This is a genomic window from Polaromonas sp. JS666 (genome assembly GCF_900103405.1).
GTDB lineage: Bacteria > Pseudomonadota > Gammaproteobacteria > Burkholderiales > Burkholderiaceae_C > Polaromonas.
Window position 1 is genome coordinate 396085 of record NZ_FNHX01000003.1, and the last position, 56552, is coordinate 452636.

50 protein-coding genes and 1 tRNA gene (2 of these 51 only partly in view) are annotated in these 56552 nt (G+C 65.2%); 14 read left to right on the forward strand and 37 right to left on the reverse strand.

Features of this window, described 5'->3' with window-relative positions:
• The 3 genes in view from BLQ85_RS10035 to BLQ85_RS10045 are tightly spaced (at most 48 nt apart) and all read left to right on the forward strand, a layout consistent with a single transcriptional unit that may run on beyond the window.
• A protein-coding gene (locus BLQ85_RS10035; protein ID WP_074576408.1) for an amino acid ABC transporter ATP-binding protein crosses the window boundary here: on the forward strand, positions 1 to 25 show its end. The gene continues 701 nt to the left of window position 1, outside the view; 25 of the gene's 726 nt are visible here — the last part of the coding sequence; its start codon lies beyond the left edge, outside the window; the stop codon is at positions 23 to 25.
• A gap of 48 nt (positions 26 to 73) precedes the next feature.
• Complete coding sequence (locus BLQ85_RS10040) at positions 74 to 1351, forward strand: NAD(P)/FAD-dependent oxidoreductase (RefSeq protein ID WP_217631814.1); 1278 nt, start codon at positions 74 to 76, stop codon at positions 1349 to 1351.
• A 43-nt stretch (positions 1352 to 1394) separates the two neighbouring features.
• Complete coding sequence (locus BLQ85_RS10045) at positions 1395 to 2108, forward strand: aspartate/glutamate racemase family protein (protein ID WP_074576413.1); 714 nt, start codon at positions 1395 to 1397, stop codon at positions 2106 to 2108.
• 110 nt (positions 2109 to 2218) lie between these two features.
• On the opposite strand, the gene BLQ85_RS10050 is transcribed toward BLQ85_RS10045, so the two are convergent.
• The gene (locus BLQ85_RS10050) at positions 2219 to 3190 is read right to left on the reverse strand and encodes a LysR substrate-binding domain-containing protein (RefSeq protein WP_254806399.1); all 972 of its coding nucleotides are present in this window, start codon (positions 3188 to 3190) and stop codon (positions 2219 to 2221) included.
• A 50-nt stretch (positions 3191 to 3240) separates the two neighbouring features.
• On the opposite strand from BLQ85_RS10050, the gene BLQ85_RS10055 reads away from it, so the two are divergent.
• The gene (locus BLQ85_RS10055) at positions 3241 to 4221 is read left to right on the forward strand and encodes a Bug family tripartite tricarboxylate transporter substrate binding protein (RefSeq protein WP_074576416.1); all 981 of its coding nucleotides are present in this window, start codon (positions 3241 to 3243) and stop codon (positions 4219 to 4221) included.
• 6 nt (positions 4222 to 4227) lie between these two features.
• Entirely contained in the window at positions 4228 to 5676 is a 1449-nt protein-coding gene (locus tag BLQ85_RS10060; RefSeq protein WP_074576418.1) for an N-acyl-D-amino-acid deacylase family protein, read from the forward strand.
• Here the strand turns inward: BLQ85_RS10060 and BLQ85_RS10065 are convergent.
• From BLQ85_RS10065 to BLQ85_RS10080, 4 genes are all read right to left on the reverse strand, one after another.
• Positions 5673 to 6734, reverse strand: coding sequence for a DMT family transporter (locus tag BLQ85_RS10065; RefSeq protein ID WP_074576420.1), 1062 nt, complete (start codon positions 6732 to 6734; stop codon positions 5673 to 5675). The genes BLQ85_RS10060 and BLQ85_RS10065 overlap by 4 nt on opposite strands.
• Before the next feature lie 92 nt (positions 6735 to 6826).
• Positions 6827 to 8485 carry a choline dehydrogenase gene (betA, locus tag BLQ85_RS10070; RefSeq protein ID WP_074576423.1) on the reverse strand — a complete coding sequence of 553 codons (1659 nt, stop codon included), beginning with the start codon at positions 8483 to 8485 and terminating at the stop codon, positions 6827 to 6829.
• Between the two features lie 45 nt (positions 8486 to 8530).
• The gene (betB, locus tag BLQ85_RS10075) at positions 8531 to 9994 is read right to left on the reverse strand and encodes a betaine-aldehyde dehydrogenase (protein ID WP_074576832.1); all 1464 of its coding nucleotides are present in this window, start codon (positions 9992 to 9994) and stop codon (positions 8531 to 8533) included.
• 168 nt (positions 9995 to 10162) lie between these two features.
• Positions 10163 to 11197, reverse strand: a complete 1035-nt coding sequence (locus tag BLQ85_RS10080) for a GlxA family transcriptional regulator (protein ID WP_074576425.1) — start codon at positions 11195 to 11197, stop codon at positions 10163 to 10165.
• 253 nt (positions 11198 to 11450) lie between these two features.
• On the opposite strand from BLQ85_RS10080, the gene BLQ85_RS10085 reads away from it, so the two are divergent.
• The 3 genes from BLQ85_RS10085 to phnD all read left to right on the forward strand — a co-directional run bounded on the left by BLQ85_RS10085 (position 11451) and on the right by phnD (position 14669).
• Entirely contained in the window at positions 11451 to 12422 is a 972-nt protein-coding gene (locus BLQ85_RS10085) for a choline ABC transporter substrate-binding protein (protein WP_074576427.1), read from the forward strand.
• A gap of 81 nt (positions 12423 to 12503) precedes the next feature.
• Positions 12504 to 13580, forward strand: a complete 1077-nt coding sequence (locus tag BLQ85_RS10090; RefSeq protein ID WP_074576431.1) for an HAD family hydrolase — start codon at positions 12504 to 12506, stop codon at positions 13578 to 13580.
• Between the two features lie 87 nt (positions 13581 to 13667).
• A complete protein-coding gene (gene phnD, locus BLQ85_RS10095; RefSeq protein ID WP_074576433.1) occupies positions 13668 to 14669 on the forward strand; it encodes a phosphate/phosphite/phosphonate ABC transporter substrate-binding protein in 1002 nt (333 codons plus the stop codon).
• Between the two features lie 16 nt (positions 14670 to 14685).
• On the opposite strand, the gene BLQ85_RS10100 is transcribed toward phnD, so the two are convergent.
• The 30 genes from BLQ85_RS10100 to BLQ85_RS10245 form a co-directional block, all read right to left on the reverse strand.
• Positions 14686 to 15426: a substrate-binding periplasmic protein gene (locus BLQ85_RS10100; protein WP_074576435.1), complete on the reverse strand. Its 741-nt coding sequence runs from the start codon at positions 15424 to 15426 to the stop codon at positions 14686 to 14688.
• Positions 15427 to 15704: 278 nt separating this feature from the next.
• Positions 15705 to 16130 (reverse strand): dihydroneopterin aldolase, encoded by a 426-nt coding sequence (locus tag BLQ85_RS10105; protein ID WP_175456085.1) that lies wholly within the window; start codon positions 16128 to 16130, stop codon positions 15705 to 15707.
• A 14-nt stretch (positions 16131 to 16144) separates the two neighbouring features.
• Complete coding sequence (locus BLQ85_RS10110) at positions 16145 to 17536, reverse strand: L-serine ammonia-lyase (RefSeq protein ID WP_074576440.1); 1392 nt, start codon at positions 17534 to 17536, stop codon at positions 16145 to 16147.
• Positions 17537 to 17628: 92 nt separating this feature from the next.
• A complete protein-coding gene (gene purU, locus BLQ85_RS10115; RefSeq protein ID WP_074576442.1) occupies positions 17629 to 18489 on the reverse strand; it encodes a formyltetrahydrofolate deformylase in 861 nt (286 codons plus the stop codon).
• Between the two features lie 98 nt (positions 18490 to 18587).
• Entirely contained in the window at positions 18588 to 19790 is a 1203-nt protein-coding gene (gene fdhA, locus BLQ85_RS10120; RefSeq protein WP_074576444.1) for a formaldehyde dehydrogenase, glutathione-independent, read from the reverse strand.
• 235 nt (positions 19791 to 20025) lie between these two features.
• Complete coding sequence (locus BLQ85_RS10125; RefSeq protein WP_254806400.1) at positions 20026 to 21075, reverse strand: GlxA family transcriptional regulator; 1050 nt, start codon at positions 21073 to 21075, stop codon at positions 20026 to 20028.
• Between the two features lie 41 nt (positions 21076 to 21116).
• On the reverse strand, positions 21117 to 21989 hold the full coding sequence (locus BLQ85_RS10130) for an ABC transporter permease (protein WP_074576446.1): 873 nt from the start codon (positions 21987 to 21989) through the stop codon (positions 21117 to 21119).
• On the reverse strand, positions 21982 to 23019 hold the full coding sequence (locus tag BLQ85_RS10135; protein WP_074576448.1) for a quaternary amine ABC transporter ATP-binding protein: 1038 nt from the start codon (positions 23017 to 23019) through the stop codon (positions 21982 to 21984). The genes BLQ85_RS10130 and BLQ85_RS10135 overlap by 8 nt, the downstream gene beginning before the upstream one ends.
• 208 nt (positions 23020 to 23227) lie before the next feature.
• Positions 23228 to 24325, reverse strand: coding sequence for an FAD-binding oxidoreductase (locus tag BLQ85_RS10140; protein WP_074576451.1), 1098 nt, complete (start codon positions 24323 to 24325; stop codon positions 23228 to 23230).
• Between the two features lie 37 nt (positions 24326 to 24362).
• Positions 24363 to 25619, reverse strand: a complete 1257-nt coding sequence (locus BLQ85_RS10145) for an aromatic ring-hydroxylating oxygenase subunit alpha (RefSeq protein WP_074576453.1) — start codon at positions 25617 to 25619, stop codon at positions 24363 to 24365.
• Positions 25620 to 25632: 13 nt separating this feature from the next.
• Entirely contained in the window at positions 25633 to 26409 is a 777-nt protein-coding gene (locus tag BLQ85_RS10150) for a hypothetical protein (RefSeq protein WP_074576455.1), read from the reverse strand.
• On the reverse strand, positions 26406 to 27518 hold the full coding sequence (locus BLQ85_RS10155; protein WP_074576457.1) for an electron transfer flavoprotein subunit alpha/FixB family protein: 1113 nt from the start codon (positions 27516 to 27518) through the stop codon (positions 26406 to 26408). The genes BLQ85_RS10150 and BLQ85_RS10155 overlap by 4 nt, the downstream gene beginning before the upstream one ends.
• Positions 27515 to 29398 carry a (Fe-S)-binding protein gene (locus tag BLQ85_RS10160; RefSeq protein WP_074576467.1) on the reverse strand — a complete coding sequence of 628 codons (1884 nt, stop codon included), beginning with the start codon at positions 29396 to 29398 and terminating at the stop codon, positions 27515 to 27517. Before BLQ85_RS10160 ends, BLQ85_RS10155 begins: the two co-directional genes overlap by 4 nt.
• Before the next feature lies 1 nt (position 29399).
• On the reverse strand, positions 29400 to 31460 hold the full coding sequence (locus BLQ85_RS10165) for an NADH:flavin oxidoreductase (RefSeq protein WP_074576469.1): 2061 nt from the start codon (positions 31458 to 31460) through the stop codon (positions 29400 to 29402).
• A 9-nt stretch (positions 31461 to 31469) separates the two neighbouring features.
• A complete protein-coding gene (locus BLQ85_RS10170; RefSeq protein WP_074576471.1) occupies positions 31470 to 32003 on the reverse strand; it encodes a DUF5943 domain-containing protein in 534 nt (177 codons plus the stop codon).
• 181 nt (positions 32004 to 32184) lie between these two features.
• The gene (locus tag BLQ85_RS10175; protein WP_083336825.1) at positions 32185 to 33066 is read right to left on the reverse strand and encodes a glycine betaine ABC transporter substrate-binding protein; all 882 of its coding nucleotides are present in this window, start codon (positions 33064 to 33066) and stop codon (positions 32185 to 32187) included.
• Positions 33067 to 33139: 73 nt separating this feature from the next.
• Positions 33140 to 34111: a dipeptidase gene (locus BLQ85_RS10180; RefSeq protein WP_074576473.1), complete on the reverse strand. Its 972-nt coding sequence runs from the start codon at positions 34109 to 34111 to the stop codon at positions 33140 to 33142.
• 12 nt (positions 34112 to 34123) lie between these two features.
• Entirely contained in the window at positions 34124 to 35398 is a 1275-nt protein-coding gene (glyA, locus tag BLQ85_RS10185) for a serine hydroxymethyltransferase (protein ID WP_074576475.1), read from the reverse strand.
• A gap of 12 nt (positions 35399 to 35410) precedes the next feature.
• Positions 35411 to 36064, reverse strand: coding sequence for a sarcosine oxidase subunit gamma (locus BLQ85_RS10190; protein ID WP_083336810.1), 654 nt, complete (start codon positions 36062 to 36064; stop codon positions 35411 to 35413).
• Entirely contained in the window at positions 36057 to 39053 is a 2997-nt protein-coding gene (locus BLQ85_RS10195) for a sarcosine oxidase subunit alpha family protein (protein WP_074576480.1), read from the reverse strand. The genes BLQ85_RS10190 and BLQ85_RS10195 overlap by 8 nt, the downstream gene beginning before the upstream one ends.
• Positions 39050 to 39358 carry a sarcosine oxidase subunit delta gene (locus BLQ85_RS10200; protein ID WP_074576482.1) on the reverse strand — a complete coding sequence of 103 codons (309 nt, stop codon included), beginning with the start codon at positions 39356 to 39358 and terminating at the stop codon, positions 39050 to 39052. The genes BLQ85_RS10195 and BLQ85_RS10200 overlap by 4 nt, the downstream gene beginning before the upstream one ends.
• A gap of 1 nt (position 39359) precedes the next feature.
• Entirely contained in the window at positions 39360 to 40619 is a 1260-nt protein-coding gene (locus tag BLQ85_RS10205) for a sarcosine oxidase subunit beta family protein (RefSeq protein ID WP_074576484.1), read from the reverse strand.
• A 386-nt stretch (positions 40620 to 41005) separates the two neighbouring features.
• A complete protein-coding gene (locus BLQ85_RS10210; protein ID WP_074576486.1) occupies positions 41006 to 41719 on the reverse strand; it encodes a tetratricopeptide repeat protein in 714 nt (237 codons plus the stop codon).
• A gap of 96 nt (positions 41720 to 41815) precedes the next feature.
• A tRNA-Arg gene (locus BLQ85_RS10215) sits at positions 41816 to 41890 on the reverse strand.
• A 67-nt stretch (positions 41891 to 41957) separates the two neighbouring features.
• Entirely contained in the window at positions 41958 to 45875 is a 3918-nt protein-coding gene (locus BLQ85_RS10220; protein WP_074576488.1) for a translocation/assembly module TamB domain-containing protein, read from the reverse strand.
• Complete coding sequence (locus BLQ85_RS10225; RefSeq protein ID WP_254806401.1) at positions 45875 to 47833, reverse strand: autotransporter assembly complex protein TamA; 1959 nt, start codon at positions 47831 to 47833, stop codon at positions 45875 to 45877. The genes BLQ85_RS10220 and BLQ85_RS10225 overlap by 1 nt, the downstream gene beginning before the upstream one ends.
• A 50-nt stretch (positions 47834 to 47883) precedes the next feature.
• Positions 47884 to 49098: a vWA domain-containing protein gene (locus BLQ85_RS10230; RefSeq protein ID WP_074576492.1), complete on the reverse strand. Its 1215-nt coding sequence runs from the start codon at positions 49096 to 49098 to the stop codon at positions 47884 to 47886.
• Positions 49099 to 49126: 28 nt separating this feature from the next.
• Positions 49127 to 49714: a GNAT family N-acetyltransferase gene (locus tag BLQ85_RS10235; protein ID WP_074576494.1), complete on the reverse strand. Its 588-nt coding sequence runs from the start codon at positions 49712 to 49714 to the stop codon at positions 49127 to 49129.
• Positions 49715 to 49716: 2 nt separating this feature from the next.
• Positions 49717 to 49944, reverse strand: a complete 228-nt coding sequence (locus tag BLQ85_RS10240) for a hypothetical protein (protein WP_074576496.1) — start codon at positions 49942 to 49944, stop codon at positions 49717 to 49719.
• A gap of 16 nt (positions 49945 to 49960) precedes the next feature.
• Entirely contained in the window at positions 49961 to 50815 is an 855-nt protein-coding gene (locus BLQ85_RS10245; protein ID WP_007863108.1) for an AAA family ATPase, read from the reverse strand.
• A 136-nt stretch (positions 50816 to 50951) separates the two neighbouring features.
• Between BLQ85_RS10245 and BLQ85_RS10250 the strand changes: the two genes are divergently transcribed.
• The gene (locus tag BLQ85_RS10250) at positions 50952 to 51605 is read left to right on the forward strand and encodes a c-type cytochrome (RefSeq protein WP_074576499.1); all 654 of its coding nucleotides are present in this window, start codon (positions 50952 to 50954) and stop codon (positions 51603 to 51605) included.
• 55 nt (positions 51606 to 51660) lie between these two features.
• Here BLQ85_RS10250 and BLQ85_RS10255 read toward each other — a convergent pair whose 3' ends face one another.
• Positions 51661 to 52095 (reverse strand): DUF1841 family protein, encoded by a 435-nt coding sequence (locus tag BLQ85_RS10255; RefSeq protein ID WP_074576501.1) that lies wholly within the window; start codon positions 52093 to 52095, stop codon positions 51661 to 51663.
• A gap of 191 nt (positions 52096 to 52286) precedes the next feature.
• On the opposite strand from BLQ85_RS10255, the gene BLQ85_RS10260 reads away from it, so the two are divergent.
• A complete protein-coding gene (locus BLQ85_RS10260) occupies positions 52287 to 52508 on the forward strand; it encodes a hypothetical protein (RefSeq protein WP_074576503.1) in 222 nt (73 codons plus the stop codon).
• Between the two features lie 6 nt (positions 52509 to 52514).
• Here BLQ85_RS10260 and BLQ85_RS10265 read toward each other — a convergent pair whose 3' ends face one another.
• The gene (locus BLQ85_RS10265; protein WP_074576505.1) at positions 52515 to 53318 is read right to left on the reverse strand and encodes an IclR family transcriptional regulator; all 804 of its coding nucleotides are present in this window, start codon (positions 53316 to 53318) and stop codon (positions 52515 to 52517) included.
• A gap of 113 nt (positions 53319 to 53431) precedes the next feature.
• Between BLQ85_RS10265 and BLQ85_RS10270 the strand changes: the two genes are divergently transcribed.
• The 4 genes from BLQ85_RS10270 to BLQ85_RS10285 form a co-directional block, all read left to right on the forward strand.
• The gene (locus tag BLQ85_RS10270) at positions 53432 to 54148 is read left to right on the forward strand and encodes a 3-oxoacid CoA-transferase subunit A (protein ID WP_074576507.1); all 717 of its coding nucleotides are present in this window, start codon (positions 53432 to 53434) and stop codon (positions 54146 to 54148) included.
• Positions 54145 to 54795, forward strand: a complete 651-nt coding sequence (locus BLQ85_RS10275) for a 3-oxoacid CoA-transferase subunit B (protein ID WP_007863118.1) — start codon at positions 54145 to 54147, stop codon at positions 54793 to 54795. Before BLQ85_RS10270 ends, BLQ85_RS10275 begins: the two co-directional genes overlap by 4 nt.
• 36 nt (positions 54796 to 54831) lie before the next feature.
• A complete protein-coding gene (gene pcaF, locus BLQ85_RS10280) occupies positions 54832 to 56034 on the forward strand; it encodes a 3-oxoadipyl-CoA thiolase (protein ID WP_074576509.1) in 1203 nt (400 codons plus the stop codon).
• Positions 56035 to 56137: 103 nt separating this feature from the next.
• A protein-coding gene (locus BLQ85_RS10285) for a sulfite exporter TauE/SafE family protein (protein ID WP_074576511.1) crosses the window boundary here: on the forward strand, positions 56138 to 56552 show its 5' portion. Its footprint extends 341 nt past the window's final position; 415 of the gene's 756 nt are visible here — the first part of the coding sequence; its start codon is at positions 56138 to 56140; the stop codon falls past the right edge of the window.

Sequence of the window (56552 nt, forward strand, 5' to 3'; positions counted from 1 at the left end):
CCTCGGAAAAATCCTTCATCACTAGCCATCACCGCCGCCCCAGGCGACGGCACGAACCCCGGAAAGACATTGAATGACTGACATGGCTACGCATGGAACACAGGGCGGGCGTTCCATCGCCATCGTGGGGGCCGGCGTTGTCGGCGCGGCGACGGCCTTGGCCCTCGCGGCCCGGGGCCATGCCGTCACCGTCATGGACCGCGGCGAAGTCGGCGCCGGCACCAGTTCCGGGAACGCCGGCGCCATCGTCACGGGCGCGGTCACGCCAAGCGCCACGCCGGGGGTGATCCGGTCCATTCCCTCCTACCTGCTTGACCCGAACGGCGCCGCCGTGCTGCGGCCCGCGCATTTTTTCCGCGGCCTCCCGTGGCTTCTGCGTTTTATGGCGGCGGGGCGCCCCAAGCGCGTCGCGGCCATCGCGGCGGCCCTGCATCCACTTGTGTCCAATGCCCTGCAGGCCCACCTCGCCCTGGCCGCCCTGAGCGGCGCCCGCGACCTGATCCGGCCCGGCGGCTGGCTGAAGCTTTATGCCTCGGCCGCCGGGTTTTCGGCCAGTGCGCTCGAGCGTGAATTGATGGCGCGCCATGGCGTGCATTTCTCCATCCTCAAGGCCGCGGAGGTCGCCGAGCTCGAGCCCCGGCTCAACAGGAATGCCTACACGCGCGGCTTGTTCCAGCCCGACAGCGGCTTCGTCAACTATCCCCGGGCGCTGGCGCAGTCCTACTTTGAGTGCGCGCGGCAGCGGCAGGCGCAATACCTCCAGGAGAATGTGCTGGCGCTGCGGCCGCTTGACACAGGCGGTGTGTCCATCACGACAGACCAGGCCACACGGCAGTTTGACGCGGTGGTCGTCGCGGCGGGCGCCTGGTCCAAACAATTTGCCGCGCAGATCGGCGACAAGGTCAGCCTGGACACCGAGCGGGGTTACCACCTTTCGTTTGCCTCGACCGGTGATGCCCTGCTGGGCCGGCCGGTGTGTTTTCCTGAAAAGCAGTGTGTGCTCTCGCCCATGCACGATGGCATCTCCCTGAGCAGCGGCGATGAACTGGCGGGCCTGGACGCGCCGCCGGATTTCCGGCGGATTCGCGCACTTATTCCTTTTGCCCGCAACGCGCTGCCCGGCATCACGGGCCAGGCTGTCCAGCGCGAATGGATGGGCTACCGCCCCTCCACGCCCGACTCCCTGCCCGTGATCGGGCGCTCGCCGCGCTGCGCGAACGTGTGTTACGCCTTCGGCCACGGCCATCTCGGGCTGACCTTGTCGGCGCTGACCGCCCAGCTGGTTGCCGGAATGCTGAGTGGCGACCCTGAGCCCTTTGACCTGTCTGCCTACCGGATTGCCAGGTTTTGAGCGGCCCCGTCATGAACAACAAACACACCCGTGGGAGCACGCCATGCCAGCTGTAATCGAAGCGGCAAAAATCGGCGTCCTGTGCTGGGAGACCGGGCAGGTGCCCAGGGGCCTGCTGCAGCTCGAGGCCTTGCCCGGCAACAGCACCAATCCCGCGTCCTATGGTTATCCGGTCAGCTTCCATCCGGTGCGCGGCGCCAATGTCCATACGATTCTGGAGAATCCCGACCCCGATGTCCTGCAGACCATGATGGCCGACGCCGCCGCCATGGTGTCCCAAGGCATCAAGGCCATCACGACGAGCTGCGGGTTCAACGCCATCTTCCAGCGCGAACTGGCGCAGGCCGCGGGCGTGCCGGTGTTGACCTCCAGCCTGCTGCAAGTGCCCTTTGTCAGGCTGCTGCACGGCCCGCGGAGCGAAATCGGCATCATCACCGCCAATGCACGCGCCCTGGGTCCGCAGCACCTGGCGGCTGCCGGCATCGCCAGCATGGACGGCTTGCATATCCTGGGCCTGGAGCAATGCCCGGAGTGGAACCGGATGTTCGCCGAGCCGAATGCCGACATAGCCCTGGAGCTCATCGAGCAGGAAGTCCTGGGCACGGCGCGACGCGCGCTTGAGCAGCATCCGGGCATCCGGGCCTTTGTCCTGGAATGCACCGACCTGCCGCCTTACTCGGAAGCGATCCGGCGCGAGTCAGGCCTGCCGGTGTTTGATTTCATCACCATGGTCAATTACCTGCATTCGACCATCTGAGGGGCTTTGCAAGTTGCCTGGGCTTGCGCCGTGGCAAGGATGGGGGCCGCTAGCGGAATCCAAACGGCCACAAGTTCACCCCCTGGTACGCCGGCAGGACCATTCCTGCGCTAGAGGCCAACACGGCTGCTGCCCGCCCTTACCTGCGTGAGCAACCACGCGCGAAACACCGTGAGGGCTTCAAGCTTGGCTGACTCCTCGGGATACACCAGGTAGTAGCCCCGGGGGGAGGCCCATTGTTTCTTCGAAAGCCGGCGTAAACGGCCGGTTGCGACCGCATCGTGGGCCATGAAGTCGGGCAGCAGCACCGCCCCCAGGCCTGCTATCGCGGCGTTCAGGGCCATCGACATCAGCTCGTAGCGCGGCCCCTCCTGTCCGGTGCCGATCTGGATGCCGGCTTGGTCGAACCATTTTTGCCAGGCGTCCAGCACGGTGGTGTGGTGCACCAGTGCCGACACCGGCGTGCGGGACGTCAGCGACTTCCCGTGTTTTGTGATCCATGCGGCGGAGGCATACGGCGCCATCGTCAGGGGCAGAACAAAATCGTTGTGAACTCCGATACGTTTTCCGTCACCGAATTCGAGCGAGGCGTCCACCGCCATGCTCTTGAAATCGACCGACCCCACGCGAGTGGCGAAATTCAAGGTGATCTCGCTGTGCGCGCGCGTGAAGTCCGGCAGGCGCGGAATCAGCCAATAGCTGCCCAGCGACGCGCCCACCGACAGTGCCAGCGTGCCTCCGCGCCCCTTGAGCGCCATCACGTTGGCGGTCGCGCGTTCGAGGCGCTGCAGAATTGGGCCGACTTCATCCAGGTAATAACGGCCGGCCTCCGTGAGGACTACCGCATCCCGGCGCCGCACGAACAGCTTGAGGTCCAGGCGGCTTTCAAGCGCCATGATCTGGCGGCTGATCGCGCCTTGTGTCAGGTGCAGCTCTTGCGCGGCCGCGGTGAAAGAGCGCAAGCGCGCGCTGGCTTCAAGGCATACCAGGGACATGGTGGAGGGCGCGCGCAGCATCATGGTGCATGAGAAAAAAGCATGGAAGACGCAGAAATTGTCGTTTGTAGCCAAAGGTTTGTCCACGCATCATTCAGTTTCCTCATTCCTGATCCCCGATCCTCAAGGTGACCTCCATGACCGAATACCGGACAACGCGGCGAAATCTCCTCAAACTGGGGGCCGTGGCGATGGCCTCATCGCCCCTGCTGGCACGCGCGGCCTGGCCCGACCGGCCCATCCGCCTGATCGTTCCCTCCGCTGCGGGCGGCTCGCCCGACAACATCTGCCGCATCCTGACCAGCGAGTTGATGAAAGCCCTGGGACAGCCGTTTGTGATCGACAACAAGCCCGGCGCAAGCGGCAATATCGGCATGCAGGAGATCGTGCGCGCGGCGCCGGACGGCTACACGCTGGGATACGGCAATGTGGGCACGCTGGCCATCAACAAATCGCTGTTCTCCAAGCTGCCCTATGACCCGGAAAAACAGCTGGTCCCCGTGGCGCTGCTTGGGTATGTGCAAAACGCGCTCGTCGTCAGGAATGACCTGGGCGTGAAGAACGTGGCCGAGTTGATCGCGCTGGCCAAATCCAGGCCCGGCAAACTCAGCATGGCGTCTCCCGGCAACGGCACCACCGGCCACCTGGGTGGTGAGCTGTTCAAGAGCATGACCGGCACTTTCATGACCCACGTGCCTTACCGCGGCAGCCCGCAGGCCATCCAGGACCTGATGGGCGGCCAGGTCGACCTGATGTTCGACAATCTGTCGTCCATCGCGCCGCACATCAAGAACGGGCGCATCAAGGCGCTGGGGGTTTCAGGCCGGGCGCGCAGCCCATTGTTTCCCGAGGTGCCGACCATTGGGGAGTTCGTCAAGGGGTATGAAACGACGGCCTGGGGCGGCATTGTCGCGCCGGCCGGCACGCCGCGCGACGTCGTGCTTAGGCTCAACGGCGAAATCAACAAGGTGCTGGGCAGCGCCGCGGTCAATGAGCGCTATGCCGCCATTTCCTTCGAGACAACCATAGGCTCACCCGACCGCCTGTTTGACCGCGCCCTGCGGGAGACGCGGATGTGGACGGAGGTCGTCAAGCGCGCCGGCGTCCAGGTGGATTGAACGCGTATGTTCGATTGCATCATTGAAGGCGGCGAGCTTGTTGACGGCACGGGTTCGGCCCGGGTGCGTGCCGACCTCGGCATGTCCCAGGGAAAAATTCTTGCCATCGGCGACCTGTCGGCCGCGCCCGCCAGCGAACGGGTGAGCGCGCACGGGCGGATTGTCGCGCCGGGTTTTATCGACGTGCACACCCACGATGACCGTTTGCTGCTCACGCCCACCGCGGGTGCCCATCCCAAGTTGTCGCAGGGCGTGACGACGGTGGTGTCGGGCAACTGCGGTGTCAGCCTTGCTCCCCTGCAGACCCGCCATCCGCCGCCGCCGCTGGACATCCTGGGAACGGACGGCTGGATCTACCCGAGTTTTGCGGCCTATCTGGATGCGCTGGAGCAGTCCGCGTTGGCCGTCAATGTCGCCTGCCTCGTGGGCCACTCCACGCTGCGGGTCAAGCACATGGCCGACCTTGGAAGGCCCGCCACCCCCGATGAGTCGGCGGCCATGGCGGCGGAGCTGGCCTCGGCGCTGGCCGCGGGTGCCATCGGCCTGTCGACCGGGCTGTACTATCCGCCCGCGAAAGCGGCCACGGCTGAAGAGGTGGTCGCCGTGGGCGCGCAACTCAAGGCGGCCGGCGGCATCGTGACCATGCACATCCGCGACGAAGGCGACGCCATCGACGAGGCCTTGCGCGAGGCCCTGCACATAGGCCGGGAACTGGGCGTGGACACCGTTATTTCCCATCACAAGCTGGTCGGCACCGCCAACCACGGCCGATCCGTGCAGACCCTGGCGATGCTGGAGCAGGCGGCGCGAGGGCAAGCGGTCTGCTTTGACTGCTATCCCTACAACGCGTCGTCCACCATGCTGCTGCCGTCCCGCGTGAAGCAGTCAAGCGACGTGCTGGTGACCTGGTCCCAGCCCGAGCCCGGTGTCGCGGGCCGCTCGCTGAAAGACCTTGCGCGCGAAAGAAACCAGACCGAGGAAGAGGTGGCGCGGGCATTGCAGCCGGCCGGGGCCATCTACTTCGCGATGAGCGAGGACGACGTCGGCCGCATCCTCAGCCACCCGATGGCCATGGTCGGCTCGGACGGCCTGGCGCATGACGTGCGCCCGCATCCGCGTTTGTGGGGGACTTTTCCGCGCGTGCTGGGGCACTACGTGCGCCAGAGAAAGCTGTTTTCGCTTGAGACTGCCATTTACAAAATGACGGGCCTCAGCGCAAGGCGCTTCGGCCTCGCCGGCCGCGGCATCCTGGCGCCCGGAAATCACGCGGACGTCGTCATCTTTGATGAACATCGCGTCACCGCCAACGCCAGCTATGAGCACCCCACCGAAGTCAGTTCGGGAATCGACGCCGTCTTTGTCAATGGCCGGCTCGCCTGCCGCAACGGCCTCAGCGTCAACATGGATGCCGGCCGCGTGCTGCGCGGCAAAGGAAATATCCGCAAGACTGGCTAATGCGAATGCCGGTGGTGGGCATCCGGGAAATGCGCATGGCTGTGGGAGATGGGCAGGTGCTGGTGCGCATGCGTGTGGCGCGTGCCGGGCGCCACCGGCTCTTCGTGCGTTTCGTGCGCATGGTCGTGGTGCTCGTCACTCAGGCCGTGCACATGTTCATGGCTGTGCTCCAGCGGCTCATGGGTGTGTGCATGCTGGTGGCTCTCGGTCAGGTGCAGCCAGACGCCCCAGGCCATCAACGCCGCCGCGATGAGCAGGGACAGCGTGACGGGCTCGCCGAGGACGGCAATCGCCAGGGCCGCACCCACAAACGGCGCGATGGAAAAATACGCCCCCGTGCGCGCCGTCCCAAGGTGGCGCAAGCCGAGCACAAACAGCGCCAGGCTCGCGCCATAGCTCGCAAAACCCAGCAGCGCCGCCGCCAGCACCACAGGTAGCGCGGGCCACGCGGCGCCCAGCGACAGCGCCAGCACCAGGTTGGTGGCACCGGCCACCAGGCCTTTGACCATGGCGATAAACGAAGCGTCGGACAAGGACACCTTGCGCGTCAGGTTGTTGTCCACACCCCAGGCCAGGCAGGCGCCCACCACGGCCAGGGCCGGCCACAACGCCCCAAAGCGCGCCTCACCAGGCCAGGAAAGAATCACGCCGCCCGCCACAATCGCCAGCATGCCCAGCGCGATGCGGCGGTCAAAGTTCTCGCGAAAAACAAACCAGGCAATCAAGGCCGTCAACACGCCTTCCGCATTCAGCAGCAGCGAGGCACCCGACGCCGGCATGCCGGATAAACCGACCATCAGCAGGACCGGGCCCACCATGCCGCCCGCAATCACGGCACCGGCCAGCCATTTCCATTCCCCGCGAGGCATGCGCACAGGCGCTGAGCGGCGCAGCCGCCGCAGCAGAAACAAGCCAACGCCCGAACCCAGGTAAAGCAAAGCCGCCAGCAGCCAGGGGCTGGCCTGCGCCAGCAAGAGCTTGGCCAGCGGGGTGCCCGTGCCGAACAGGGTGGCCGCGAGCAGGGTGGCCAGTACGCCGGGTTGGGACAGTGGGTTCATGGAATGGCTTTTGGGGTGCGGGGATTTATGCCTTTTCCATATTACGCGAGTGCTGGCTCGCTTGTGATGAACTTGGAGGACGGGCGGCGTGATCAACGCTGATGGGTTGCATGGTTTTCCGCCACATAGACCGGCGCCACCTGCGCCGGCAACGGTGACCTGCCCCGAATCAGGTCCGCGATTTTTTCCGCGATCATGATGGTCGGCGCATTCAGGTTGCCGCTGACGACATTGGGCATGATGGAGGCGTCCACCACGCGCAGGTTCTGGATGCCGTGCACGCGGCCGGCGCCGTCCACCACCGCCATCGGATCGGTCCCCATGCGGCAACTGCAGGACGGATGAAAAGCGCTTTCGGCCTTGTCGCGGATGAAGGCGTCGATTTCGGCATCGGTCTGGACCTTGGCCCCGGGCGAGATCTCGCCGTTGCGGAAAGGCTCGAATGCCGCTTGGGAAAATATCTCGCGCGTCAGCCGCACACCCGCGCGCATTTCCTTGCGGTCCTGCTCGGTCTGCATATAGTTGAACAGGATGCGCGGATGCGCCTTGGGGTCCGCCGAGCGCAGCGTGATATGGCCGCGGCTGGTCGCGCGCATCGGCCCGACGTGTGCCTGAAAGCCGTGCTGCGTGGCCGGTGCGCTGCCGTCGTAGCTGACCGCCATCGGCAGAAAATGGTATTGCAGGTCCGGATGCACCACGCCCGCCGCGCTGCGGATAAAGCCGCCGGACTCGAAATGGTTGGTCGCGCCCAGGCCTTTTCCGGCGAACAGCCATTGCACGCCGATCTTCAGTTTGGCCAGGGGGTTCATCGCGCTGTACAGGGTAATCGGCTGCTTGCTGGCGTACTGCACGTAAACCTCGAGATGGTCTTGCAGGTTTTGGCCGACACCCGGAAGGTCGACCCGCGGCTGGATGCCCAAGGCGCGCAGCTCCTCCGCATTGCCGATGCCGGACAGCATCAGCAGCTGCGGCGAATTGATCGCGCCGCCGGACAGGATCACCTCACGCGCCGCACCCACCTGATGCAGGCGCGAACCTTGCGCGTATTCGACACCGGTCGCGCGTGCGCCCTCAAGCAAGACCCGCGTGACGCGCGCGCGCGTCACCACGCGCAGGTTGCCGCGCCTGGCCGCCGGACGCAGGTAGGCCTGCGCCGTGCTCCAGCGGCGGCCTTTGTAGACCGTCATGTCCATAGGCCCGAGGCCCTCCTGCTGGTAGCCGTTCATGTCCTCGGTGTAGGGGTAGCCGGCTTGTTGCCCCGCCTCGATGAAAGCGCGGTAGAGCGGGTTCTTGCAGGCGGCCGTGGAGACATACAAGGGGCCGTCCTTGCCGCGGTAGGCGTCGCCGCCTTTCAGGCGGGTTTCGGATTTCTTGAAGTAGGGCAGGCAGTGTGCGTAAGACCACTGCGCCAGCCCGGGCATGCCGGCCCAGGCGTCATAGTCAAACGCGTGTCCGCGGATATAGACCATGCCGTTGATCGACGACGAGCCGCCGAGCACGCGGCCGCGCGGGCAGTGCATGCGACGCTGGTTCATGAAAGGTTCCGGTTCGGTGTCATAGAACCAGTTGTACTTGTCGTTGGCCAATGGGTAAGCGAAGGCCGACGGCATGTGGATGAAGATGCTGTGGTCCGCCGGGCCGGCTTCCAGCAGCAGGACGCGCGCGCCTTCGTCTTCGGTCAGGCGGTTGGCGAGGACGCAACCGGCTGAACCGGCGCCGACGATGATGTAGTCGTATTGTTCTTGTCTCATGTGAATTCCGGAGTTCCTGATCGGGAGTCGGCTTGCCGTGATGTCCTATTCATAAGGACAAGCCACTTCACCCAGCTCGACGTACACGCTCTTCAACTGCGTGTAGTAGTCAATCGTCACCATGCTGTTTTCATGGCCTATGCCCGATTCACGGATACCGCCAAACGGCATCTCGATGGGCGTGATGTTGTAGTTGTTGATCCAGCACACGCCCGCCTGCAATTGCGCCGCCACCCGGTGCCCGCGCGCCAGGTCGCCGGTGAACACCCCGGCTGCCAGGCCGAAGCGCGTATCGTTGGCGCGCGCCACCGCTTCCGCCTCATCACTGAATCGCAGCACCGACATCACAGGCCCGAAGATCTCTTCACGCACGATGCTCATGTCGTCCCGGCAATCGGCAAAAATGGTCGGCTCAACAAAATTTCCCTGCACCAGTGCGCCGGTCTTGAGCTGTTTGCCCCCGGCGACCAGCCGCGCGCCTTCGGCCACGCCTTTGTCGATGTAGCTGAGCACACGCTGCATATGCGGGCGCGAAATCAGCGCGCCGACCTGCGTCGCCGGGTCCATCGGGTCGCCGATGCGCAGTTTTCGGGTGCGCGCCTGCAGCTGTTCCAGAAACGCCTCGTGGATGTCCTCATGCACAAAGACCCGCGTGCAGTTGGTGCAGACCTCGCCCTGCGTATAAAAATTGCCGAGCATCGCGGCGGACACCGCCTGCCTCAGGTCGGCATCGGGGAACACCAGCAGCGCCGATTTGCCACCCAGCTCCATGGTCGCGCGCTTCAGGGTTTTGGCGGCTTCCGCCATGACGGCTTTGCCGGTGCCGACCGAACCCGTGAGCGACACCTTGGCCACCGCCGGGTGCGACACCAGCAGCCGGCCGGTGCGGCCGTCGCCCTGCAGCACATTGAACACGCCGTCCGGCACACCGGCCTCGGTGTAGATTTCCGCGAGCCTGGCGGCGCTGCGCGGCGTCAATTCTGATGGCTTGAAAATCATGGCGTTGCCGCAGGCCAGGGCCGGCGCCGACTTCCAGCAGGCGATCTGCAGGGGATAGTTCCAGGCGCCTATGCCCACGCAAATGCCCAGGGGTTCGCGCCGCGTGTACGCAAAAGCGTTCTTGAGCCCGTAATGGTGGCCGTGAATCGTCGGCGCCAGGCCGGCAAAATATTCAATGCAGTCGGCGCCGCTGGCGACGTCGACCACTTCGGCCTCCTGGATCGGCTTGCCGCAATCCGCCACCTCCAGCTCGGCCAGTTCGCGGTTGCGCGCGCGCAGCAATTGCGCCGCCCGGTACAGGATGCGGCCGCGCTCCGCGCCGCTCATCGCCGACCATTTCGCCAGCCCGGCTTGCGCCGCTTCAACCGCACGCTCGAGTTCCGGCGCAAGTGCCAGTTCGACGCGGCACAGGACCTGGCCCGTGGCCGGATTCAGGTTTTCCAGTGTTTCCGAAGCGGTGCTGGCTTGGTAAGCGCCGTCTATGTAGTTGCGTAGTGTGGGGGTCGTCACGAGCTCACCTTGTTCCGATGTTTCGCCGTGCAATCGTCGATGGGTCGATTGCCTTGACGGCTCACTATAGGTTCAGGGCACCCTGCGCTCTTGATGTATTACGACCACGCGATGGCGCAAATTTCCGGGCTCCATCAAGCCCGTCAAGTGGTGTGCAGCGCTGGGCATTCATTTGCGCGCCGGTGAAACGGCCCGCCGCATCACCGGCGCCTGCACGGACTGCAGCCGGTCCGCCCTGGGCGGGCAGCCGAACTTGTCCCGGTAGACGCGCGAGAAATGTTCCAGCGACGAATAGCCGGCGCCGACAGCCACTTGCGCCACACTCATGTCGGTTTGCTGCAGCAGCTTGTGCGCGCGCGCCAGCCGCAGGTTGATGTAGTACTTCAGGGGCGGCAGCGACGTGTAGTGCTGGAACAGGCGTTCCAGCTGGCGCCGCGACAGCCCGACCCGGGTTGCGATCTCGTCGCAGGGCACGGGCTCTCCCACGGTTTCCTGCATCAGATTGATCGCGGCCTGAACATGCCTGCTGCCTTCGCCGGGGCGCTTGTTGGCACTGCTGAGCAAGGAGTCCGTTGGGTAGCGGACCTGCGTGTACTGCATGTGCTGCGAAACCTCGTGTGCCAGGTCGGCGCCTTCGCGCTCGCCTATCCACTGCAGCATCATGTCCAGCGTTGACGTGGCGCCCGCACAGGTCAGGCGGCGTCTTTCTATGGTGTAAAACTGGTCTTTCGCATTGACGCTCGGGTACAGCTCCTGGAAGCCTTCCAGGTTGTCCCAATGAATCGCCGCGCTATAGCCATCGAGCAAACCAGCGGCTGCCAGGATTTCGGCGCCGGTCTCTATGCCCGCGAGTTCCGCGCCGAAGGCCGCCTGCCGCCTCAGCCAGTTTTTGATCTTGCGGTTCTTCGCGTACTTCTTGGCCTCGAAGCTGGCAATCACAAAAACCGCGGAGAACTCCATGTCATCAGACAACTCCGCATCCACCGGCACCTGCATGCCGTGCGTCCCTATCACCGGTGCACCGTCGACCGAAAGCGTGGTCCATTCGAACAGCTTGCGCTGCATCAGCCAGTTGGCCAGCACCAGCGGTTCCATCACCAGGGCCAGGCCCAGGTTGGAAAACTGCGGGATCAGCAGCAAGCCGACCCTGCGCGCCGCGGGTGTGGCTTTGGGCGACGTGCGCTCCCGGTTTTCTTCCTTCATAGAGACCCGCCATGCGTTGACAAACAGCCTATAAGGTATTTTGCGCAGCCCTCAGGTGTTTGACGGAATACGACATATGTTAGTCGTATTACGTCAATATTGGCTGTTTTCCTAAACCTATAGTTCGTCAACGGAAGAGCACTGCTTACCGGCATGCACCACTCGCCTTGCGGCGGGAACGGCAAAAAAAGCATGCGGTGGGCAGGCCTGTTTCAGTCCCTGTAAATGCGCTATCCAACCAGGAAAACGTGACATGAGGTCTCTGCACATACTCGGCTCGCTTGCGGTTCTTGCCCTCACCCTTTGCGCCGGCCCCGCAAGCGCACAAAGCAAATCGCCGGCTGGCGCCAAAGAGGCGGAAAGCTGCCGCACGGTGCGTTTTGGTGATGTCGGCTGGAGCGACATCGCGGCCACCACGGGGCTGGCATCGGTGGTCCTGGAAGGCCTGGGTTACCAGCCGAAGACGACGCTGGCTTCGGTGCCGATTACCTTCGCGGGCATCAAGAGCAAGCAGATCGATGTTTTTCTCGGCTACTGGAACCCGAGCATGACGCCCATGATCGAGCCCTTCGTCAAGGCGGGCCAGGTCAAGGTGCTGGATCAGCCCAACCTGGCCGGTGCCAAATACACGCTGGCGGTCAACAGCACCGCTTTTGAAGGCGGCCTGAAGACCTTTGCCGACATCGCGAAATTTCGCAAAGAGCTCGATGGAAAGATCTACGGCATCGAAGCCGGCAATGACGGCAATCTGCTGATCCAGCGCATGATCGACAAGAACGAGTTCGGCCTGAAGGATTTCAAGCTGGTTGAGTCCAGCGAAGCCGGCATGCTGTCCGAAATACAGCGCGCGTCGCGCCTGAAAAAATGGATCGTCTTCCTGGGCTGGGAACCGCATCCGATGAACGTGCAGCTGAAGATGAAATACCTGGAAGGCGGCGACACCGTGTTCGGCCCGAATTTCGGCGAGGCCAAGGTGTACACCGCGACCACCCCCGATTACCAGGCGCGCTGCCCGAACGCGGCCAGGCTGATCGGCAACCTGCAATTCAGCACCGACCTGGAAAACCAGGTGATGGTGCCCATCACCAACAAGGTCAAGCCGAACGACGCGGCCCGCGATTGGTTGAAGAAGAACCCGGATGTGCTCAAGAAGTGGCTGGCCGAGGTCAGCACCTTTGACGGCAAGGATGGGCTGGCGGCGGTCAGCAAGCATCTGGGTCTTTGACCGCGTCGCCACCAAAAAAAGTTATCGGAAAGTTACCGCGAAGTTATCGCTTGTCTCATCAAAAAAACTCTGGAGGTTCGTATGAATTTGGTTAAAAAGCTGTTGTCCGGCTTGCTGCTGGCGGGTGTTGCTTTCGGCTGCTCAGCCGTCGAACTGAAACACTGGCCCGCCGATGCCGCGGCCAAACTCAATGCGCTGGTCAAGACGCATGCGAACAAAGGGGAGTACGCCGTGTTCGATATGGACAACACGAGCTACAACTTCGACCTGGAAGAGTCCCTGCTGCCTTACATGGAAATGAAAGGCCTGCTGACGCGCGAGAACATGGACCCTTCGCTCAAGCTGATCCCGTTCAAGGATGTCAACGGCAACAAGGAAAGCCTGAACAGCTATTACTACCGGCTCTGCGAACTCGACGACATGGTTTGCTACCCCTGGGTGGCGCAAATCTTTTCAGGCTACACGCTCAAGGAGTTGAAAGGCTTCGTCGATGAATTGATGGCCTACGGCAAGCCGATCCCGGCGACCTACTATGAAGGCGACACGGTCAAGACCATAGACATCCAGCCGCCGCGCATCTACCAGGGCCAGCGCGAACTGATGAACCATTTGATGGAAAACGGCATCGAGGTCTACATCATGACCGCCGCGCATGAAGAACTGGTGCGCATGGTGGCATCCGACCCGCGGTACGGCTACAACGTCAAGCCGCAAAACGTGATCGGCGTGGCGACCATGCTGAAAGACCGCAAGACCCAGGAACTGACCTCGTCCCGCCTGCAAATCCAGAAAGGCAAATACGATCCCGCCAAAAACATGGACCTGCAAATGCATCCTTACTTGTGGACGCCGAACACCTGGATGGCGGGCAAGTATGCGGCGATCCTGACCTACATCGACCAGTGGAAAAAACCCATCCTGGTCGCGGGCGATACACCGACCAGCGACGGCTACATGCTGTTCCACGGGACGGACATCGATCGTGGCGGCGTGCGCATTTGGGTCAATCGCAAAGCCAAATACATGACGCAGATCACCGACATGTGGACCAAAAACGCGGCGCGCCAGAAGGAGCTGGGCCTGCCGGTCACGGCCGACAAGAACTGGATCGTCGTCAAGCCGGAAGACATTCATCCGCTGCCTGCCGGCAACAAGTAAGCCGGCTTCGTCCGCCCGTCCGTTCGTCCACCCGTCCACCCATCCGCCAGGAGGTGTTCAATGAAGCCTGATCGTCTCTACCCCGGGATGCCCTCCCGGGTCCGGCGCGCCCTGTGCGCAGCCTTGTGCGTGGCTGGGATGGGACTGTTCCCCGTTCACGCCGCCAACAGCCCGGCGCCTTTGACGCTGGGGCTCATCGTCACGGGCGATACCGTGGAGAAGATGGTGGAAAACTGGAAGCCTTTCACCGACGCGCTGGCCAAAGAGATGCAGCGGCCGGTGCAGGTTCTGGCTTCGAAAGACTTCGCCGAAATTTCCGGTGCCCTGAAGAGTGGGCAGGTGCAGGTGGCCTGGGTCAACAACAAGCTGGCGATCGAACTGGTGGAGGCCGACCAGGCGCTGGTGTTTGCGCAGATGGTCGGGCTGGATGGAACGCGCGGCTACAGCTCGGTCTTGCTGGCCCGCAAGGACGCCGCGCCCCAGAGCCTGGCGGAGGTGATCAGCCGCCCGGGCAGCTACACGCTGGGGGCCGGCAACAAGGAGTCGATTTCGGGCTTCCTGGCGCCGAACTACTATGTGTTCGCCAAGAACAAGATCGATCCCGAGAAACACTTCAAGAAGATCAACCGCACCAGCCACCGCGACAATTTTCTCGCGGTAGCCGACGGCCAGGTGGACCTGGCGACCAACAACACCGCGGACATGTTGCGCTACAAGGTGGAGTTCCCGGACAGGATGGCGCGCGTCAAAGTGATCTGGGAGTCCCCACTGATTCCCAACGACCCCATCCTGTACCGCAAGGACCTGCCGGCGGCAACGCAGCAACGCATCCGGAAGTTCTTCCTGGCCTACGGCCGCGACGAGGCCGAAAGGGCCACGCTGAAGAATATGTATGACCTGTCGGCGTTCAAGGCTTCGTCGAACTACCAGCTGCGGCCCGTGGCCGACCTGTCATTGTTCCAGGCGCTGACCAAGGCGATGGGCAGCCCCCAGGATGGCGGCGATTTCAGCGCAACGCTACAGCAGCTGACCCAGCGGGCCGCCCGGCTGGACACGCTGCTCAATTCCACGCGGATTGAGAGTCAATAGCCGGGGCCAGCGCCACCTACCGTATCAACGGAAAAGTCCGAAAGTACTCCGCCTCCAGCTGCGCCGGGTCCAGCTTCTTGAGGGCCGCGTCAAACGCATCGCGCATCTCCAGCCCTGCGGGGCTGCGCTTGAAGCAGACATGCAGGGTCAACTGTGCGATGGGCCTGGGGTTGAACACCACCTGGTCGGCGCCGCCCAGGCGCGACAGGGTGTAGTTCAGCACGTTTTTGTCGATGACGATGCCGCGTATCTTGCCTTCCCTGAGCTTTTTGACGTTCTGTGCGTCGCTGGCGCCGGCCTCGACGGCCTGGCGTTTTTCCTTGATGGCGTTGTCGAAGGCTTCGCCGTTGACATAGCCTTCCACCACACCGAGCTTGTAGGGCTCAAGGTCAGAGATGGTGTTCCAGGTGATGGGCGCGCCTCTTAATGTCGCCACGCCCAGCAGGCTGGTGCCTATGGATTGGGACAGGTGGCAAGCTTGCTCCCGCTTGGTGTTGAAGTAGACGGGAAAGTAGCCCTCGTAATTGGGATCTTTCTCGCCCCTTTCCACGGTGGTGGCCCAATCCGAGGAGGCGCTCATCAGGCGGTAGCCGGCGCTCTTTGCCACCACGGTGGCAACCCGGGTCGAGAGCCCGTCCTGCGGCAGCAGCTGGCCGTTGTAGGGCGGCCATTCAAGCGTGGCCAGGCGCATCACTTTGGCGGTGGGCGTCCCAGGGGTGGCAAAGCTTGTCTGCGCGTGGCAGTTCAGCGTGGTCAAGGCGGTCAGGGCGCAAGCTGTCCAAATTGCGCGAGCCACCAGAGAGTACGAAATAACGTTCATAAAAACTCCTCAGGCTCTACCCTCAATGAACACAAAAGATTACAAATTTGTGAGCCCGCGCCCATTGTTCGGCGGCCTTGGCAGGCGCAGTGGTGTGGAGTGGACGCGAATTTGTCCAAACCCGACAGCGGCACGAAGCAGGAAGGTGAAGGGGAAGGTGAAACGGGAAGAGCGGCCGCTATGGCGGCCTGTTGCTTCGACCCAGGCGCGCGACGCTAAGGCCGAGCCGCCATAGCCTGCAGGTGCTGCTGCTGTTCCTCGAACTGAAGCCGCGTGATGTCGCGCTCCAGCCCCACACGACTGGCCTGGGGGATGGCTTGCGTTTTGTACAAGCCTATCCAGACATCGGTGATCCGGCTGTCGGCAAACACGCGGACCAGCAGCTCATTCAAACGTGTTTCGAGCAGGGGCGTGTGCGCGCTCAGCGGCCACTCGTCGAGCATCCAGCGGCAGATCGGCTCGTAGTCAAAGCATTGCGCCAAAGTGGAAGGGGACGCCTCAGCCAACCCGCTGATGCGCAGGCTCACCAGGATGGGCTGGGGTTCGTGTTCATGCGCGTACACGCCGACGCGCAGCCGGGTCTCCAGCGACTCGACGCGGGCCGTCCATCGGGAGCGCGGCGCCATCGACGGTTCACCCATGCTTTTCTCAAACACTAGCATTCAACAATATTGACCGCCAGCCCGCCGCGCGCGGTCTCCTTGTACTTGGTCATCATGTCGGCGCCGGTTTCGCGCATGGTCTTGATGACCTTGTCCAGGCTCACATGGTGGGTGCCGTCGCCGTGCAAGGCCATGCGGGCCGCGTTGATGGCCTTGACCGAGGCAATGGCGTTGCGTTCGATGCAGGGTATCTGGACCAGCCCGCCGACCGGGTCGCAGGTCAGCCCCAGGTGGTGCTCCATGCCGATTTCGGCCGCGTTCTCCACCTGCTCGGGTGTGCCGCCCATGACGGCGCACAAGGCGGCCGCCGCCATGGAGCAGGCCACGCCGACCTCGCCCTGGCAACCCACTTCGGCGCCCGAGATGGAGGCGTTTTCCTTGTACAGCATGCCGATGGCGGCGGCGGTCAGCAGGAAGTCGATCACGCCGCCGGGCGTGGCTGTGGCGACAAAGCGCGTGTAGTAGTGCAGCACGGCCGGCACGATGCCCGCCGCGCCGTTGGTGGGCGCGGTGACGACGCGGCCGCCCGCGGCGTTCTCTTCGTTCACCGCCAGGGCATAGAGGTTGACCCAGTCCAGCACCTGCAGCGGATCGCGCAGGGACGCCTCCGGGTTGGAGCGCAGCCGCTGGTGCAGCTCGGCGGCGCGGCGCTTGATCTTGAAGCCGCCGGGCAAGACGCCCTGGGTGCGGCAGCCGCGCTCCACGCAGGCTTGCATCACGGTCCAGATTTTGTGCAGGCCGGCGTCGATCTCGGCATCGCTACGCCAATGGCGTTCATTGCGGCGCATGAGTTCGGCAATCGAGATGCCGGCCTTTTTGCACTGCTGCATCAGCTCGTCGCCGCTGTGGAAAGGGTAGGGCAGCACGGTGACGTCGGGTGCCAGCACCTTCTGCTTGCTGCCGTCGGCCGCCACTTCATCACTGACCACAAAACCGCCGCCCACCGAGTAATAGCAGCGGTTGAGCAGCTCCTCTCCCGCGGCGTCATACGCGATGCAGCGCATGCCGTTGGGGTGAAAGGGCAGGGTCTCGCGGCGGTAAAACGCCAGGTGGTCTTTCTCGCGGAAGGCCACCGGGTGCCGGCCCCCCAGCTGCAGTTCGCCCGTGCTGCGGATCGCCTCCAGCATCGCCGGAATGGCTTCCACGTCGACGTTTTCCGGGTCATGCCCCTGCAGCCCCAGCAGCACGGCCTTGTCGGTGCCGTGGCCTTTGCCGGTGGAGCCCAGGGAGCCGTAGAGCTTGACCTCCACGCGCGCGCAGGATTCCAGCAGGCCCTGGTGCGCCAGGCGCTCGGTGAACAGGTGGGCCGCCCGCATGGGGCCCACGGTGTGCGAGCTGCTCGGGCCTATGCCAATCTTGAAAATATCAAAAACACTGACAGCCATGGTGGGGGTCTCGTTGAGCGCCGTGCGCCTGGGTGAAAAGAATGGAAGAAAGGAGTAGATGAATCAGCCCGTCCGCGTGGGGCCAGTGTGCCCTAACGCAGCACCACGGTTTTCATGCCGTTGATGAACACCCGCCGCTCCAGCACAAAACGCAGGGCCCGCGACAGCACCAGGCTTTCCACCAGGCGGCCGGCCTGCGACAGGTTTTGCGGTGTATCGGCGTGGTCCACACGCTCGACCGACTGCTCGATGATGGGACCCTCGTCCAGGTCGGTGGTGGCGAAGTGGGCGGTCGCGCCTATCAGCTTGACGCCCCGGTCGTGGGCCTGCTGGTAGGGCTTGCCGCCCTTGAAGCCGGGCAGGAAGGAATGGTGGATATTGATGACCCGGCCGTGCAGCTGCCGGCACAAGCCTTCCGACAGGACCTGCATGTAGCGGGCCAGCACGACAAATTCGGCGCCGGTGTCCGTGATCAGCCGGCGCAGCTTTTCTTCTTGCGCGGGCTTGGTTTCGGCGCTGATCGGCAGGTGGTGAAAGGGCAGGCCCTCGGCCTCGGCCAAGGGCGCCAGGTCGGCATGGTTGGAGGCAATGGCCACAATGTCCATCTTCAGCTCACCGCGCCGCCACTGCGCGATCAGCTCGCGCAGGCAATGGTCGAACTTGGACACCATGACCAGCACGCGGGTGGGCTGCGCCAGGTCATGCAGCTGCCACTGCGCTTGCGGAAAACCTTTTGCCAGCTCGGCGAAGGCGGCGCGCAGCACTTCCACCGGGCTGCGCAGGCTGAAAACGCTGCGCACAAAAAAGCGCTCGGTCGTGTGGTCGTCAAACACCGAAAACTGCTCGATATACGCCCCATGCTGGTTTAACAAGGCGGAGATGGCCGCGACCTGGCCCTGGGCGCTGCCGCAGGCCAGGTTCAGGCAGAAATGGGTGTTGGTATCCGGGGTCATGGGCGCGGGAAAGTTGGCAATGGATGTTTGTGGCTGGCTATATGGCTGAAGGGCGGGATGTCTTCACGCGCCGGGGTATCGCCCCGGCGCCGTGAAAATCAGGCCGCCTTCTTCAGTTGCTGGTGCGGGTCGATGACGAATTTTTTGGGCGCGCCGGCATCGAAGGCGGCGTAGCCCGAGGGCGCCTCGTCCAGCGATATCACCTGCACGCCCACCACATCGGCGATCTTGATGCGGTCCCACAAAATGGCCTGCATCAGCGCGCGGTTGTATTTCATGACGGGCGTCTGGCCGGTGAAGAAGCTGTGCGATTTGGCCCAGCCCAGGCCCAGGCGAAGGCTGAGCGAGCCGGTCTTGGCGGCCTTGTCGACACCGCCGGGATCTTCCGTGACATACAGGCCCGGAATGCCGATCTTGCCTGCGGCGCGCGTGACTTCCATCAGCGAATTGAGCACCGCGGCCGGCGCTTCCGTCTGCGAGCCCGCGTGGCCGTGGCCGCGCGCCTCGAAGCCCACCGCATCCACGGCACAGTCGACTTCCGGCGTACCCAGGATCTGCGCGATTTGCTCGCCCAGGGGGGCATCCTTGGACAGGTCGACGGTCTCGAAGCCGACCTTGCGCGCATGTTCGAGGCGGGACGGGTTGATGTCGCCGACGATGACGACGGCGGCTCCCAGCAATCGCGCCGAGGCGGCGGCGGCCAGGCCGACCGGGCCGGCGCCGGCCACATACACCGTGCTGCCCGGGCCGACCCCGGCCGTCACCGCGCCGTGGTAGCCGGTGGGCAGGATGTCGGACAGGCAGGTCAGGTCGCGAATTTTTTCAACCGCCTGCGCACGGTCGGGGAACTTCAGCAAATTGAAGTCCGCATAGGGCACCATCACGTACTCGGCTTGCCCGCCAATCCAGCCGCCCATGTCGACGTAACCATAGGCCCCGCCCGCGCGGGACGGGTTCACGCTCAGGCACACGCCGGTGTGCTGCTCCTTGCAGGTGCGGCAGCGCCCGCAGGCCACATTGAAGGGCACGGACACGATGTCGCCGCGCTGCAGGGTTTCGACGTCGCGGCCGACTTCGAGCACCTCGCCCGTGATCTCATGGCCCAGCACCAGGCCGGCCGGCGCCGTGGTGCGGCCGCGCACCATGTGCTGGTCGGAACCGCAGATGTTGGTGGTGAGCACCTTCAGGATCACGCCGTGTTCGGCCTTGCCGCCCAGCGGGTTGAGCAGTTTGGGAAACGGGATGGACTGGACTTCAACCTGGCCCTGGCGCAGGTAGACGACACCGCGATTAGCTGACATTCTGGGTCTCCTTGTATTGGTATGGAATGGCTTGCCCGGCTGCCGCATCCGGCGCGTCGCATTTCAAAGGCAGGAGGGCGTCCTGGCTTGCAGCTTCATGCCCCGTTCCTTGTCAAAGTGAAATCGCGCGGTGCTACGGCACCACTGCACTTTTACAGGTTGGGGCTGCGCAACTTTGCTGGGAGCGACGCGGAGTTGTCCCGCAGCGGCAGGCGCGCGGCCGCTGGCGCGCGCTTCAGGCGGCGCGCTTGAGGGGTACCACGCGCTTGCGCGAGGCCCTGGTGCGCGCTTCGCTCTCGCCCACCTTGCCGCGGCGTTCCTCGCTGGGCGCGTGCCCGAACAGGCTGCGGTAGGCCTTGCAGAAATGCGAGGACGACTGGAAACCGCAGGCCACGGTGACCTGCATGATGGGGTGGCTGCTGTGCGTGAGCAGCTCCTGCGCGCGGCGAAGCCGCAGGTTCATGTAGTACTGCGCCGGGTTGATGCTGAAGTAGCGGTGGAACAGGCGCTCCAGCTGGCGCAGCGAAAGCCCGACGGCGCCGGCCAGCTCGGCCAGGGGCAGGGGGTCTTCAATGTTGGCCGCCATGATTTCGGCGGCCTCCGTCAGGTGCTGGTAACCGGGGCCTATGCATTCGGGCTGCGGGATGCGCTGGCGGTCGTTGCTGGCGCGCAGCCGCTCCACGATGAATTGTTCGGAGATATCCATCACCAGCTTGGCGCCGTGGGCGCCGCGGATCAGGTGCAGCATCAGGTGCAGGGGGGCCGTGCCGCCGGAGCAGGTCATGCGGTCGCGGTCGAGGATGAAGACTTCGGGCGCGAAGCGCACCTTGGGAAACTCCTCGCTGATGGCCGCCAGGTTTTCCCAATGGATGGCGCAGCGGTAGCCGTCCAGCAGCCCGGCGCTGGCCAGGGCAAAAGAGCCCGTGCACAGCGCGCCCATGACCGCGCCGCCGGCGGCGCAGCGGCGCAGCAGCTGGCGCACGCCGTCGTTCGTGACGCTGCGGATGTTGACGCCGCCGCAGACAAAAATCATGTCGCAGCCGGCCAGCTCGGCAAGCTCCCCGGTCGTTGCCAGGGCCAGGCCGTTGCTGGCCACCGCGCTGGCCTGTTCGGGGTTGACCACAGTCCACCGGTACAGCGGGCGGCGGCTGATGTAGTTGGCCATGCGCAGCGTTTCCACGGCATTGGCAAACGCGATCATCGAATAGTCGTGCAGCAGGATGAAGCCGACATGGGTGCCGTCTTTTCGGGGCTGGCCACCGCCGGCGCCAACAGCTGTTGGCACCAGTGGTGGCGGTTCAACCGGAACGCGTGGCATGGGTGCTCCTAGCTGTCGCTGCTCTCGCGGGCCACGCCAAAACTTTCGGTGAGGCGGTCGAGGATGATGGCCAGCAAAACCACCGCCAGCCCACTCTCGAACCCCAGGCCGATGTCCAGTCGCTGGATGCTGGCGAGTACGTCGTTGCCCAGGCCGCCCGCCCCCACCATGGAGGCGATGATGACCATGGACAGCGCCATCATGATAGTCTGGTTGACGCCGGCCATGATGGTCGGCAGGGCAATCGGGAGCTGCACCTTGAACAGCAGCTGGGTGGAGGTGCAGCCGAAGGCGTTGCCCGCTTCGACTTGTTCTGAGCTCACCTGGCGTATGCCCAGGCTGGTCAGGCGCACCACGGGCGGCATGGCGAAGATCACGGTGGCGATGATGCCGGGCACCCGGCCCAGGCCGAACAGCATGGCCGCGGGGATCAGGTAGACAAAGGCGGGCATGGTCTGCATGAAGTCCAGCATGGGCCGTATCGAGGCATTGACGCGGGGGGCGCGCGCGCACCAGATGCCCAGCGGTATCCCGAAAAACAGGCTGATCAGGGTGGCCGAGAGCGTGAGCGCCAGGGTGACCATGGTTTGCAGCCAGAAACCGGTGACCACGATGAGCGCCAGGGCCAGCGCCACAAAGAGCCCGAACTTCCAGCCCAGCCGGCGCACGCCCACTGCCGTGGCCACCAGGATGACCAGCCAGAAGGGCAGGGCCAGCATGCCCAGCTCGACCCACGTGGCGAATTGTTCGACCACCACGCCGATGGAATCGAAGACGGCGGCACCGTTGTCCAGCAGGTGTTTCACCCCGGCGTTGACCCACTTGCCCAGGGGCAGCACGTCGTGCGAGGCCTGGGTGATTTGCGAAAGGAGATTAGACATGGCGGGCCTCTTGAGCCATTCGGACGAGCAGGCTGCGCGCGGAGATGCAGCCCAGTAATTGGTCGGTGGCGTCGAACACGCCCACCGGTTGGTCCATGCCCAGCACAATCTTCATGGCCTCGGGCAAGGTGGTGTGGGACCGCAGGCGCGGCCCGCCGTTGTAGGAGTGGCCGTTCAAGCCAGGGTCCAGCAGGTCCGCCGCGGTCAGGTAGCGCGAAGTGTCCACGCCTTCGAAAAAGCGCCGCACGTAGTCGTTGGCCGGCTGGGTGATGATCTGGTGGGGTGTGCCTTCCTGCACCAGGTTGCCGCCTTCCATGATGGCGATGCGGGTGCCGATGCGCAGGGCTTCTTCGAGGTCGTGGGAGACGAACAGCACCGTGCGCTGCTGTTCGCGCTGCAAGTCCAGCATCAGGCCCTGCATCTCGACGCGCTTGAGCGGGTCCAGCGCCGAGAAGGCTTCATCCATCAGCAGGATGTCGGGGTCCACCGCCAGGGCGCGCGCCAGCCCCACGCGCTGCTGCATGCCGCCCGACAGTTGCGAAGGGTACTTCGCCGCGTAGGTCTGCAAACCCACCTGGCCCAGCACCTGCATGGCCCGGTCCTCGCGCGCCTTGCGCGGCGTGCCCGCCATTTCGAGGCCGAAGGCGGCGTTGTCCAGCACATTGCGGTGCGGCATGAGCGCGAAGGACTGGAACACCATGGCCACGCGCTTGCGCCGCCACTTGACCAGGTCGCACTGCGGCAGGGCGGTGATGTCTTCGCCGTCGATGTTGATGGCGCCTGAAGACGGCTCGACCAGGCGGTTGATGAGCCGGATCAGGGTGGATTTGCCCGAGCCCGACAAACCCATGAGCACATAAATCTCGCCCGGCATGACGTCGAAGCTGACTTTGTTGACGCCGACGACGTGCCCGGTCCTGGCAAACACCTCGTCCTTGCTCAGGCCTTCCCCCAGCAACTTCACGGCTTCTGAAATATTGCTTCCGAAAATCTTGTAAAGATTTCGGACGCTGATCTTGGGTTTTGTCATCGTATGTCTCCGGGGAAATTTCGCTGCATGTTTCGGTTCTTTTTATGAGCAAGCAGCGTGCCACGATTTTGTCGGGCGCAGGGGTTTCAAGCTATAGGGTTTGTCCATGGAGGACCTCGATTTCTGCCGTTAAACGCCAAAAAAATTTGCATAACTTCCAATGCGTGTTCAAAGGGATTCTTGATTCGGTGCATGCACGTTTTTGAGCTCACCGATCCAGTGCGACATCACTCACGGGTTTGCTGCAGCAAGGCAGGATCCAGCCCTGGTCGATCTCGCGCGGGCGAATTCCGCCGGCGTGTTTCATCTCGACCTGGCCGGAGATCTTTTTGGTTTTGCAGGTGCCGCAGATGCCGCTGCTGCAGGAGGACGGCAGGCGCAGGCCCGCGGCCGTGGCCGCCTGCAAGATGGTCTGGTCGGCGCGGCACGAAAAGGACTGGCCCATCTTCTGCAGCTGGATGCTGTGCGTGGCCGTGGCGCCGCCATCGCCGTCGACCTGTGCTTGCGCCTCGGGCTGCGCCTGGTCGGCAAACGAAAAACTCTCTTCACGGTAGCGCCGCATGTCGTAGCCCGCCGCCGCCAGCAGCTGGCGCACCGCCGCCATGAAAGGCGCCGGGCCGCAGGTGTAGACGTCGCGCTGCAGGAAGTCGGGCGCGATATGCGCCAGCCGCGCCGCGTCCATGCGACCGATGTGCCCGGCATAAGCACTGCCCGGCGTGTGCTGCTCGCACACCGTGGCCAGCCGCAGCTGCGCCATGTTGCGCGCCATCAAGGTCAGCTCTTCGGGGAACAGCACGTCCGCGGGGCTGCGCGCGCAATGCGCGAACACGATGTCGGCATCGCTGCCCAGGTCGTGCAGCGCGCGGGTCATGGACATCAGGGGCGTCACACCGCTGCCGCCCGAGAGGAACAGGTAGCGCTGCGCCGGTGCCTTGAAGCAACTGAACTCCCCGGAGGGCCCGATCACGCCCAGCGTCATGCCGGGGCGCAGGTTGTCGTGCAGCCAGTTGGACACGGTCCCGCCCGGCACGCGCTTGACGGTGATGCTGACCAGGTCGGGGCGGGTGGGCGTGCTGGACAGCGTGTAGCAACGGTTGACCCTGCTGCCCGCGATGTCCAGCTCCAGCGTGATGAACTGGCCGGGCAGGTAGCGAAAGCTGCGAGGCCCTTGCGCCGCCAGCACAAAGGTTTTGACGTCGTGCGTTTCCTGGCGCACCTGGACGCAGCGCAGGGTTTCGTCCCGGTCGGAAGACCAGGGCGGGGAGGCGGGCGCCGCGAAGTCAGGAGCGTGAAGAGAGGTGGACATGGGGATGGGCCAGAACGCTGGAAATGTCGGTGGGTGTTTACCGGGTCAGTGCACTGAGGCGGTTCACATACCAGTTGCAGAATTTTTCGACCAGGCCTTCGGTGAAGGGCGAGTACGGGCCGGGCTGGTAGGCGCCGGTGGCGATGCCGATTTGTGATTCCTCCACCAGGCGGCGGTCCTGCGCGTTGGTGGCGTTCCACACGGCGGTCAGGTTCTCCACGGTGTAGTCGACGTTTTCCACCGCATCCTTGTGCACGCACCAGGTGGTGCGCACCAGGGTCTTGGTGGCCGAGATGGGCAGCACGGAGAAGCTGACGATGTGGTCGCTCATGAAGTGGTGCCAGGAGTTGGGCTGCGTCCAGAACGACAGGCCGCCCAGCGCCGGGTCGACAAAATCGGCCAGCAGTTTTTTGGAGGCGACCTCGGCGTTCATGGTTTGCGACTGGCCGGAGCGGTCAATCGGCAGGCGCTGGGTGCGAAAGCCCGTCACGCGGTCGTCCAGGGTGTCGATTTCCGCCGAGGGCAGGCCCATGGCTTCCCAGCGTTTGTGGCTGGCGTCCATGATGTCCTGGAACTGTTGCTGCCCGGCGGCGTTGTGCTCGTCCGGTTTGTAGCCGAATCCGTACTCGTACAGGGAGATGGTCAGCTCGGGGTGGTTGCTCATGCAGTGGTAGCACTCCCGGTTGTTTTCCATGGTGAGCTTCCAGTTGCAGTCCTCCACGATGTCGACCTGGGCCGCGACCTTGCACTGGCTCAGCTGGTGGGGCGCCAGGTAAGGCGTCATCTCGGCCACCATCTGCTCGAAGTCTTCGGGCGGGTTTTCCGCCAGGCAGATAAAAATCAGGCCCGCCAGGCTGCGCACATGCACCGGCTTGAGGCCCAGGCCTGAGGCGTCGAAGTCATCGCCCATGTGCTTGGCGTGGATCAGCTTGCCGGTCAGGTCGTAAGTCCATTGGTGGTAAGGGCAGACGATGTTGCCGACCACGCCTTGCCGGCTGGCGCACAGGCGCGAGCCGCGGTGGCGGCAGACATTGTGGAAGGCCCGAACCTGCATGTCGTCGTCGCGCACGATCAGGATGGAGTTCTTGTCGAAGTCCACGGTGATGTAGTCGCCGGCTTCGGCGATCTGCGGCTCGACGGCGACGAAGATCCAGTGCTTGCCGAAGATGTGTTCCATGTCGGCCTGCAGCACCGTGTCGCTGAGGTAGAACGGCGCCTCCAGGCTGTAGCCTGGGCGGCGGCGGGCCAGCAACTCACGGGTCAGCAGGGTTTGCGCGGAAAGGGTCTTTGTCATAGTGGGCGTTTCGTCAAAAATGAACAAGAGAATGGGTGCGCAGGTAGTCCAGTACCGCCTGCGCCTTGGTGTGCGGGTCGCCTGCCTGCAGCACGGCGCCGCCCGTCGAGGGCGACTCGATCGCACCCAGCATGCGGGCGTGGCCGCTTTGCTGGGTGCGGGCCTCCAGCAGCTTGCGGCGCTTGCTGCCGGCCACCCGCTGGCCCACGGGTGCTGATGGGGATGTGGGTGCGGGCTTGGGCGCCTGAAGCGGCTTGCGCACGATGCGCCCCGCCATGGCGTCGGCCAGCGAATGGCGCAATGTGGGTGATGCGGCGGCGCTGACCACCAGCACGGCCGGTGCCTGCACGCGCAGGCGGCGCCGCGCTCCCTTGGGCAGGGCCTGGGTCACGATCCAGGCGGAACCTTCGGCCTGTATGTCCAGAACATCGGCGACCACGGGGCGCTGCAGCGCGGCCGCCAGGGCATAGGGCAATATTCCTGTGCTGCCGGTGCCGTGTTCGGCTTCGGAGCGGGTTCCCGCCAACACCCAGGGCACATCGCGCAAGGCCGGCAGCAGGCGTGCCGCGATGTCGGCGTCTTCGCCGCATTCCAGGACTTCCAGCAGCGGCGCGCCCAGGGCCAGGTAATCGCGGGCGACCGCATCGGGCAGCGGGCCTGCCGTCAGCAGCCGCACGGCGCCCGACACGCCCAAAGCCAGGGCGGCAGCGGCCGCATCGGCGCGGCTGCGCACGGGCCGGCCGCTGACCGCATGGTGGCGGGCCGCCACGAGTACGGTGATGTCGCTCATGCGGCCTCCTTTTGCTGGCGCACCAGTTCAAGCAGCGCCCGCATCAGGGCCGCGCTGTCTTCTACCACGGTCAGGTCGGCGCGTCGCGCGATAGGCGCTGAGGCATCGAGGTTCACCGCAATGACGTGGCGGCAATCCTTGATGCCTTGCAGGTGCTGCACCGCACCGGAGATACCCAGCGCCAGGTAAGCAGAAGCGGACACGGTTTTCCCCGTGGCGCCGATTTGCTGGGCACGCGCAAAACGGCCGTCGTCCACCGCGACGCGCGAAGCGCCGACGGCGGCGCCCACTTCCAGCGCCAGCGAGTGGAACAGCGGCAGGTCGGTGACGCCGTTGCCCGCGGCCAGGATGAAGTCGGCTTCCTCGAGCGCCAGCGTTTTGGGGTCTCCGGCCTGCACACCGAGGTCCTCGATGCCGTTCTCGGGAATAGCCGGCACAGGCAGCGCGGGTTCGCGCACGCCGAGCCCGACAAAGGGTAGTTTGGTGCTGGCCACGCCCTTGGCCAGCAGCATGACCTGGGCATGCGGGCGCAGCCAGTCCTGGCCGGCGCCGGCGGGCACGCGCAGGCTGTCCGCCCCCAGCTCGACCACGCCGCAGGCCAGGCCCAGCCCGGCCTGGACGGCAAAGCGGCGGCCCAGCTGGCCGTCAAAGCCGGTGTCGGCAAACAGCCAGTGTTGGGGAGTCCAGGCGGCTTGCAGGCCCTGCAACCATTGCACGCAGGCTGCGGGCTGGTAGCGGTGCGCCTCAAAATCCTCGGCCACGAGCAAGCGGTCCGCGCCCAGCGCGGCCACATCGTCATGGCAGGGCCCCAGCACTGCCAGGATGACTTCGGTATCGGCCGAGGCCAGAATCGCCGCCGCCGCAACCGCCTGGCGTGCCGCGTCGCCCAGCGCGCCGCGCTCCGCGCGCGCTACCACCATGGTGGCGCGGTGAAAGGGGCCGGCGCTGCGCGCGGCCTTGGCCACCGGCGCATCGAGGCGGTTTGCGCTGATGCGTTCGCCTTCGCTGCTGCCCAGCACGATGCGGCGCAGCCCGGCGGGCGTGATGATGGCGGGCCGGCGCGGGTCCACGCGGCGCAGCTGGCCTTGGGGGGCGTATGCAGTGCTCATGCGACCTCCAATGCATGGGCCAGCAGTTCGGCCACATCGAGCACTTCGGGCCGCGGCCCCACCACGCCTTCGAGCATGGCGGTGCAGTTGGGGCAGGCCACGGCCACCACACCAGCGCCGGTGAGTTTCGCGTCCGCGATACGGATGTCCGGGATGCGCGTGGCGCCGGGAATGTCGGTGAACGGCGCGCCGCCCCCGCCGCCGCAGCAACGGCCGCGCTCGCGGTTGCGTTCCATCTCCACGACCTTGATGCCTATGCCCTTGAGCACGGCGCGCGGCGCGTCCACTTCGCGGCCGTAACGGCCCAGGTAGCAGGGGTCGTGATAAGTGACGGCCTCCACGCTGCCGGCACGCGTGGGCTGGAGCTCGCCCTCGGCCAGCAACTGGGCCAGCAGCTGGGTGTGGTGCCAGACGTCGAAGTCGCCGCCCATGGCGGGGTACTCGTTTTTCAGCGAATGGAAGATGTGCGGGTCGGGTGTCACGATGTGCTGAAAGCTGCGCGCCTTCAGCGTGGCGATGAGCTGGCGTGACAGGCGCTGGAAGCCATGCTCGTCGCCCAGGCGGCGCGCCAGGTCGCCGCAATCGGTTTCCGCCGCGCCCAGCAGGGCGATCTGCAGGCCGGCTTTTTGCAGGGTTTTGATGAAGGCGCGCAGGGTGCGCTGGTAGCGCATGTCAAAGCCGCCTTCGCCCACCAGCACCAGCCAGTCGGTCCGGCCGCCGACGTCGAGCACCGGCACATTCAGGTCGGCCGCCCAGTGGTGCCGGGCCGTGAGCGGGAAACCGCCGGCGGTGTCGGTGTCGCGCAGCTGCTCCAGCACTTCCATGCCCTTGTTCGGCACCACGCCGTCCACCAGGGTCATGTGGCGCCGCATGTCGACGATGGCGTCCACATGTTCGATCAGCATGGGGCATTCCTGCACACAGGCCCGGCAGGTGGTGCAGGACCAGAGCGTCTCGCTGTTGATCAAGCCGTTCACGATGGGCAGGCCGGGCGCCCCGCCGTGCTGGCCTATGGGCTGGCCTGGATAAGGGCTGCCCGCGTAGCCGGCGTCGGTCCTGGCGCTCATGCCGACGACCAGGTCCTGGATCAGCTTCTTCGGGTTCAGCGGCTGCCCCGCCGCGAAAGCCGGGCAGGCGGCTTCGCATTTGCCGCACTGCACGCAGGCATCGAAGGACAGCAGCTTGTTCCAGGCGAAGTCGGCGGGCTTGCCCACACCCATGTCGTCCGCACTCAGGCGCAGCGGCTTGAGGGCGGTGGCGAAGCGTTTGTCACCAAAGCGCTCGGGCCGGGGATGCAGGCCCAGGTGCAGCAGGCCGGCGACCGCATGTTTCATCGGGCCGCCCAGGCCTATGCCCAGGGCGAGTTCCGCCGCGCCGGCGGCGAAGGCCAGGCTGATCAGGCCAGCCAGCCAGGGCGCGAGGGCGGTGCCGGTGAAGGCCAGCGCGCCGACGAAAGCCGCCGCCGCCGCGAACAGCGCCAGCGAATAGGGAAGGCGGTTCCAGGGCCCTTTGGACAGGCGCTGCGGCGCGTTGCGCCGGCGCCAGGCCATTGCGCCGGCACCGGCGAGCATCATCAGCCCGGCCAGCAGCAGCGCCGCATCCAGTACCCGCAAGTACAGGCCCAGGCCGTAGTTCAGCGCCACCAATGCCAGCGCCAGAATGGCGCCGCCAGCCACACCGACGTGGGCCCGTGCCACAAACGGCTCACGCGCCACCACGTCGTGCAAGTCCACAAAGTAACGCTTGGGTATTTGCAACAGCCCGCGCAGGTCCACACTGGCCTGCCGGCCGGTTTTCCAGATAAGCGCGCGCCTGCCCATGCCCCAGGCCAGGGCCAGGACGGCCAGCCAGAACACGGCGCTTACAAGCTGGGGCAGCATGTCAAAAATCCTTGCACAGGCGCAGCGAGTCGTAGATCGCCGCATGGATGTTGTGCATGGAGATGCAGTCGCCGACGCGGTAGAGCAGGAAGTCTCCCTTGCCGGTGGCCTGGCTCAAGCCGGGTTGCGGCTGCGCGTCGTACAGGGCCTCGATGTCGGTCTGGCCCTTGTTGAGCGACAGCGGCTTGAGCTGCCAGTACAGGCCGTCATTGGGCAGGATGCCGTTTTCGATGACCACCTGGTCCACCGCGCGCTCTTCCAGCGCTTCGGTGTATTCGTTCTTCAGCACGGCGATCAGTTTGTCGCCTTCGCGGTAGACGCGCTCCAGCCAGAAGTTGGGCGTCTGGATCACGCCGCTGGCGTACAGCTGGCGGTAGAAGATCGGGAAGGTGGTGCCGCCCACGTCGTCGGCGACCTTGACGTCGGGTGTCACGATCTCCACCAGCTTGCCGCGCGCGGCGATGAAGTCGGCCGCGCCGGTGCCTGCATGGGTGCTGATGCTGTCATAGACCAAGACGTTTTCGCCCGGCGCGACCGCGCCCGACAAAATGTCCCAGCTGCTCACGCACAGGCCTTCAGCCGCGCCCCAGGCCGGCGTTTGCCCCATGTGCGGTGTGCCGCCGGTGGCCAGCACCACGATGTCGGGCTGCTCGGCCAGGATCATTTCCTGCGTGGCCGCCACGCCCAGGCGGCGCTGCACGCCCAGGCGCTGGGTCTCCATGTCGAACCAGCGGATGATGCCGGCCATCTGCTCGCGTTTGGGCGGCTTGGCCGCCAGGTTGACCTGGCCGCCGACGACGGTGTTTTTCTCGAACAGCACGACCTCGTGGCCGCGCTCGCGGGCCACGCGCGCGGCTTCCAGGCCGGCCGGGCCGGCGCCGACCACCACCACCTTGCGGCGAACACCCGTGGTTTTTTCAATGGTGTGCGGCATGGTTTCTTCGCGGCTGGTGGCGGCGTTCTGGATGCACAGCACGTCCAGGCCGTTGTACTGGCGGTCTATGCAGTAGTTGGCGCCCACGCACTGTTTGATCTGGTCTTCCCGGCCGTCGCGGATCTTGATGACCATGTGCGGGTCGGCGATCTGCGCGCGGGTCATGCCCACCATGTCGACCATGCCGGTGGCCAGGATGCGTTCTGCCTGCGAGGCGTCGCGAATGCTTTGCGCGTGCATGACGGGCACTTTGGACACCGACTTGATGCCGGCGGCCAGGTGCACAAAGGGCTCGGGCGGCAGCGCCATGGGCGGCATGCAGTTGACCAGGGTGTTGTGCGTATCCGCGCCGGAGCCGACCACGCTCAGAAAGTCGATCAGGCCGCTTTCCGACATAGCCTGGGCAATTTCCTTGGCCATCTCGTGGCTGATGCCGTCTTCATGGAATTCATCGCCGCACATGCGCATGCCGACGCAGAAATCGGCGCCGACCTGCTCGCGCACGGCCTGCAGCACTTCCATGCCGAAGCGCAGGCGGTTTTCCAGGCTGCCGCCGTACTCGTCAGTGCGGTGGTTCACGCGCGGGCTCCAGAACTGGTCGACCAGCTGCTGGTGCGCGGCGGAGATTTCGATGCCGTCCAGGCCCGCGTCCTTCACGCGTTTGGCGGCGCGGCCGTAGTCGGCCACGATGCGGCGTATCTCTTCGATCTCTATGGTCTTGGCGTTGCCGCGGTGCACCGGCTCGCGTATGCCCGAGGGGCTGACCAGGTGCGGCCAGTCGAAGCCGTGCCAGGCATTGCGCCTGCCCATGTGGGTGGCCTGGATCATCAGTTTGGCGCCGTGCTTGTGCATGGTCTCGGCCAGCTTGGCCAGGGGCTCGATCACCGAGTTCTTCGCCAGGTTGACGGAGCTCCACCAGGACCAGGGGCTGTCGCGCGACACCGGGCTGGAGCCGCCGCAAATCGCCAGGCCCACACCGCCCTTGGCTTTTTCCTCGTAATACCGGATGTAGCGCTCGGTCGGGTTGCCGCCTTCGGCATACACCTCGGCATGCGCGGTGCTGACGATGCGGTTGCGCAGCAGGACCTGGTTCAGGCGGATGGGCTCAAACAAATGCGGGTAGCGCATGGCGGATCTCTAGAGGGGGCTGACGGTGAACACGCAGTGGCTGTGGCCCTCGGCCGCGCATTGGGTTTCGGCGCTGCTGGTGCGCACGGCCGAGCCGCTGGTCTCCAGCACCCAGTCCATCGCGCCCGAGAACCAGCCGGCGAACAGGTAGCAGACCTTGCTGTGGTTCACCGGCACGCCGGCAATGCCTTGCGCGAGCACGAATACCGAGTGATCGAGCTTGATCTTTGCGCGGCCGGTGGCGGCGTCCGATTCGATGAAGGAAAACAGGCCCCAGCCGCGCTGCGACAGGCGCTTGAGGTAGTGCTCGTAAACCGCTATGCCGGACAAGCCGTGCGTGGCCGCCTCTTTCTGGCACCAGAAATACGCCGAGCGATGCCCCGCCTTGTAGAGCGCGGGGGCATAGACCTCGCGGCCCACCACGGCCTCGGTTTCGACATGGTTGTTGACGAAGAAGTGCCGCGGCACATAAATCATCGGCAGGCCGTCGGTGGTCCAGATCCCGGTCTGGGCATCAACTTCAATGGGGAGTTGCGGGTTCATCTTGGGAGTCTCGTTATGGATGTCGGAACACGGCCTGGAACACGGCCTGTTTGTGTCTGGCGGAAAGCAAAGGTCAAACCACGGGGCAGGGGAAGGCTTCACCCCCGATCCGATGGCGGCCGGTGGTCCCAGGCCGGCTGGGACCACCGGGCCGCTATCTGCGCCCGGTGTTTGCGGCGCTTTAGCCGAGCCAGCTCGAAACACGCGCGGCGTTGTCGTTCATCCACTTCTCGGCTGCCGCGTCCGCCTTGGAGCCGCCTTCGACGGCCAGCATCACGGCGCCGATTTCTTCCGGCTTCCACGAGAATTTCTTCAGGAAAGCCACGACAGCCGGTGCCTTGGTGTTCAGCGCCGGGTTGATGACGCTGTCCACATGCTCTTCGGCGCCGTAGATGTTCTTGGGATCGGCCAGGAAGCGCAGCTTGTACTTGGCGAACATCCAGTGCGGAATCCAGCCCGTGACGGCGATGGATTTGTTGGCGCGGTAGGAGCGGTCGAGTTCGGCGGCCATGGCCGGGCCGGAGCTGGGCAGCAGGCGCATGTCCAGGCCGTAGGCCTTGATGGCTTCCTCGGTTTTGCGCATCACACCCGCACCGGCGTCAATGCCCACGATGCGGTTGTCGAAATCGGCACGGAAGTTGTTGAGGTCGGTCAGGCTGGTGGCCTTGACGTAGTCGGGCACGATCAGGCCGATCTTGGCACCGGGGTAGTTGGCGCCCAGGATCTGGACCTTGTCCTTGAAGCTGGTCAGGTAGGCTTCGTGCGTCACCGGCAGCCAGGCCGACAGCGTCATGTCCAGGTCGCCGCGCGCCACGCCTTGCCACATGATGCCCGCCGCCAGCGGCACCAGCTCAACCGGGTAGCCCAGCTTGCTGCGGATGATGGCCGCGGCGAGGTTGGTGGTGGCCACGCTGTCGGACCAGCCGTCGACAAAACCGATCTTGATCGTGGGCTTGGCTTGGGCAAAGGCGCCCATGCCCGTGGCGGCCAGGGCCGACGCGCCCAGTGTCTGCGCCAGGAATTTGCGGCGCTGGCCGAGGGAAATATTTTTTTGCGGTTTCATCATGGTACGAACACTCCTGATTAATGGGAAGAAGGCAAAGAAAGCAAGAACAACCCTGTTGGGGGAGTGTGAACTACACGCCCCACACCTCACCAAAAACACGGAGCCAGTTGCGCCCCATGACCTTTGTGATCTTGGCCACCGGCCAGCCCGCGCGTTCCATGGCGGCTGTCAGGTTGGGCATTTCGCCGATGGTGCGTATGCCCAGCGGGTTTTGCACGGTGCCGAAATTGGTGAGGCGGCGGAACTGCCCCTTGTCGTGGGTCAGCATGTCGAAGAATTCCTTGCCATAACCCTGGGTGTGGTCGGTTCCCACGCCTACGCAGTCTTCGCCCACGATGTTGATCACATAGTCCAGGGCTTCGACGTAGTCCTCCACCGTGGCTTCGGGGCCGCGCTTGAGAAAGGGAGGAAACATGGTCACGCCGATAAAGCCGCCGCGGTCGGCGATGAATTTGAGCTGCTCGTCGCTCTTGTTGCGCGGGTGTTCCTTCAGGCCGGCGGGCAGGCAGTGGCTGTAGGTCACGGGCTTCTTGGATTCGAGGATGGCTTCTTCCGAAGTCTTGGCGCCTACGTGTGACAGGTCCACCATGATGCCGACGCGATTCATCTCGCCGATGACTTCGCGGCCGTAACCGGAGAGGCCGCCGTCGCGCTCGTAGCAGCCGGTGCCAATCAGGTTCTGCGTGTTGTAGCAAAGCTGGACCACGCGCACACCCATGTCGGCAAAGGCTTCGACATAGCCGAGTTGGTCTTCAAAGGCGTGGGCGTTCTGGAAGCCCAGGATGATGCCGGTCTTGCCGTCTTTTTTGGCTTGCTCGATGTCGGCCGTGGTTCGCACCAGCGACAGCAGGTCGCTGTTGTCGCGGATGGATTTCTTCATCTCGGCGATGTTGTGCACCGTGCTCTTGAAGTCGTCCCACACCGAAACGGTGCAATTGGCGGCGCTGAGGCCGCCTTTTTTCATGTCCTCGAACACCTCACGGCTCCACTTGGAGATGATCAGGCCATCGATGATGAGGGAGTCTTGGTGCAGCGTGCTCATGGCGTTTGTCCTTTAGGCGTACAGAGGGAAACGGGTGGTCAATGCTTTGACACGGGCATAGACTGAAGCTTCCACGGAGGCGTCGCCGGCGGGATTCTTTTTCAGGCTGTTGAAGACTTCCAGCATCAGCCGGCCGACTTCTTCAAACTCGGCCACGCCGAAGCCGCGTGTGGTGCCCGCGGCCGTGCCGACGCGTATGCCGGAGGTGATGGTCGGTTTCTCGTCGTCGAAGGGAATGCCGTTCTTGTTGCAGGTGATGCCGGCGCGTTCCAGCGCCACCTCGGTGGTATTGCCTTTGAGGCCCAGGGGGCGCAGGTCGACCAGCAGCAGGTGGTTGTCGGTGCCGCCGGTCACCAGGTCCAGGCCGCCGGCCTTGAGCACCGCGCCCAGGGCCTTGGCATTGGCCACGACTTGTTGTGTGTAGGCCTTGAAGCCCGGTTGCAGCGCCTCGCCAAAGGCCACGGCCTTGGCGGCGATGACGTGCATCAGCGGGCCGCCTTGCGAGCCGGGGAACACGGAGGAGTTGATCTTCTTGGCGATCTCCGCGTCGTTGGTCAGCACCACGCCGCCGCGCGGGCCGCGCAGGGTTTTGTGGGTGGTGGAGGTCGTCACGTGGGCGTGCGGCACCGGGCTGGGGTAGACGCCGGTGGCGACCAGGCCGGCGACGTGGGCCATGTCCACCATCAGGTAGGCGCCGACCTTGTCGGCAATCGCGCGAAAGCGCGCCCAGTCGATGGTGCGGGGGTAGGCGGAAAAACCCGCGATGATGAGTTTGGGCTTGTGTTCCAGGGCCAGCGCTTCGACCTCGTCATAGTCGATCAGCGAATCGGCGCGGCGCACGCCGTACTGCACGGCCTTGAACCATTTGCCCGAGAGCGCCGGCTTGGCGCCGTGCGTCAGGTGGCCGCCGGCCGACAGCGACATGCCCAGCACCGTGTCGCCGGGCTGCACCAGCGCCAGCATCACCGCGGTGTTGGCCTGCGCGCCGGAGTGGGGCTGCACATTGGCGAACTCGCAGCCGAACAGCTTGCACAGGCGTTCAATCGCCAGGGCCTCGACCACGTCCACGTGTTCGCAGCCGCCGTAGTAGCGCTTGCCGGGATAGCCTTCGGCGTATTTGTTGGTCAGCACCGAGCCCTGGGCTTGCAGCACGGCTTGGGAGACGATGTTTTCCGAGGCGATCAGCTCGATCTGCTCGCGCTGGCGCTGCAGTTCGTGGTCCATGGCCAGGCTGACGGCCGGGTCGGCCTGGGCCACGCCTGTGGAAAAGAAAGCTTCAGTTTGCATGGGGACGCTCTTTCAAACGATTTCTAACAAGGGGGTGAATAGCGGGTCGGCACAGTGCGCCGGGCTGGTGATGCACAGGCGGTAAGGCTTGGCGGTGCGCTCCAGCAGGCGCCAGGTGTAATCGGCGAAGCTGCGGCGGAACACCAGCACCACACCCTCGGTGTCGGTGCGCACCACGGTGAAGCCGGTCTTGGAGGCCACAGTGCTCGCGCAGCGCCCCACGGCCAGGCTTTCGTAGTCATAGGGGCCGAGCTGGCGCAGCAGCAGCAGGTGGTCGGGGCCGCTGATGCGCAACGCCGTCAGGCCGCCGCTGTTGTCCACCACCTGGGCGAACACGCCTTGCAGCGCAGCTGTCAGCGCGGCCAGCAATGCGTCGCGGGCCGATCGCTTGCAGGCCAGCAGCCATTCGTCGGGCGAGACCCAGAGCACCGCACCGGCGGTGGTGGCCACGACCGACATAGGTTGTGTCACCAGGGCCTGGCCCAGTACGCCGGCCACGCCTTGCATGAAGGCGGTGTCGTCGGCCTTGCCGCGCAGCACGATATAGCCCAGGTGGGGCAGCTCGCTCATGGCCACGCGGTTCTCTTGGGCGGGCGTTGCCGCGCGCGCGGGCAGGCCGAAGGCGTGCAGGGGAGATTCCAGCATGACGTTGGGTGGGTTAAACATTTTGGCGGTCGCCTTTCAGGTCCACGAATACGCTGGAGCCGACCTTGGCGGGCGTGACCTTGCCATGGGCATGCACATACAGGGTCTGCTCCTTGCGCTGCAGGCCGCCGGCGACCACGGCCATGGCGATGGAGCGGCCCAGGAAGGCGCTGTGGTAGCTGGAGGTCACATGGCCCAGCATCTGGTTTTGCGCGCCCACGGTGGGGCTTTCCATGATTTGCGCGCCCTCGACCAGCACGCTGGCCGGGTCTTCGGGCAAAAGCCCCACCAGCTGCTTGCGGCCTTCGCGGGCCGTGTCGCTGCGTGACAGCGAGCGCTTGCCCAGGAAGCTGAAGGGCTTTTTCATGCCGACGGCCCAGGCCATGTCCAGGTCCATCGGGCTCATGGAGCCGTCGGTATCCTGGCCGACGATGATGAAGCCCTTTTCGGCGCGCAGCACGTGCATGGTTTCGGTGCCGTAAGGCGTGATGTCGAACTCGGCGCCGGCGGCCATCACCGCCTCCCACAGCGCGCGGCCGTAGCCGGACTCGACGTTGAGTTCATAAGACAACTCACCCGAGAAGCTGATGCGGAACACACGCACGGGCAGGCCGTGCACCGTGCCCGCGCGCCAGTCCATGAACTTGAAGCTGTCGGGCGAGAGGTCGATGTCGGCGCAGAGCTTGGCCAGCACCGCGCGTGATTTGGGCCCCACCAGGGCGATGGTGGACCAATGGTCGGTCACCGAGGTCATCCAGACCTTGAGTTCGGGCCATTCGGTCTGGTGCCAGCGCTCCAGCCAGTTCAGCACCCGGGCCGCGCCGCCGGTGGTGGTGGTCATGTAGAACTGGTTTTGTTCGATGCAGGCGGTCACGCCGTCGTCCATCACCATGCCGTTTTCGTCCAGCATCAGGCCGTAGCGGCATTTGCCGACGGCCAGCTGGGTCCAGGCATTGGCGTAGATGCGGTTCAGGAATTCGCGTGCATCCGGGCCGTCGATCTGGATCTTGCCCAGGGTGGAGGCGTCCATCACCGCCACGCCGTTGCGGGCGGCCAGGCATTCGCGGGCGACCGCGGCATGCAGGTCTTCACCGGGTTTGGCAAAGTACCAGGGACGCTGCCATTGGCCGACCGGCTCCAGCGCCGCGCCGCGCGCCACATGCGAGGCATGGATGGCGCCGTAGCGGTTCGGGTCGAACAGCTCCCCGGACATGGTGCCGGCCAGGGCGCCCAGGCTGACCGGCGTGTAGGCCGGGCGGTAGGTGGTGGTGCCGACCTCGCTGACCGGGCGCTTGAGCGCGCGGGCCGTGATGACAAAGCCGTTGACGTTGGACAGCTTGCCCTGGTCGGTGCCGAAGCCCAGCGCGGTGTAGCGCTTGACGTGCTCGATCGAGTGGTAGTTCTCGCGCACCGCCAGTTCGATGTCGCCGGCGCTGACGTCGTTCTGGTAGTCGACAAACGCCTTGGCGCCCGCGCCTTCGGCCTTGCCGTCGGGCAGGCGGAACATGGGGCGCGGCTGCAGGCGCCGGGGCTGGGGGCAGGACGGCACCGGCAAGGTGTCGGTCTTGCCGCAGGCGGCCAGCACTTGCTGCATCGCCTGGGTGGTTTGTGCCAGCGCGTCGGCCAGCTCGAAAGCGCCGGTGACCGAACCGGCGCAGGCAACACCTTTGCGCCCCGTGTGCGGCGCCACAAAGGCCGCGAGCGATTCGTCCCACTGCGGGCGGCTGCCGTCGTGGCAAAACAGGTGTACCGTGGGCGACAGGCCGCCGGAGCTCAGCACCACGTCGCAGGCCAGGAAGGTACCGGCACCGGTCGCTTCGTCGCGGGTGGGATGCAGGGGCACAAGCCTGACGCCCTTGACCTCGCCGCCACCGGTGGCTTCGGCAATGCAGTGGCCCGCCATCACCGTGTAGCTGCTGTTGCGCGCCACCGCGCTGTGGCGCACGTCGGCCACGGTGACCTGGGCGCCGGCCTTGGCCAGGCTTTCGGCGCAGTCGTGGATCAGGTCGCTGGTGCCGCAGATCACCACGCGCTGGCCGACACGCACGCCGTAGCGATGCAAAAAGGTCTGGCCGGCGGAAACCGTCATCACGCCCGGCAGGTCGTTGTTGCCGAACACCAGGGGGCGCTCGATGGCGCCCGTGGCCAGGACCACCTGGTGCGCGCGTATCTTGTGCATGCGGTGGCGCGGCAGGTGGGCCTGGCGCTGCCCGGGCGCGATGTGGTCTTGCAGCAGCTCCACGGCCTGCACCAGGTTCTGTTCATACATGCCGAAGGCGGTGGTGCGCACCAGGACCGTCACATGCGGCATCTCGGCCAGGGCGGCCTGCACCGAGCGGATGTAGGCCTCGCTGCTGCGGCCGTCGATCTGGGCGTTGGGGTCGGACAGCAGCCAGCCGCCGAGTTCGTTCTGCTCGTCCAGCAGCAGGGTCTTGAGCCCGGCGCGGCCGGCTTGCAGCGCGGCCAGCAGGCCGCAGGCGCCGCCGCCGACGACCAGCACGTCCACGTGGTGGTGCAGGTGGTCGTAGTCCTCGGGATCGGGTTCGGCCGGCGCGTCGCCGAAGCCGGCGAACTTGCGGATCACGGTTTCATACAGCGGCCAGAACTTTTGCGGCCACTTGAAGGTCTTGCTGTAAAAACCGGCCGGCATGAAGCGCGAGCCCTGGCCCAGCACCGACTTCAAGTCGAAGTCCAGCGAGGGCCAGCCCGAGGTGGAGCGGGCGCTCAGGCCTTCATAAAGCTCGGCCTGGGTGGCCTTGACGTTGGGCGTGGTCAGCGCGCCCGTGCCCAGCTGCACCAGCGCGTTCGGCTCTTCCGCGCCCGCGCCTATGATGCCGCGGGGACGGCCGTACTTGAAGCTGCGCGCCATGCGGCGCACGCCGTGGGCCAGCAAGGCGGAGGCCAGCGTGTCGCCGGGGTGGCCGGTGTAGTCGCGGCCGTCAAAGCTGAAGTTGACCGTGCGCGTGCTGTCGATGCGCGTGCCGGCCTGGGGAACCCTGGAGCCGCTCATTTCGTTTGCTCCTTGGCCATGTCGGCCAGAAACAAGGCCTTGCCTTCGGCCAGGGTCCAGGTGCCGGCGATTTCATAGCTGGCGGTGTTGCGCTTCACGGCAAATACCTTGCGGCAGGCCGCGGTGTGCTGCCATTGCTCCCAGAACCAGCCCTTGGTGTTCCTGCGCATAAAAACATAGTCGCCCCAGGTGGCGTCGTCCACAGCCTCGGGCTGGAGCGGGCGGGGGATATAGGCTTCACCGGCGTTGCTGAACTCTTCTTCGTCCCGCGTTTCGCCGCAGTGGGGGCAGTGCAATAAAAACATATCAGTGGGCGACGCCTGCGGCGCCGTGTTCGTCGATGAGGTGGCCGGTGTGGAAGCGGTCCACGGTGAAGGATCTGGCGAGCGCATTGGGTTCGCCCTGGGCCAGCATGTCGGCAAAGACATGGCCCGAACCCGGCGTGGCCTTGAAGCCGCCGGTGCCCCAGCCGCAGTTGAAGAACAGGCCTTGGACTGCCGTCTTGGAAATGATCGGGCAGGCGTCGGGCGTCACGTCCACAATGCCGCCCCATTGGCGGTTCATGCGCACGCGGGAGAACTGGGGGAACAGCTCGATGATGGCGGCCGCCGTGTGCTCGATCACGTGCGGGCTGCCGCGCTGGCCGTAGCCCAGGTAGCTGTCGATGCCGGCGCCTATCACCAGCTCGCCCTTGTCCGACTGGCTCAGGTAGCCGTGGACCGCGTTGGACATGATCACGGTGTCGATCACGCGCTGCATCGATTCGGACACAAAGGCCTGCAGCGGATGGCTTTCGAGCGGCATGCGCAGGCCGGCCATTTTGGCCAGCACCGATGAATGGCCGGCGGCCACGCAGCCCACACGGTCGGTTTTCACCATGCCCAGGTTGGTTTGCAGGCCGCGGATCTTGCCGCCGGAGATGTCCATGCCGGTGACTTCGCAGCCCTCGATCAGGTCCACGCCCAGGCGGCTGGCGGCACGGGCAAAACCGCGCGCCACGGCGTCGTGGTGGGCGATGCCGGCGCGCGGCTGCCAGCTGGCGCCCAGCACCGGGTAGCGGCGGCTGCGGCTGCAGTCCAGCTGGGGAATCTTTTCCTTCACTTCCCGCGCGTTCAGCACATGGGCGTCTATGCCTTGCAGCGCATTGGCGTTGACCCGGCGCTCGATATCGCGCATGTCCTGCAGGGTGTGGCCCAGGTTGAACACGCCGCGCTGGCTGAACATCACGTTGAAGTTCAGGTCTTCGGTCAGGCCTTCCCACAGCTTGAGCGAGTGCTCATAGATCGCCGCCGACTCGTCCCACAGGTAGTTGGAGCGCACGATGGTGGTGTTGCGCGCGGTGTTGCCGCCGCCCAGGTAGCCCTTTTCCAGCACCGCGATGCGCCCGACCTGGGGATGGTTTTTGGCCAGGTAATAGGCCGTGGCCAGGCCGTGCCCGCCGCCGCCGACGATCACCACGTCGTAGGACGGCTTCAAGGCCACCCGTTCCCAGGCGGGTTCCCAGGTCTGGTGGTTTTTGAAGCCATGCTTGAGCAGGCTCCAGAGAGAGTAGTTTTGGCCGCGCATAGTCGCTTGTGGGGAGGTCCAATGAATCTGCGCTCATTGTTGGATTTCCCAGATGCGCGAACTTGCGCCCGGCAGACGCACACTTGTTCAAATCCGACATGGTGTCGGGTCTGGTTATCCCTGGGAGGTAGCGGGCAAGGCCGGCGAATACTTGGAAATGGGTCTGTGGCCGCGCGTGCCCTCTTCGGGTCACAGCCGGCCGGAATAGGCTCAAGGCTACGTCGGTACGGTGATCTGAGGGGAATGGCGTTGCCGCCGGCCCGGGGTGTCCGCGTGATTCCTGCTCGCGTCCGGTCGGCCGGGCTGGAAGGGGGGCCGAGGTCTTGGTACCACCAACAGGAATCGAGCCTGCGCTGAGTGACGGCTACTCGATGGAAGGGTTGGGCCTACCTCTTCGCGCGAAGATCACGTATGTAGGCCAGTTCATTTAGCGCGACTTTGTTGGCTGGCTCGATTTTGAGAGAGTCGTTAAACACAGCTTCAGCCTCATCCAACTTACTGAGCTCGATCAGTGCGAAGCCTATACCGCGAAGCGCCGCGGCTTGAAATGGCCGCTGAGACTGATATCGAGTGGAAAGCGAGAGGGCCTTCTTATACGCAGCCAGTGCGTTTTCTGGTTGGCCTAGCTGGTTCAGGATGTAACCTCTCTCCGCTGCTGTGCCGGCCGAAGCGGGTGCGATTTTTTCGATGGTTGCCAAGATCGAAAGCGCCGTCGGGAACTCTCGTTTATCTGCTGCGATGAATGCCTTCATCTGAAGGGTCTCTTTGTAGCCCCAATCGATCCATTCAAATTGCTCGGGTGCGCTTTGTTTGAACTCCAGATATTCTTCCTTTGACTGGAAGGAGTATTGGCGCATCTTGCGATCGAAAGATGCTTCAAATTTCTCTTGGAGCTCAATGGCCTTCCGTTCGGCATCTGATAGACGTTTTGCCCGAACCAGTGCAACCAGATCATTGACTTGGTCGCGCAACTGCGAGCCCTTTGCACTATGCGCAAACCCCTGAAATGGAGTAGCCACCGTCTCTCCGACCTTTTGAGCTTGTGCGACGGGCAATACGGCACAAATGGTCAGTGCGACGAGTACGAGTTGGCGCTTCATTGGAGACTCCCGGGCGGTTGCCAGATTTGCATGGGGAATATTGGTGAAATAAGCAGAATATGCTTGGCTTGCCAGCCTTAAGAACCTGCAAGGTCCTGGTACCACCAACAGGAATCGAACCTGTATCTAGCGCTTAGGAGGCACTCGTTCTATCCATTGAACTATGGCGGCACTTCTCGGGGAGAAGCCGTGATTGTATTCGGTGGCGGGAGCCAGTTCCGGGCCACCGGAACCGGCCTTAGTCGTAGGGCACGGTGAAGATCAAATCCACCGCGCTTTGCTGGCCGGCCTGGGCGCGCACGGTGAAGCGTTGCGACAGGTCGTAGAACACGTACAGGGTGCCAAGTGCGCCCGAGATGGTGCGCTCGTAAGCCGCGTAAAAATTGCGCGAAAACCGTTTGCCCAGGGTCAGGGCGCTTTCGGTGGTGCTGCCGTCGGTGTTGCTGGATGCGCCGCGGTAAGACAGCTCATCGAGGCCCAGCGAGGCGGCCAAGCCGCCCGACATGCCGCCTCCGCCTTTGCTGCCCAGCAGGGCCAGGGCCGCCTGTTGCAGCATGGCGGCCTCGGCGCCGCCGGATGCGGAGGAGCGCCCCACCACCAGCCAGGAGAGTTTTTCGGCGTCGGGCAGTTCGGGCTGGGCATACAGGCGCACGCGCGGCAGCAAGGCGGTGCCGGTGATCTGTACGCCCACACGCTGCGTGAGGTTGGGGCGTATGGCCAGGATGTCGAGAGCCGGGTTGTCGATGGGGCCGGTAAAGCGCAGCATGCCTTGCTCCACGTCCAGGCGCTGGCCGTAGGCGCGGTACTGGCCGCCTGCCGTGTTGATGGTGCCGTTGAGCCGGGGCTCGCGCAGGTTGTCGCCGCTCAGCGCCAGGGTGCCGCGCACGCGTGTGTCTATGCCCTTGCCCTGGATGCGGAAGTCGCGGCCCAGGTCGAGTTCCACGGCCAGCTTGACGGGACGCGCGTCGCGGTCGGTGGTGTCGGCGCTGGTCTGCGCGGGGGCCTTCTGGCCGGCCGCCGCGCCGCGTGTGCTGCGCACCACCACGTCGTCGCCCAGCTGGGGCGTGCCTTCGTCGGGCAGGATGATGCGGGCCTGGTCGACCAGCAGCTTGCCGGTGAGTTCGCTTTGGACACCCTTGAGGCCGGCCTGGATGTCGCCGGAGACGGTGATCTGCCGGTCTGTGCGTATGCTGGCGCGCAGGCGCTCGATTTTCGCGCTGAGTTGCACCTGCGGCTTGCCGTCGACCCAGCCGGCTTCGCCCTGCGCCGTGAGTATGCCGCCCGTGCCCTTGTCGCCCGCGCCTTGCAGCGTGAACTCGTTGATGCGCATGCGGGTGCCGTCGAGTTTGGCGCGCAGCCGGCCGTTGCCGAATTCAATGCCGTCGACCACCGAGCGCAGCGCCAGGTCATCGGCCTGCAAATCGCCGGCCAGTTGCGGCGCGGCGCGTGTGCCGCTGATGGCGACGTCGGCGCCCAGCGAGCCACGCAGCCGCCAGCCGGGCGGCGCCAGCACCGACCACACGCCTATGCGCGGCAGCTGTGCGCGCAGCTGGCCGGCCAGGGGCGCATCCGCGGGCCAGAGCCAGCCGCCGCCGGCCGCGGCGGGCGCGCGCGCCAGGCGTGTGCGCAGCTGGCCCTCGGCCGTGCCGGCGCGCTCGCTGTCCCAACGCAGGGCCAGGGTGACGGCTTCGCCTTCGCTTTGCAAGGAGAGCCGCGCTTCCTTGACGCCGGCCGCGACGCGCGCCGAGGTGCCTTGCGCGGTTTCGGCCTGTACCGTGATGTCGCCGCTGCTGCGCGCGAGGCTGGCTTTGAGGCGCAGGGTATCGCCCAGCGTGGCGTCCCAGTCGCCGTCCAGCAGCAGGGTGCCGCCCAGGCCGGCGCCGGCCATTTGCGGGCCGGCGAACAGTTCTATCCAGGCCAGGGGCAGGCCGCTGAGTTTGCCGGCGGTGACAAGTTCGCGGCCCGGCCGCCAGCGCAGCGGCTGCCAGGCGAGTGTGGCCTGCGAGGGGGTGGAGGCGCCCGAAGCGCCCGAAGCACCCGAAGCCGGTGCGATCAGCAGCGCCTCGCCGGCGCCGCTTTCAAACGCGCCGCCGTTGCGCGCGGGTGTCCATTTGAGCGGCACGCCGCCGCGCGTCTTGAGCTGCCAGGCGCCTGTGCCGAGCGCGGGGTCTTGCACGCCGAGGCTCAGTTGCTGCATCAGGCCTTGCCAGGGCGATTCGGCCAGCGGCGTGCTGCGCGCCGCACCACCTCGCCCGCCCTGGGCCGCGAGCTGCAATGTGTAGCGGCGCGTGCCGGCTTCCAGGCGGCCCTGGGCGTTGAGCTGGGCCTGGCTCAGGCGGCCCGAGAGGGTGGCCTGCAAGGCGCGGACCTTGAAGGCCTCGGTATCCGCCGCGGCCATGCGCCAGTCGAGGGATGGCAGCTCCAGCCGCGCCTGCAGGTCCGGGTCCTGCCAGCCGCCTTGCCAGCTCGCCTGCAGCTCGGCGCTGCCGGTGGCCGCGGCGGATTTCAGCGCGCCTGGCATGCCGGGCAGCTTTTGCAGCCAGCGCAGGGCTTGGGCCATGTCGCGGCCGCGCAGGCTCAATTCGCCTTTGCCGCTGGCGGGACGCAGCTCGCCTTGCACCTGCGCGTCCAGTCCGGGCGCGCTGAGCACCAGCTTGCCTTTGCCGGCTTGCGCTGCGGGTTGGGCCTCAAGGTTTCCGTTCAGTTCAGCATCGTCGCTGCGCACGCGCAGGGCCGAGAGTAGCAGGGTGCCGCCGGCTTGCTCGCCATTCCAGCTGCCGGTGGCGCTGGCGTCGCGCAGCCGCAGCGCGCCCAGGGGGTTGTTCTTCGCGGCCGCATCGTTGCGCGCCGCCTGCAGGTTGGCCTCAAACGCAATGGCGGTGCCTTGGCTGTGGGCCTGGGCCTTGCCGTCCAGCGGCAGCGGCGCGAGCTGGCTGTGCAAGAGGGCGGGGTTGACCTGTTGCAGGCTGGCCTGCATTTTCCAGGCGGGGGTTTTGGCGCTGGCGGGCGAGGCAGGCGCATCGGCCCATTCACCGCTGGCCAGCAGTTCGCCGCCGCCCAGCCTGGCCTTGAGTGTGCGCACCAGGGCCGCGCCGCCGCGCCATTCGCCCTGGGCGTCTAGGCGCTCCAGCGGCAGCTTGTGCTGGTCCCAGGGGCCGGGCTGGCTGTTGCTGAGCTGCAGCTGCAGGCCCCATGCGGAAGCGGATGACACCGGCGCGCTGTCCGCCGGCCGCACGCTGGCGCTGCCTGTGAGCTGGGTTTGCGGGCCGTCAGGCCAGAAGGCGGCGACGTCGAGGTCGCGAAATGTCGCATCGGCCTGCGGCAGTGGTTGCGCGGCCCAGGGCATGACACGGGCCGTGGCATTGGCTTGGGGACGCGGCTGGTTTTTTTGCGCGGCGGCATTCTGCATCTGCAGCTCGGCCTTGAGCAGCAGTTCGGTGAGTGGGCCGCTGGCTGTTGCCTTGAAGGCCAGTGGCACCCTGGTCTTGCCGCCGGGCAGGGCTGCATCGAGCGCGCCGTTAAGGCTGGCATCAAGCTGCAGCTTGCCGTGCGCGGCCAACGTGGCCTTGCCGCTGTAACGGCCTTGCGCGACCTGCGCGCCCAGCAGTTCAAGCTGGTGCGAGAAGCCGTTGAAAGAATAATTTCCGCGTAGGCCCGATGCGGAAAATTCCGCGCCGCCATGCCACTGAAATTGCCCGACGGAAAAGCCTTCGAGCAGCACCGGCAGCGGCAGCCCGAGCGCCGAGGGCGGCACCGAGGGCTCGGTGGAGGGCGGGCGCTGGTCGTCGACCCGCACGCTGGCGGCCGCCAGGCGGTTGACCTTGAGTGTGCCCTGCAGCAGCGACCAGGGTTGCCAGGCCAGCGTGAGCTCGCGCAGGTCCACACGCAAGCCGTTTTGTTGCCAGACCAGTTGCTCAATGCGGCCGCCGGCGCGCAAGGAGCCTGTGACGCCTTCGGCGCTCAGCGGCTGCGAGCGCGCGATCCAGCCCAGCGCGGTGGCCAGCGAGCCATCGGTGCCGGCCCACCACCAGGCGCCGCCCGTCGCGGCGACGGCCAGGGCCACGACGCTGCCCGCGGCCCAGGCCGCGGCGCGCAGCCGGCGCCGCGGCGGGCGCGAGGGCGATTCGGCTTGGGTGGGTGTGGTGGAGGTATCCATCAGAAAACAAATCCCACGCTGACGTGCAGGCGCAGCTGCTTGGCTTTGACGCCGTAGGCCACATCCATCTGCAGCGGGCCTATGGGGCTTCGCCAGCGCACGCCTGTGCCTATGCCGACGGAGGGTTTCATGTCCTTGGGGTTGTCGGCCACGGCGCCCGCGTCGATGAAAAAAGTGTTCTCCCACTCGCTGGGCCGGCCGTCACGCAGCAGGGGGCGCTGGTATTCGACGCTGCCCACGGCCATGTAGCGGCCCGGCCCGATCACGCCGTTGTCCAGCTTGATGCCGATGTCGCGGTAGCCGTAGCCGCGCACCGTGGTGTCGCCGCCGGTGCGAAACAGCAGGGTGCCGGGAATGCGGGCGGAGTCTTTCGCCATCACCGCGCCGCCCTCGGCGCGCATCGCGATGCGGCCGCGCTCCAGCGGCACAATGCCCAGCCAGCGGCCCACGGCGCGTGTGAAGGGCAGGTGCTGCGTGCCCATGGTGCTGCCGCCGCCGAGTTCAAAACCCAGGCCGTAGCCCTTGTTGGGGAAGGGCAGGCTGTCGAAATAACGGCCGGTCCAGACATAGTTGACCGACAGGGCCGAGCCGTCGCCGATGTCTGCGGCGCTGCTGTTGAGCTGGCCGCTGCCGCTGACGCTGGCCCTGTCGTACTGCACATACATATTGCGGTCTATGCGCTCGCCGGCCTGGGTGCGGCCAAAGCGCAGGCGGCTGGAGCGCGTGACCAGGTCGTCATCGTCGACACGCTCGGCGCGCGCCAGCGCCACCCAGCGCCAGTTGGACTCGTCGGGAATGGAGGTCCATTCGGTCTGCGCATAAGGCGCCTTCTTTTCGAGCTGCAGCTTGGTGACGGCGCGCCAGTTGGTGCCCGGCACGCGCTGGTGGGTGTGCTCGACGGAGGCGCGCGGGCCGCTGTCGGTGGTCACGCCCACGCCCAGGATGACTTTTTGCAGCTTGGCCTCGCGCACCTGGACCTGCACGGGCGCGGCGTTCGGGTCGCTTTCGGGATCGACAAAGATATAGGCCGAATCGAAGTAGCCGCTGGAGGCCAGTCGCAGCTGTGCCTCGTTCAGCTGGTTCTGGTCGTAAGGCGTGCCCGGCGTCAGGCGCGCCAGGCGCGGCACCAGCACCGGGTCGTAGCGCTCCACGCCGCTGACTTGCAGCGGGCCCAGGCGGTAGAGCGGGCCGGAGTCCAGCTTGAGGCTGAGTGCCGCGCTGTTGGTGGGCGCGTCCACGTCGGCCAGGCTGTCGGCCAGCTTGCCGGCCGGGTAGCGGCGGGCCACCAGTTCGCGCAGGGCCTGGGTCTTGGCGCCGTCCCAGGTGTCCTGGGTGAAGCGCTGGCCCGCGGGCAGGCGCCAGTCGCGTTCTATCCCGGCGCGCTGGGCTTTGGCGTCCGGGTCGGGGGAGTCGGCGATGTCGCCCGCGAAATCAATCGCCACCCCGCCCACGATGGTGGCCTGCCCGGGCTCCACGGCGACCACAATGGTCGGCTTCTGGCCGGCCGCGCCTTCGCGTGTGATGTTGATGCTGGGGCTGAAGTAGCCCAGCGTGCCGGCCAGGTTGCGCACATTGCGCTCGGCCAGCACGATGAGGCGCGCGAGTTCGGCCTCGTCGAGGTCGGTCACCGCGCGGTAGCGCTGCAGCTCCAGGTGTTTGTCGAGCAGGTCCTTGAGGGGCTGCGGCGCGCGCACCGCGATGTCGAAAGCCGTGACTTCGGGCTGGGCGCTGGTCGGGCCCGTCGCGCCCTCGGGTGTGGGCCCGGGTGAGACTTTTTCAGGCGGCGGTGGCGGGGCGGGTGCGGTCTGCGTGACGCTGGAAGGCGGTGTTGTGCTGTCCGCGGGCGCAGCTGTTTGCGCGCCGGCCAAGGGCGCCAGCAGGATCGCAAAGAGGGCGAAAGCAGCGCCCGGGGTGGCCTTCCGTGCGCAGTGCTTACTGTGGATGCTGGGAGGGGTCACGGGGGCAGTTTACTTGAGCGCTCCCATGCTCAAGCGTAGGAGGCAGTCTCTTATTTGGAGAGCATCCGCATGGCTTCCTCAAGCCCTTTGATGGTCAGCGGGTACATGCGCTGGTTGACCAACTGCTGGATCACGCCAATGCTTTGGCGGTATTGCCAGACGCCTTGCGGTTCGGGGTTGATCCAGGCGAACTTGGGGAAGGCGTTGGTCAGGCGCTGCATCCATTCGGCGCCGGCTTCTTCGTTGTTGTATTCCACGCTGCCGCCGGGCTGCAGGATTTCATAGGGGCTCATGGTCGCGTCACCGACGAAAATGAGTTTGTAGTCCTTGTTGTACTTGCGGATGATGTCCCAGGTCGGGAATTTTTCGCTGAAGCGGCGGCGGTTGTTCTTCCACATGAAGTCGTAAACGCAGTTGTGGAAGTAATAAAACTCCAGGTGCTTGAACTCGGCTTTCACGGCCGAGAACATTTCCTCGACGCGGTGTATGTGTTCGTCCATGGTGCCGCCCACGTCCATGAGCAGCAGCACCTTCACGTTGTTGTGGCGCTCGGGCACCATCTTGATGTCCAGCCAGCCGGCATTGGCCGCAGTGGAGCGGATCGTGTCGTCCAGGTCCAGTTCCTCGGCATTGCCCTGGCGCGCGAACTTGCGCAGCCGGCGCAGCGCGACCTTGATGTTGCGTGTGCCCAGCTCTTGCGTGTCGTCGTAGTCCTTGTAGGCGCGCTGGTCCCAGACTTTCACCGCGCTCTTGTTGCGGCTTTTTTCCTGGCCTATGCGTATGCCCTGCGGGTTGAAGCCGTTGGCGCCGAAGGGCGAGGTGCCACCCGTGCCTATCCATTTGCTGCCGCCTTCGTGGCGTTCCTTCTGTTCCTCAAAACGCTTTTTGAGCGTTTCCATGAGCTCGTCCCAGCCCATTTTTTCGATCTTGGCTTTTTCCTCGGGGCTCAGTTCAAGCTCCAGGTTCTTGCGCAGCCATTCGAGCGGGATGTCTTTGGTGAAGTCGGCCAGCATCTCGACGCCCTTGAAGTAGGCGGCAAAGGCGCGGTCGAATTTGTCGTAGTTTTTTTCGTCCTTCACGAGCACGGTGCGGCTCAGGTAATAGAAGTCGTCGATCTTCCAGGCGCCTTCACCCTGTTGCCCCTCGAGCTTGTCGCTGTTGGGCCCGACCACGCCGGCCTCCAGCGCTTCCAGCAGCATCAGGTATTCCTTGACGGAGACCGGCAGCTTGGCCGAGCGCAGGGTGTAAAAGAAATCGATGAGCATGGTGAGCTACTCCTTGGCGGTCGGCGCTTCAGGCTCTTGGCTTATCCAGCAAGTACAGCAGTTGCGCTTTGACCTCGGGCCATTCGCCGGCGGCCAGGCTGTACATCACGGTGTCGCGTATGGTGCCGTCGCGGCGCAGCGCATGGCCGCGCAGCACGCCGTCCTTGCGCGCGCCCAGGCGTTCGATGGCGCGCTGCGAGGCGTGGTTGAAGTTGTCGGTGCGCCAGCCCACGATGTTGCAGCCCAGGGTTTCGAAGGCATGCGTGAGCATCAGGAGCTTGCAGGTGGTGTTGACATGGGTGCGCTGGCAGCGCGCGGCGTACCAGGTGTAGCCGATCTCGACGCGCTTGAGGTTGGGCACGATGTCGTGGTAACTCGTGGAGCCCAGCACCTCGCCGCTGGCGTCGTCGGTCACCGCGAAGGCGAAGCGGTTGGCCGTGGCCAGCGCCGTTTCGATGTAGCCGCGGGTTTCATGCGGCTCGGGCACGGAGGTGATGCGCAGCTTCCAGAGCTCGCCGTCGGCGGCCGCGGCCTTGAGGCCGGCCTCGTGTTCCAAAGCGAGGGGCACCAGGCGCACGCCGCGCGCCTGCAGTGTCACGGGTTCGACAAAAGCCATGCTCAGTTCTCTCCTTCGGGTTTTTGCCGCTTCCTCCAGCGCCTGGCCAGCTGCAGGCCCAGGCCGCCGCCCAGGCCCACCAGCACGATGCCGCCTATGGCGGCATTGCCGTAACCGTCCGCAAAAATATCCAGGCCCAGCAGCCGGCCTATCCAGAAGCCCAGCAGGGCGCCGGCTACAAAACCGACCGCATCGGACAGTCCTTCGACCAACAGGGATTTTTGGTTCATGAATCGGTCCTGTGCTTCAGCGATTGTTGCGCTGCATGAAAACCAGCTTCTCGAACAGGGTCACGTCCTGCTCGTTCTTGAGCAGCGCGCCCACCAGCGGCGGCACGGCGACCTTGTCGTCCTTGCTTTGCAGGGCGTCCAGCGGGATGTCCTCGGCGACCAGCAGCTTGAGCCAGTCCAGCAGCTCGCTGGTCGAGGGTTTTTTCTTGAGGCCGGGCAGGTTGCGCACGTCGTAAAACGTTTTCATCGCGGCGGTCAGCAGCTCTTTCTTGAGATCCGGGAAGTGCACGTCCACGATCTGCTTCATGGTGTCGGCGTCGGGGAACTTGATGTAGTGGAAGAAGCAGCGGCGCAAAAACGCGTCGGGCAGTTCTTTTTCGTTGTTGGAGGTGATGAACACCAGCGGGCGGTGCCTGGCCTTGATGAGCTCGCGTGTTTCATACACATAGAACTCCATGCGGTCGATTTCGCGCAGCAGGTCGTTGGGAAATTCGATGTCGGCCTTGTCGATCTCGTCGATCAGCAGCGCCACCGGCGTTTCCGAGGTGAAGGCCTGCCAGAGCACGCCCTTGACGATGTAGTTGTGGATGTCCTTGACCTTCTCGCCGCCGTCCACGGTGGACAGCTGCGAGTCGCGCAGGCGCGACACCGCGTCGTATTCATAGAGGCCCTGCTGCGCCTTGGTGGTGGACTTGATGTGCCATTGCAACAGTGGCAGGCCCAGGGACTGGGCCACTTCCTCGGCCAGCATGGTCTTGCCGGTGCCGGGCTCGCCCTTGACCAGCAGCGGCTTTTTCAGGGCGGCGGCGGCGTTGACGGCGAGCATCAGGTCCTGGGTGGCGACGTAGTTTTTTGAGCCTTGAAATTTCATGTTCTTGGGTCAGGGAGGTGAAGGTGGAGCGGGCTTTTGCGGGGCCTGGCCGGCAACGGGTGCCTGGCCGCGGCGGGCCCAGATATAATCCAAGGTTGTTTTATACGATGAATCCCCACCTGATTGTGCGCGCAAAATGAATAAGCTGTTCACCACGATATTCGCCGTTGCTGTCTCTTGTGCGACGGCTGCCAGCCTGGCCCAGGAGATCAAGGGCGACGCCAAGGCCGGCGAAACCAAGAATGCCATGTGCATAGGCTGCCACGGCATCAAGGGCTACCAGGCCTCTTTCCCCGAGGTCTACAAGGTGCCCATGATTTCCGGCCAGGGCGCCAAATACATCACCGCCGCGCTCAATGAATACAAAAAAGGCGAACGCAAGCACCCGACGATGCGCGCCATCGCCGACTCCCTGACCGACCAGGACATCGCCGACCTCGCCGCCCACTACAGCGCCGACGGCGCGGGCGAGCCGGCCAAGGCCGCCAAGGAGCCCAGCACCGAAGTCAAGGCCCTGCTGGCCAAGGCCAATTGCGCCTCCTGCCACGGCGACAACTTCAGCAAGCCGATTGACCCGGCCTACCCCAAGATCGGCGGCCAGCATGCCGACTACCTGTTCGTGGCGCTCAAGGCCTACAAGACCGAGAACAACCCCAAGGTCGGCCGCGGCAACGCCATCATGGCCGGCATGGCCAAGCAGTACACCAATGCCGAACTCAAGCAGCTGGCCAACTACCTGGCCTCTGTGGACGGCGACCTGAAGACCATTCCGCAGAAGAAATTCCGCTAAGCCGGAATCTCACACACACAAAAAAGCCGCTTCATCAAGCGGCTTTTTTTATGGGTCAATCGCGAGTTGCTCTTCGCTGCACGCAGTCGATATAGGCCGCGCCATCGGGCGGGCGCCCCGCGCGCTGGCTTTCCCAGACCATCTGCCCCAGGCAGTCCATGGTTTCGTGGTGGGCGTCATGCAGGGAGTTGCGCCGGGCCGTCAGCAGTTCCACGGCCTGGCGTATGCCGCGCGGCTGGTCTATGGAGCATTGCTCGCTGATGGACAGGTGCATGGACAGGTGCAGAAACGGGTTGGTCTTGCCGGCTTCCACGTCATACATTTTTTCGAGCGCGGCATCGGCATCGGCAAAATCCGCGTGGTATTCGGGGTGCTCTTCGATCCACTGGCTGGCGATGGTTTCAATCGCCTCCATGGGCTGGCCGGCGCGGGCCTTGGCGTAGACGGAACAGAAGAAGCGCCGGACGTCGGCTTGCGAGGGCGTGAACATGGGCGAAAGCGTATCACGCAGGGGTTTTCCACTGCCGGCGTGTGCCTGTTATCAGTGCTTGGGCCACAGGGGCCGCGGGCTGCGTCCTACAGACAGTTAGCGCGTCCCTGCCTACGCTGCTACCAGCGAGTGGCGCAGTTCCGGGGCGGGGCCACTCCCACCATTGACAGCCCGGCGAGGAGATCGACACCATGAACGCAGCACGCATCACAGGCATAGTCCTGATTGTTTTGGGCCTGGCCGGGTTTTTCACCGGCGGCTTCAGCTTCACCAAGGACACCACGGCCGCCAAGATAGGCCCGATACAGCTGACCGTGAAGGAAAAAGAGTCGGTCAATATTCCGCAGTGGCTGAGCCTGGGGGCTATTGTTCTGGGTGCTGTCGTCCTGGTCGTTGGCTTCAAGAAGTCCTGACCCGCCTCAATTGCGCTGAACGCTAAGTAAGCGCGAGATCGCCTGGGCCGCCTTGAGTAATTGCGGCAGCATGCTCTCCTGCATGGCCTTGGCGCTGGTACGGTTGGCCTGGCCGCTGATATTGAGGGCGGCCACGGTCTGGCCGGCGCGGTTGGTAATCGGCGCCGCCATGGACACCAATCCCTCCTCGAGTTCCTGGTTGACCAGCGACCAGCCCTGCTTGCGCGCCTGCGCGACCTTGGCCGCGAGTTCCTTCACGTCAGTCACGGTGTATTTGGTGCGCGCCTCCAGCGTGGAGGCCTGCAGGCATTTCATGAGTTCGGCCTCGGGCAGGGCCGACAGCAGCATGCGGCCCATGGAGGTGCAATACGCCGGCAGGCGCGAGCCCACGCCCAGGCTGATGCTCATGATCTTGTGCGTGGGCACGCGCAGCACGTAAACAATGTCCGTGCCGTCCAGCACCGCGGCCGAGCAGGACTCCTTGACCTCGGCGACCAGCGCTTCCATCACCGGCTCGGCGAGGTTCCAGATCGGCATGGACGACAGATAGGCAAAACCCAAATCCAGGATGCGCGGCGTGAGGCTGAAGAGCTTGCCGTCGCTGCTGACATAACCCAGCGTTTCCAGCGTCAGCAAGATGCGGCGTGCGCCCGCGCGGCTCAGGCCGCTGCGCCCGGCGACTTCGGTCAACGTCTGGCGCGGCGCGTCCGCGCTGAAGGAGCGTATGACCTCCAGCCCGCGCGCGAAGGACTGCACATAGCCGTCGCCCGGCTTGTGGGCTGTGGTGGGCGTGGATGCGGCGTTTGCCATGGTGAGCGAAATCTCCTAAAATTCATTATACGAACTCTTGTTCTAATGTCGAACAATATTTTGGTGGTGGCCGATGCTTCATTGGCGTGGCCGCCGTTCCTGGAGACGATTCAATGATCAACAAGATTGCCGCTTCCGTCGCCGACGCGCTGGCGGATGTGAAGGACGGCGCCACGGTGCTGATAGGCGGCTTCGGCACCGCGGGCATTCCCAATGAGCTGATCGACGGCCTGATAGCGCAGGGCGCCAAAGACCTCACGGTGGTGAACAACAACGCGGGCAACGCCGAAGTGGGCCTGGCCGCGTTGCTCAAGGCCGGGCGTGTGCGCAAAATCATCTGCAGCTTCCCGCGCCAGGCCGACAGCCAGGTGTTTGACGGCCTGTACCGCAGCGGCAAGCTGGAACTGGAACTGGTGCCGCAGGGCAACCTGGCCGAGCGCATTCGTGCGGCGGGCGCCGGCATAGGCGCCTTCTTTTGCCCCACGGGCTACGGCACCGAGCTGGCCCGCAACGCCGACGGCAGCGCCAAGGAAACCCGCGAAATCAACGGCCGGCAGTATGTGCTGGAAATGCCCATCCACGGCGACGTGGCGCTGATCAAGGCGGAGCGCGGCGACCGCTGGGGCAACCTGACCTACCGCATGGCGGCCCGCAACTTCGGCCCGGTGATGGCGACGGCCGCGAAGAAAACCGTTGCCACCGTGCATGAGATCGCCGAGCTTGGCGAGCTGGATCCCGAGACCATCGTGACGCCGGGCATCTTCGTCCACCACATCGTGAAGATTCAACGCACCGCTACGCAAGCGGGCGGCTTTAAAAAGGCGGCATGACCATGACTTACCAACGCCGCAGCAAGGACCAGCTCGCCGCCCGCGTCGCGCAGGATATTTTTGACGGGGCCGTCGTGAATCTCGGCATAGGCCAGCCCACGCTGGTGGCCAACCATTTGCCGGCCGGCCGCGAGGTCATCCTGCAAAGCGAGAACGGCATCCTGGGCATGGGCCCGGCGCCCGCCGAGGGCCAGGAAGACTACGACCTGATCAACGCCGGCAAACAGCCGGTGACGCTGCTCAAGGGCGGCGCTTTTTTCCACCATGCCGACAGCTTCGCGATGATGCGCGGCGGCCACCTTGACATCTGCGTGCTGGGCGCCTTCCAGGTCTCGGCCACCGGCGACCTGGCCAACTGGAGCACCGGCGAGCCCGGCGCGATTCCGGCCGTGGGCGGCGCCATGGACCTGGCCATAGGCGCGCGGCAGACCTGGGTCATGATGGATTTGCTGACCAAGCAGGGCGCCAGCAAGCTGGTGAGCCAATGCACGTACCCGCTGACCGGCATAGGCTGCGTCAAGCGGGTTTATTCAGACCTGGCGACACTGGAGTGCACACCGCAGGGCCTGAAGCTCATAGACACCGTCGACGGCCTCACGCATGCCGAGCTTGAAAAACTGGTCGGCCTGCCGATCGCGGCCGCCTGACGCCTGGTATTTCCACCCTCTTCGAAAAGACACACCATGACCCAAGCTTTTATCTGCGACGCGATACGCACACCCTTCGGCCGCTACGGCGGCGCGCTCAGCAGTGTGCGCACCGACGACCTGGGCGCGATCCCGCTCAAGGCGCTGATGGCGCGCAACCCGAATGTCGACTGGCAGGCCGTCACCGACGTGATCTACGGCTGCGCCAACCAGGCCGGCGAGGACAACCGCAACGTGGCGCGCATGGCGGCCCTGCTGGCCGGCCTGCCCATGGATGTGCCGGGCGCCACCATCAACCGCCTGTGCGGCTCCGGCCTGGACGCGCTGGGCACGGCCGCGCGCGCCATCAAGTCGGGCGAGGCCAGCTTGATGATCGCCGGCGGCGTGGAAAGCATGAGCCGCGCGCCCTTTGTGATGCCCAAGGCCGAAAGCGCCTTCAGCCGCGCCAACGCGGTCTACGACACGACGATTGGCTGGCGCTTCATCAACAAGCTGATGAAGGAAAAATACGGCGTCGACGCCATGCCCGAGACCGCCGAGAACGTGGCCACCGACTACAAGATCAGCCGCGAAGACCAGGACAAGATGGCGCTGGCCAGCCAGCTCAAGGCCGTGGCCGCGCAAAAGGCCGGCTACTTCGACGCCGAAATCACGCCGGTGACGATTGCCCAGAAAAAGGGCGACCCCATCGTGGTGGGCAAGGACGAGCACCCGCGCGAAACCTCGCTCGAGGCACTGGCCAAGCTCAAGGGTGTGGTGCGGTCCGACGGCACGGTGACCGCCGGCAATGCCAGCGGCGTGAACGACGGCGCCTGCGCGCTGCTGCTGGCCGATGAGGCCACCGCCGCAAAGAATGGCCTCACGCCCAAGGCGCGAGTGGTTGGCATGGCCACGGCCGGTGTCGCGCCGCGCATCATGGGTATAGGCCCCGCGCCCGCTACGCAAAAAGTGCTGGCACTGACCGGCCTCACGATGGCGCAGATGGACGTGATCGAGCTCAACGAAGCCTTTGCCGCGCAAGGCCTGGCCGTGCTGCGTCTGCTGGGTGTGCGGGACGACGACCCGCGCGTCAACCCCAACGGCGGCGCCATCGCGCTGGGCCACCCGCTGGGCGCTTCGGGCGCGCGGCTGGCCACCACGGCGGTCAACCAGCTGCACAAGAGCGGCGGGCGTTATGCGCTGGCCACCATGTGCATAGGCGTGGGGCAGGGCATCGCGGTCATCCTCGAGCGCGTCTGAGCGGCATGAGGCGCTGCTGCCGGATTTGCGGCCGGCGGCTAACATGGCGCCTTTCTTTCCTTGCGCCCGCACACCACGGCCTGGGTAAACCGAAAGACACGCCGTGAGCTTCCCGCTGATCACCGACCCCTTTTTCTACGCCGTGGCGATTCCCGCCGTGCTGATGCTGGGCGTCAGCAAGAGCGGCTTCGGCGCGGGTTTTGGTTCGCTGGCGGTGCCGGTGATGGCGCTGGCCGTCACGGTGCCGCAGGCCGCCGCCATCCTGATGCCGGTGCTGCTGTTGATGGACCTGCTGGGGCTGGCGGCCTTTCGCCGCGACTTCGATTTCAAGTTCCTGAAGTTCCTGGTCCCCTTCGGCCTGCTGGGCACGCTGGTGGGGGCCTTGCTGTTCAGGCTGCTGGACGCCAAGGTCGTTGCGGCCCTGGTGGGAATATTCACCTTGTTGTTTTTGGCGCAGCGCCTGTTGTTCCCGCCGCGGCCCGACAGCCCGCCGCCGCCGCGCTGGCTGGGCGCGATCC

What these genes read in the sequence shown, in the direction of transcription:
- BLQ85_RS10205 (WP_074576484.1), bottom strand. Translation starts at nt 40,619, where the DNA reads ATGCGCGGCCAAAACTACTCTCTCTGGAGCCTGCTCAAGCATGGCTTC.
- BLQ85_RS10145 (WP_074576453.1), bottom strand. Translation starts at nt 25,619, where the DNA reads ATGACAAAGACCCTTTCCGCGCAAACCCTGCTGACCCGTGAGTTGCTG.
- BLQ85_RS10255 (WP_074576501.1), bottom strand. Translation starts at nt 52,095, where the DNA reads ATGTTCACGCCCTCGCAAGCCGACGTCCGGCGCTTCTTCTGTTCCGTC.
- BLQ85_RS10240 (WP_074576496.1), bottom strand. Translation starts at nt 49,944, where the DNA reads ATGAACCAAAAATCCCTGTTGGTCGAAGGACTGTCCGATGCGGTCGGT.
- BLQ85_RS10170 (WP_074576471.1), bottom strand. Translation starts at nt 32,003, where the DNA reads ATGAACCCGCAACTCCCCATTGAAGTTGATGCCCAGACCGGGATCTGG.
- BLQ85_RS10235 (WP_074576494.1), bottom strand. Translation starts at nt 49,714, where the DNA reads ATGGCTTTTGTCGAACCCGTGACACTGCAGGCGCGCGGCGTGCGCCTG.
- glyA (WP_074576475.1), bottom strand. Translation starts at nt 35,398, where the DNA reads ATGCAAACTGAAGCTTTCTTTTCCACAGGCGTGGCCCAGGCCGACCCG.
- BLQ85_RS10180 (WP_074576473.1), bottom strand. Translation starts at nt 34,111, where the DNA reads ATGAGCACGCTGCACCAAGACTCCCTCATCATCGATGGCCTGATCATC.
- BLQ85_RS10110 (WP_074576440.1), bottom strand. Translation starts at nt 17,536, where the DNA reads ATGGCTGTCAGTGTTTTTGATATTTTCAAGATTGGCATAGGCCCGAGC.
- BLQ85_RS10165 (WP_074576469.1), bottom strand. Translation starts at nt 31,460, where the DNA reads ATGCGCTACCCGCATTTGTTTGAGCCCATCCGCCTGAACCAGGTCCTG.
- BLQ85_RS10195 (WP_074576480.1), bottom strand. Translation starts at nt 39,053, where the DNA reads ATGAGCGGCTCCAGGGTTCCCCAGGCCGGCACGCGCATCGACAGCACG.
- BLQ85_RS10150 (WP_074576455.1), bottom strand. Translation starts at nt 26,409, where the DNA reads ATGAGCGACATCACCGTACTCGTGGCGGCCCGCCACCATGCGGTCAGC.
- pcaF (WP_074576509.1), top strand. Translation starts at nt 54,832, where the DNA reads ATGACCCAAGCTTTTATCTGCGACGCGATACGCACACCCTTCGGCCGC.
- BLQ85_RS10105 (WP_175456085.1), bottom strand. Translation starts at nt 16,130, where the DNA reads ATGGGTGAACCGTCGATGGCGCCGCGCTCCCGATGGACGGCCCGCGTC.
- BLQ85_RS10140 (WP_074576451.1), bottom strand. Translation starts at nt 24,325, where the DNA reads ATGTCCACCTCTCTTCACGCTCCTGACTTCGCGGCGCCCGCCTCCCCG.
- BLQ85_RS10250 (WP_074576499.1), top strand. Translation starts at nt 50,952, where the DNA reads ATGAATAAGCTGTTCACCACGATATTCGCCGTTGCTGTCTCTTGTGCG.
- BLQ85_RS10210 (WP_074576486.1), bottom strand. Translation starts at nt 41,719, where the DNA reads ATGAAGCGCCAACTCGTACTCGTCGCACTGACCATTTGTGCCGTATTG.
- BLQ85_RS10275 (WP_007863118.1), top strand. Translation starts at nt 54,145, where the DNA reads ATGACCATGACTTACCAACGCCGCAGCAAGGACCAGCTCGCCGCCCGC.
- BLQ85_RS10270 (WP_074576507.1), top strand. Translation starts at nt 53,432, where the DNA reads ATGATCAACAAGATTGCCGCTTCCGTCGCCGACGCGCTGGCGGATGTG.
- BLQ85_RS10045 (WP_074576413.1), top strand. Translation starts at nt 1,395, where the DNA reads ATGCCAGCTGTAATCGAAGCGGCAAAAATCGGCGTCCTGTGCTGGGAG.
- BLQ85_RS10040 (WP_217631814.1), top strand. Translation starts at nt 74, where the DNA reads ATGACTGACATGGCTACGCATGGAACACAGGGCGGGCGTTCCATCGCC.
- fdhA (WP_074576444.1), bottom strand. Translation starts at nt 19,790, where the DNA reads ATGTCAGCTAATCGCGGTGTCGTCTACCTGCGCCAGGGCCAGGTTGAA.
- BLQ85_RS10175 (WP_083336825.1), bottom strand. Translation starts at nt 33,066, where the DNA reads ATGAAACCGCAAAAAAATATTTCCCTCGGCCAGCGCCGCAAATTCCTG.
- BLQ85_RS10160 (WP_074576467.1), bottom strand. Translation starts at nt 29,398, where the DNA reads ATGCTGCCCCAGCTTGTAAGCGCCGTGTTCTGGCTGGCCGTCCTGGCC.
- BLQ85_RS10200 (WP_074576482.1), bottom strand. Translation starts at nt 39,358, where the DNA reads ATGTTTTTATTGCACTGCCCCCACTGCGGCGAAACGCGGGACGAAGAA.
- BLQ85_RS10135 (WP_074576448.1), bottom strand. Translation starts at nt 23,019, where the DNA reads ATGACAAAACCCAAGATCAGCGTCCGAAATCTTTACAAGATTTTCGGA.
- BLQ85_RS10265 (WP_074576505.1), bottom strand. Translation starts at nt 53,318, where the DNA reads ATGGCAAACGCCGCATCCACGCCCACCACAGCCCACAAGCCGGGCGAC.
- BLQ85_RS10230 (WP_074576492.1), bottom strand. Translation starts at nt 49,098, where the DNA reads ATGCTCATCGATTTCTTTTACACCCTGCGCTCGGCCAAGCTGCCGGTC.
- BLQ85_RS10060 (WP_074576418.1), top strand. Translation starts at nt 4,228, where the DNA reads ATGTTCGATTGCATCATTGAAGGCGGCGAGCTTGTTGACGGCACGGGT.
- BLQ85_RS10055 (WP_074576416.1), top strand. Translation starts at nt 3,241, where the DNA reads ATGACCGAATACCGGACAACGCGGCGAAATCTCCTCAAACTGGGGGCC.
- BLQ85_RS10080 (WP_074576425.1), bottom strand. Translation starts at nt 11,197, where the DNA reads ATGAAGGAAGAAAACCGGGAGCGCACGTCGCCCAAAGCCACACCCGCG.
- BLQ85_RS10065 (WP_074576420.1), bottom strand. Translation starts at nt 6,734, where the DNA reads ATGAACCCACTGTCCCAACCCGGCGTACTGGCCACCCTGCTCGCGGCC.
- BLQ85_RS10085 (WP_074576427.1), top strand. Translation starts at nt 11,451, where the DNA reads ATGAGGTCTCTGCACATACTCGGCTCGCTTGCGGTTCTTGCCCTCACC.
- phnD (WP_074576433.1), top strand. Translation starts at nt 13,668, where the DNA reads ATGCCCTCCCGGGTCCGGCGCGCCCTGTGCGCAGCCTTGTGCGTGGCT.
- BLQ85_RS10155 (WP_074576457.1), bottom strand. Translation starts at nt 27,518, where the DNA reads ATGAGCACTGCATACGCCCCCCAAGGCCAGCTGCGCCGCGTGGACCCG.
- BLQ85_RS10090 (WP_074576431.1), top strand. Translation starts at nt 12,504, where the DNA reads ATGAATTTGGTTAAAAAGCTGTTGTCCGGCTTGCTGCTGGCGGGTGTT.
- BLQ85_RS10260 (WP_074576503.1), top strand. Translation starts at nt 52,287, where the DNA reads ATGAACGCAGCACGCATCACAGGCATAGTCCTGATTGTTTTGGGCCTG.
- purU (WP_074576442.1), bottom strand. Translation starts at nt 18,489, where the DNA reads ATGACCCCGGATACCAACACCCATTTCTGCCTGAACCTGGCCTGCGGC.
- BLQ85_RS10190 (WP_083336810.1), bottom strand. Translation starts at nt 36,064, where the DNA reads ATGTTTAACCCACCCAACGTCATGCTGGAATCTCCCCTGCACGCCTTC.
- betA (WP_074576423.1), bottom strand. Translation starts at nt 8,485, where the DNA reads ATGAGACAAGAACAATACGACTACATCATCGTCGGCGCCGGTTCAGCC.
- BLQ85_RS10220 (WP_074576488.1), bottom strand. Translation starts at nt 45,875, where the DNA reads ATGGATACCTCCACCACACCCACCCAAGCCGAATCGCCCTCGCGCCCG.
- BLQ85_RS10245 (WP_007863108.1), bottom strand. Translation starts at nt 50,815, where the DNA reads ATGAAATTTCAAGGCTCAAAAAACTACGTCGCCACCCAGGACCTGATG.
- BLQ85_RS10130 (WP_074576446.1), bottom strand. Translation starts at nt 21,989, where the DNA reads ATGTCTAATCTCCTTTCGCAAATCACCCAGGCCTCGCACGACGTGCTG.